A 55,416-nucleotide genomic window follows, 5' to 3' on the forward strand; every position below is an offset into this window, starting at 1 on the left:
TTGAACTCAAAGGAAATAGTCTTAGAAAAAAACTGTAATATTGTCATGTCTTATCTTTTGTAAACCAAAATAGCAAGAGGGGTCAACATCACTAGAATGGGGGGTCAGTATCTATAGAATATCCATTATTCTCTTTTTTCCAAAGTAATGCTTTGATCGTTGCCATTTGTTCTTTTTATAAAGATACAAAAATTGGTAAAACAATGTTAAAACAAATGGTGGTTTTATATGGCTTTTTATGGTATTATTTGATTTATGAAATTTTGTAAGTAATTGATAATAAGGTATTTTAGTATTTATAGATACAAATTAGAAAAGACTTAGGATCTAGTGCCGCAAGGTGTGAGAGTTCGAGTCTCTCCGCCTGTACTGAGTAAAAAGCTCTTCAGAAATGAGGAGCTTTTTTTGTGAGCGATAATTTTGTAAAAGGAGAGACGAGAAGCCTGTCCCGCTATGGGCGGGAAGTCTCGGAGTTTATCCTGAGCGCAGCCGAAGGGCCTGTACTGAGTAAAAAGCTCTTCAGAAATGAGGGGCTTTTTTTGTGGGCGATAATTTTGTAAAAGGAGAGACGAGAAGCCTGTCCCGCCATGGGCGGGAAGTCTCGGAGTTTATCCTGAGCATTTCGACGGATCAATCTTAAAAGTTGTGTGTACATTGGAATAAGTTAGATTAAATTATCTCAAAGTTCGTTTTCTGTTCATTTTTTTGCATGGCCCAAAAAACGCTAGGTTGATTTTAAACTTCTTATTAATTAACCATGTATATTAGACTGCAGCAATACAATTCTGTTTCTTATTTTTGTTGTTAACCTAACATGCCTTCTTATGAAAGTCCGTGAACGTTTTATTCTTATTTCAACTGTAGTTGTCATTGCCATTATCTGCATTTCTTTTTTCTGGCTTCCAATTTTATGGAGTTTCATATTGGTGGGGCCATTGCTTCTGATGGGTGTCTTTGATATCCTTCAAAAACGCCATACCATAAGGCGTAACTTTCCTTTGATCGGTCGGTTTCGGTATGTTTTGGAATCCATACGGCCAGAGATAATGCAATATTTTGTGGAGACGGATACTGAGGGACGGCCCTTGAACCGTATTTTAAGGTCGGTAATCTACCGAAGGGCGAAAGGGGAGACGGATACCGAACCTTTTGGTACGCAGATGGATCTATATCACTCAGGATATGAATGGATGGAACACTCCATGTATGCAAAGAATAATCCAAAGAATATAGGGGAGTTTCCCAGGTTACTAATAGGAGGTAAGGATTGTAAACAACCCTATTCTTCAAGCCTTTTGAATATTTCGGCAATGAGTTTCGGTTCTTTGAGCAACAATGCCATTATGGCCTTAAACAAGGGTGCTAAAATGGGGAATTTCGCCCATAATACGGGTGAGGGTGGTATCAGCGATCATCATCTGAAATATGGCGGAGACCTAATCTGGCAAATTGGTACAGGCTATTTCGGCTGTAGAAACGGTGATGGCACTTTTAATGAAAGAACGTTTCGTGAAAATGCTTTACGACCTTCGGTTAAAATGATTGAAATAAAACTGTCACAAGGGGCAAAGCCCGGTCACGGGGGAATTTTGCCAGCCATAAAGAATACGGAGGAAATAGCAAAGATCAGGCATATAAAACCAGGTATTGCAGTTCATTCCCCTCCATCGCATTCCGCTTTTGCAGACCCCATTCAATTCATGTATTTTATTAAAAAACTGCGCGACCTATCCGATGGAAAACCTATCGGGTTCAAATTGTGCATTGGTAGGAAACAGGAATTTATGGATTTCTGTGAGGCCATGATTTATACAGGCATAACTCCAGATTTTATTACCGTGGATGGTGGAGAAGGCGGCACTGGTGCCGCTCCGGTCGAATTTTCGAATACGATGGGCATGCCCTTGCGCGAAGGGTTGATTTTTGTGCACGATACCTTGGTAGGTTTCGGATTGAAAAATGATATAAAGGTAATCGTTGCAGGAAAGATCATAACCGGATTTCATATGGCAAGGGCGATGGCACTGGGAGCCGATGGTTGCAACAGTGCCCGTGCCATGATGTTGTCCATAGGGTGCATCCAAGCCCTGCAATGTAATATGAATACTTGCCCTACTGGGGTTGCCACACAGAATAGATCGCTTGTTAAAGGGTTGGTAGTAGACGACAAGGCGCCAAGGGCGAAAAATTACCACGAAGCGACTATCCATAGTTTTTTGGAATTGATTGCAGCAGCAGGCCTCGATGGCCCTCAAGATTTAAGACGCGAACATATAAGCAAGAGGGTGGGCATGTATATTGTAAAGACCTATGATGAAATTTATCCTTATATGAAGGAAGGTTGTCTATTGGATATTGCGGACATTCCCGAAACCTATAAAAGATATTTTCAGTTGACGAGGATAATGAAATAGTATCTGTTGTCAGTTCCCTAACGTAATACCAACAGCTCAAAAACTGATTAGCCGTTTAAAATTTCTAATTGTGTTATAGGTTATTGATATTATTATATAAATTATTCAGCCAATCTACGATTACCACTAAGGTAAATTATCGAGCAACTTTTAATCACATCCTAACGGATGTAACCTTGGAAATCTCCTGAAAATGGTCATGATTTCATGCCTTGTAGCCTGGTAGCTAACACTTTGGAGGAAATATTAAGATTATGCGGAATAAAAAATTTAACTTTCCATTTAAGATGACATGCAATTAGGATTTTTCGGAAGGCGCTAAGCTTGTGCAGGAAGTGATAAAATGCCTAGAGTTCTGCTAGAATATATTGAACTAATAAAATTCTATTTCCTTTTAAAAAATGAAAAAAATTTTTGAGCTTATCGGTCCTGGCTTTATTACGGCAGCCATGGTTTTGGGTCCTGGTAGTTTGGCTGTTGCATCTAGGATTGGGGCGAACTACGAATATCAACTCTTGTGGATAGTGCCGTTGTGCGTTTTGTTCATGGGTGCGTTTACAGTGGTTTCCACAAGAATAGGCATTACATCTGAGATTTCATTGCTCCAACAGATTCGCCTCAGATACAGTAGTTGGGTTGCAATTGTGGTTGGGGTCGGGCTCTTTTTAGTAGCAGCATCGTTCCAAGCTGGAAATTCCATAGGTGCGGGAATGGTCTTTAGTGAGACCTTGTCCATGTCACCAACCCCATGGATTATTGGAATATCGGCCATTGCCATTTTCTTGCTGTTTTTTAAGACCTTTTTTAGGATTCTTGAAAAAGTTATGATCGGTATGGTCATTTTAATGTTGGTATCCTTTGTACTTACCTTGATTATTTCTAATCCAGATCTTTCAAGATTGGGAAAACAATTTACTTTTGGAATTCCGACAGGTTCCGAAATGCTCGCTTTAGCGTTGGTGGCATCGAGTTTTTCTATTGCCGGTGCTTTTTACCAGGCCTATCTTGTGCAGGAAAAAGGATGGACAAAAGCCAAATCAAGATCTCACGAACGGGAAGGTATTACAGGGATTGTTATTTTGGGAGTAATTACCTCGACCGTACTCTTGGTCGGTGCATCAGTTTTATTTCCCAAGGGTATAGCGGTGAATAGCGCCACTGAAATGGGAATGGCATTGGAGCCGATTTTCGGATCTTATGCTTCTAATGCCTTTATGCTGGGGCTTTTTGCAGCCTCTTTTTCTTCCTTATTGGGTAATGCCACCTTGGGTGGGGTTTTGATATCAGATGCGTTGGGGTTTGGGATGAAACTCGCATCGATAAAAGTACGTGCTATGGTTATGTTGGTCATTGTAATCGGTGCTATGGTCGCGATAGTTTTCGGCAATTTGCCTATTGAACTGATTGTTTTGGCACAAGGCCTTACCGTAATAGTGTCACCCTTGATCGGGCTGCTGTTGCTTTTAATTGCCTTTGGAAAATCGGCAAAAAAGGAAATGGAATTGAGCAATGGGCTAAAGGTTTTGATGATCTTAGGTTGGTTGATCTTATTATTTTTGGCCTTAGCCAATGGGTATAACCTTTTTGTTAAATAGCATATGCAAACTGTAGAAGAACTTGAGCTTAAATTATCGAAACCTTCGGAAAGCTATTTGTTTTCCTAAACGAAATGATCGTGATGACAGTAGAATGGGTAAAATCCGGTGGAAAGGAAATCAGCAAACCCACCCATTTTCAAAAATGAAAGGGCGATTTCCAAATTTTATTGCTCTAAAATGAACTCATAAAAATGAAAGATTTAGAACCAAAATAAAAATAGCGATTATGAAAGAACTAAATAAAGCAGACAGAAGAACTTTCGTAAAGACCACGGCCAAGACGCTAGCAGCCGGTATGGTCTTTAGCCACTTACCGATATTTTCAAGTGCCAACGTACTGGGGCAGGAGATAATTAAATTGGGATTGGTAGGTTGCGGCGGTCGCGGAACCGGAGCTATTTTTCAAGCTTTGATGGCTTCAAAATCGGTGCAGCTAGTCGCTATGGGCGATGTTTTCAGGCATGAGCTCGATAATAGCCTTCAGCAGGTATCCGCCAAATTTTCCGATCAGGTAGCTGTACCGAAAGAACGACAATTTTTGGGGTTGGATGCTTTTGAGAAGGTTATTGCGGAGTGCGACGCGGTCATCTTGGCCACCCCTCCAGGATTTCGTCCCCAACATTTTCAACATGCTATAGACGCTGGAAAACATGTGTTTTTGGAAAAACCTTTGGCCGTAGATGGCCCGGGCTATCGTAAAGTAATCGAAACCGGAAAAAAGGCGGCCGAGAAAAAACTGAACGTTGTTGTAGGTCTGCAATTCCGGTACGAAATTGCCATGAATGAAATGGTAACGAAAATACATTCAGGGGAAATCGGTGAATTGCTTTCTGCCGATGTGTATTATAATGTGGGCAAAGCCACCGTACATCCACGAAAAGAAGGCCAGACAGAACTAGAATACCAAATTAGTAACTGGCATTATTTTAATTGGCTTTGGGGTGGACAGCTGGCAGGGCAGGCCATACACCAGATCGATGTCATCAACTGGATAAAACAAGGTTACCCCATAAAAGCAAGCGGAATGGGTGGTAGGGCAATGTTGGAAGGTCCAGATCATGGGGAAATATTTGATCATCATTATGTGGAGTTCGAGTATGCGGACGGCTCGAAATTGCACGTACAATGTCGCCAAATGGACAATTGCGCCAACCGAATGGGGTTCAACGTTCAAGGTACCAAAGCTAGAGCCGATGAGCGTTATCAGTTTCTCGACAATCAGGGCAATGCACTTTGGCGATACCGTGATAGGGACGACCCTTCATCTTCGCAGATTGAACAAGATGTGTTTATCGGCGCAATATTGGGATCCAAGCCCTATGTGAACAACGTTGAATTCGGGGCAGAAAGTAGTATGACCACGATTATGGGACGTATGGCGATCGAGTCCGGCCAGATTATTGAATTGGATAAGGCCAAGGCTTCCGATCTGAGTATTGTCCCAGATTCAATGTCATGGGAAATGAAAATGGGCAATGAGCCCTTGGAAGATGGTAATTACGCCATACCAAAGCCGGGCGTGAGGGTGCTGTAGAATCATAGGATTTGTTCACTGTAGTACTAAAGATAGCAATAATCCCTAATCAGCTATTAAACATCATATTGAAGCATCTAATTAAAAAGCGTCTGGGATATAGTATCATATGCGTTAATCCTAATGGTCGAATCATTAAAGCCATTACTTATATATTGGATTCATTTTTTTTGAAATGTAAGCGGAAAGCATTCCTTAAAATTAATCATCCGGCCATTGGGATACTTTTTGAACTTTTTTGTAGCCATCAGGCCTATCTAAATTATCATAAAGGTCTTGGGTCCACTCATATGTTTTGGGCTCATTGCCGATAACAACGATTTCATCGGGATAATGCAAACCTACCACTTGCGGCAGATCCGTCACCCTTAAACAATTAAGCATTTCTATGGCTTCTCCCTTCCCCGTTGGATCGCTGGGCACGTTCTGGGTGGCCGGGGGATCTTTAAGCAAAAGTGATTTTACATGACCATCAAACAAAGCGGCGTAAGCGGCAATTGCTGCCATTTCACCCTGTGCCAGAATGCTAATGTTGTGGGCATCCAAGCCAGGGATGCTTCGCAAGGCTTCCAAACAACGAAGCACGTCATAGACACGCATGGAGGCGATGGTTCTTCCGGTCCAAGCTGCTGCCCTCCGTATATGCCATTGCTGTGATGCGGACCAGCCAGTGTCGCCGATGCCCCGGGCCTCAAAATAGGCTACAGTCATTTGTTCGCCCAGACCTCCGGCCAATCCTGCCGATGCATAGCGTTCTTCATTGGGATTTTTCAATACGAGCACAAGGGGTTTGGCGGTATTTGTGGGTTGCCCTGTATGAAGGGAAACCTTCAAGCGCCATCCTTTCTCGGAAACAAAACTGTAATCCTTTCGTTCATCTCCTGACTTACTCGAAGACCTAAAATCTAATCGCATATCCAACGGTCGGGGTGCATCGGGAAATGCACCAAACGTTTTTTCTTTCAAAAAAGCCTTTACCTCGTTTCTATAGGAATCCAGTTGTTCTACCGTTTTAATTTCTGGCGCTGTGGCCAAGGCTACGAACGAATCCTGAATAGATTTCGTTCTATCGTCATTTGGTACACCATTTATATAGACTTTTAACTCTTGCTCTGACAGTTCCTTGGTGATGTCAATATTAGTAAGGGCTTCAGGTTTTACCTTCTTGCCTTTTAATTCTTTTATAAAGAATGATAAAATTTCTGGGCGGAGTTCTTCCTTCGATCCATAACTATGCCCTCCAGTAGCATCTTTCATAATTAAATTTTCTGGTTTTCCATAGAAGGAATAAATTGGTTTTATCTTGTGGTAAATCGAATGGACGGCCTCGATGGAATAGTATAGGTCACGATCTGGTTGTGCAATCATAAATGGCCTTGGCGCGATCAATGCTCCAATGTCGGAGAAGTCGATGCCATAGGTGTTGGTCGGCATCATACAGTCGCAATGGTCATCGATGGTTTTTTGAGCTATTTGGCCTTCCAGCGAACTTGCACCTGCCACGGCTGCAGCAGCTTTTATTCTCGGATCGGCAGCCGGCAGATACCAGCTTTGGGAGCCGCCTCCAGAAATGCCGGTTACGCCCAGATTATTTTGATCTACTTCTGGCATTGCGGACAATAGATCTAAACCCCGAATGCCGTTCCATACTTCCACCCCGGCAGGATTGTAGCCTCTACTGTACCAATGGAACCATCCGTTTGATTCCTGACCTAAATGTTCACCTTCTACTTCTCCTCTTTGAATGGTTTCGATAATCATGCACACAAAGCCGTTTTCGGCGAAATTCTTGGCATGTGCTTGATAGTTGTATTTTTGGGAATGGGCATGGCCACTAACATACAAAATGGCGGGCACCGGTTTTTTGATTCCATTGGGAATATAGAGGTTGGCGGGTACATATAGACCGGGTAAAGATTCGTAGTAAAGCTTTTCGATCCGGTATCCCTTTTTTTGAATGCTTCCTGTTTTGGTCACATTTAAGGGAGACCTTTTTCCGTGAAAGGGCTTTCCCTGTAGCCCCAACATCTCTAGAAATTGTTGGTGCTGTTCCTCACGAACAGCCTCCCAGTCCTCCAAATTTTTAATATCATTTAATGAGTTTCGGGTAATATCGCTGGCCACCTTGCACAGATATTGACGAATGTTATTTGGTTGGTCAAAGTCCGCCTCGACCATGTTTACAAAAGACTGAGGGAATGTTAACATTGACCAAAATGCTGAAAGGAGGATTAAGATATTTTGCTTTTTCATTGACTTGTGTTTTTACTATTTTATCTTAACGGGTTATTCGTGAAAGGTTTTTTCTTGTTTTGGGAGATAACAGCAGTAACATCTATAAAAAAATAAATCCTTGGAAAACTAAAGTTAATATCTTTTTTAAAACTACACTGAAAATCGTTTTTACAAATTATTGTATTTTTGGGCTAGTGCCGTACATAAGTAGAAACCACCAATCACTTCTTATTCAATGCCTAACAAAAAAAATCGCCGTATCGCCGCTATAATGTTTACGGACATAGTTGGTTATACCGCTTTAATGCAAAGGGATGAGAATGCCGCGGTGGTAATGCGGAAACGCCATCGACATGAGTTTGAATTAAATCATGAACATCATAATGGAGACATTCTTCAATATTACGGCGATGGCACACTGAGTGTTTTTGCAAGTGGTTTAGAGGCTGTGGAATGTGCCATAGACATTCAATTGGCATTGCAGATGGAAAACCCTGTACCACTGAGAATAGGGCTGCATTTAGGAGATATTGTTTTTGATGGAACGGAAGTTTATGGAGATGGGGTAAATTTAGCTTCACGAATCGAGAGCTTGGGAGTTGCAGGTTCAATACTCCTTTCCGGTAACCTGAACGATGAACTCAAAAATCATCCACATGTATTAACGGAGTCCCTTGGGAAGGTTGAATTAAAAAATATCTCAAAACCGGTTGAAGTCTTTGCAGTAATCAACCAAGGAATTAAAATTCCCGAAAGTTTCGAACTTAAGGCTATTCCCCAAAAGGATACAAAATCAATTGCTGTACTTCCATTTGTGAATATGAGCCCCAATCCGGATAACGAATATTTTAGTGACGGAATGACCGAGGAAATTATTAACGCCCTTGCAAAAATTAAGGGATTAAAAGTAACCTCGAGAACGTCTTCTTTTCACTTTAAAAATATTAACCTTCCTATTGTACAGATTGGCCAGGAACTTAATGTATCTACTATTTTGGAAGGGAGTGTGCGTTTATCCGGAAATAAAATGCGTATAACTGCTCAGCTGATCGATGTAAAGGACGATTTTCATTTTTGGTCCGAGACTTTTGATCGGTCCTTGGAAGACGTCTTTGCCGTCCAAGATGAAATCAGTGTTCTTATTGCCGAAAGGTTGCGGGAACATATAGGTCACTTTAATATTGAAGACCAATTGGTGCAAGATCTAGAAATACCGGTTGATGTATACCAACGCTATTTAAAGAGTAGATATCATATTCTAAAAATGGGGAAGTCAGATATTGAAAGAGGGATTTCTATTTTAGAAAAAATCCTTGAGAGTTGGCCCCATTTCGCATTGGCCCATTTAGGGATGCATTTGGGATATACCCTTTTAGGAACAATAGGGTTGGTCCCTTTAGAGGAAGCCTTTGCAAAAGGACAGCCCTTTTTGGATAAGGCCATGGAATTAAATGAAAACTTGCCCGAGTGTCAATTGCATTTGTCTTATGCATGCCTCATTCAAAAATGGGATCTCCCAGGAACCTATCGGCATTTAGGTAAAGTATATGAAGCGGGTCCCATCGTTGAGTATTATCCAAGCATGGCATCCACCTTGGTAGCCGAAGGTAGATTTGCCGCGTCACGAATATATATTGAAACAGCCCTACAGTTAGATCCATTTTCCTCAATAAATTATCATTTAAAGGGTTTTATTGATTACTGTGAGGAGAAATATGAATCTGCTATCGTCTCTTTCGAAAAGGCGGTAGTACTCAAACCTGATTTTAAAGTGTCAACCTTATATTGGGGACAGGCACTTTTGTTATTGGGAAAAGGCGAAGAGGGATTGGCGTTTTTTGAGAAATTACCACGGGATGAAACCGAAGATGTGATGAGGTTGGGAGGTACAACCATGGCTTATGCGGTTTTGGGAAAGAAAGAGCAAGTAGAAAATGGAATTGTTAAGTTGGAAGCTGCCTTGGAAACCGATCTAATGGGTAGGGCATTGAACTTACTGATTCTATGTAATGCCCTTTTGGGGAAGACCCAAGAAACCATTAAATTAATAGAACAAGGGGTTGCTCACAGATTACCAATGATGCTTTATTTATTTGTGGAGCCAATACTCAAGCCGATGTACGGTATGCGCAGTTTTCAGAAACTCAGGAGGGAGGTTTTGGGAGAGGATAGTCAATTCGAATCCTCTAAAAGAAAGTACCAAAAATCATTATTCAATAATGCGCTACTCAAGAAATATAAGCGTCAATTGGATCGGTTGATGTTGGAAGAACAGCCATACTTGGATTCTAACCTCACAATTCGGGCTTTGGCGGAAAGGATACAAATTCCTTCCAATCATTTATCCCAGCTTCTCAATGAGGGATATGGGAAGAACTTTTCCGACTTTGTTAATACCTATCGTTTGGAAACCTTTAAGGCTAAAGTCGCCGATCCCTCTCAAAAACACCTCACCATTCTAGCTTTGGCTTACGACAGTGGTTTTAACTCCAAGACCGTATTCAATACCTATTTTAAAAAGACAATGGCCATAACTCCAAGAGCATATTGGAAGAAAACGATTGCTAAATAAGTTCCGATTTCCAAACCCGAACGACCGGTATTGCCATTTCTAACATCTTTGTTGTAAATAAAATCATATTCGCTGAAAGAATATTTGGGTTTTATCACAGAAATATAACTAATGTAATTTCTTTTAAAAATGGCCATACGCTTTATCATTCAGATTTCAATTAAGATAGCAATTTTGATTACCATCTTAATAACAACCTAATCCCATGACGATTTAGAATTGCTCGAAAATTTTTCGAAAATACTATTTTTGGGGTCTCACCAAGATTAATATATATAATATAAAGTATAGATACAATCTCCAAGGCCGTATACCCTCATGAGGTAAAGGTTTGGGAGACCTCGATCAGAGCAACACACCACTTTTTAAGGGAGTAGATATAAAATTCTTTAAACCACTAATATTGAACAAGTATTTAAATGCCGTCCAATTAAGGTGTATTAGAAATAAGGTTGAGGAAATAATCGGTTTTATGGGAGTGGCAGGTCAACATCTGGAAATGCTATTTATACATCCTACATAACAAGGGAAGGGAATAGGTACAGGTTTAATAACTTATTCCATAAATGGATTTAATGTAAATAAGGTGAATGTAAATGAAGAGAACGATTAGGCTGTTCAATTTTATAAGCAGTGCGGTTTTATAACTGTTGGTCGTCTGGAACGGGATTCTTCAGGAAAACCCAACCGGATTTTGCACATGGAATTAAAAATTAAGGTCACTGCCATTAGCCTTTAAGTTAAACGGATTTCCAATACAGAACCGATAAAAAACTTCTGTGACTTTGTTCCGATTTTGAAATTAGAACGATTGACTTATTTGCACTGTATACATTTGTCTCAAAAAAAATATGAAAGCAATAATAATTACCAAGTATGGTGCTCCCAATGTTCTGAAAATTAAGGAAATAACAAAACCCCAACCTTGGGAAAATGAAATTTTAATAAAGGTAAAAACAGCAAGTGTAACCACCGCGGATACCATGATGCGAGAAGGAAGTCCGTGGTACGGTAGACTTTTTATGGGTCTAACTAAGCCTAAGTATCCTATAGCTGGGACCGGTTTCGCTGGGGTAATTGAATCTATTGGGGTCAATGTTCTAAACTTCCAAGTAGGGGATGAAGTTTTTGGGGAATCGATATTTGGACAGGGCAGTAATGCAGAATACTTATGTATGTCAGAGGATGGATTGGTAATCGCAAAACCTAAAATACTATCCTTCGAGGAGGCTGCCACCATCTGTGATGGGCCATTGACTTCCTGGAATTTTTTAAATGAGATGGGCAAAGTGAAAAGTGGTCAAAAAGTGCTCATAAATGGTGCCTCTGGAAGTTTGGGTACGGCTGCGGTACAGTTGGCAAAATATAATGGTGCGGAAGTGACTGGGGTTTGTAGTTCCTCCAATTTGGAGATGGTAAAATCTCTTGGGGCGGATTACGTTATAGACTATACAAAAATAAACTTTACAAAAACGGGGAATTGTTACGATATTGTATTTGATACGGTAGGCAAAAGTTCCTTTTCCGAATGCAAACAAATACTTGCCAAAAATGGAACATACATCTCACCAGTACTTGGTTTTCCATTGCTTTTTTATATGTTATGGACCTCTATATTTGGAAGTAAAAAGGCTAAGTTTTCTGCTACGGGCCTAATAGCTGTTCCCAAACTTCGGACAATGCTTTCTGCTCTGACCGGACTTCTGGAAGAGAATCAATTGAAAGTGGTCATTGATCAACGTTATTCCTTGGCTGAAGTTCCAGATGCACATAGGTATGTGGATACAGGCCGTAAAAAAGGCAATGTGGTTATAAACCTATAGCTAAAAGAATCTTCAATTTTTTTTTCCAGGGAACGCTTACCTCAAACCAATGAAGCAGTCTTATAAATTTCTACTTGTTTAATGGTTCTTAGGATGGTATTTCTAAAGCATTTTTAAAAAAAGTGAACTACAGAATTTATAGTGTTATGTAAGGTAATTCTACATTTTGTCTAAGGTTTGTTGGCGTTGAACGTTGATATTTTGAAACTCCAAGGATCTAAACTAACTTTAGTTTAAATATGGTGTCATTATTACAATGATCAATTGAAATGTAAACCTAGCAAAAACCCAATCAAGAATAGAAGCTTCTCCTTTGTTATGGTGATGACTATGGAAAACAATAAAAAATAAAGTAATGAAAAAGAAATTCAATTTTATTGACCTGGTATTGACATTTAGCGGTGCCTTTGCAGTTGTTGTATTGTTGTTGGTAGTTTCCAAGTTTGTATAGTATAGCTTGTTGCTAAATTGTTTAGGTCATAGGAAAGTTTCTTGAGGTTAACAGTCCATGGATACTATTTTTTACGTAAATATAGTGTGGTGTCCAAATGGACTAATTTATTGTTTAAATTAAAATCGGAATATGTCTAAAACATCCACCAGTTGGTTATTGGTATTAGTTATTGTCATAATGAGCTTTGGTATCGGCATTTACTTACAAGACTTAAAACATCAAGAAAGTACCAAGGCAGCATGGAAGGCAAATCGGTTTAACGTAGATAGGTTTAACAAGATAATGCGCTATGCTGGCGATATGAATTCTAATAATTGGGCCTCAATGCGCGATAGTATTGGAGGTCAATTGGATAGTTTAATGATATTGAGATTCAGAAAAGAAGTTGATAGTATTAAGAAGGTAAGAAAATAGAATTCTCGGTGTACATCAGTTCCAAGGCACTCTTCGTGTAAACATAGTTGTACTATCTAGGAAAGTAATATTGGTAAAAGCAACCCTAAGGAGTTGCTTTTTTTTGTGTTCTAGATTCCCATATTAACTGGAATTGAATAGGTCTTGAAAGATAGGGGGTCGCTTCCAATTAAAAGAAGCCAAATGCGGCTAAAATCAAACAGACAACCACAGCTAATAGTATGGCGACCAGTACCACGACCATAAGGCTAAGGAATCCATTGAGCACCCTGGTGCCAAAAGTAACATCTTCCATAATATTAAGATTTTAATACAATTTAATGAATTATCCTTAAATTATGACGTGTTTGGGAGTCAAATCCGTTAAATGACTTTGAATTAGTATACTATTCCGATGTACAGTAAAAATTTTCGATAAAATGCTGAGTATCAATCGATCTTCTTCTCTTATTTACTCAGTTTTTTACTGAGTTCTTCCAGCGTAATTCCCTTGGTTTCCGGCATCATAAAAATCACGAAGATCAATTGGAGCACCATCATAAAAGCAAAGAATCCAAAAACAGGTCCTGGGCCTACCCATGCAAAAAGAGCAGGGATAGAGGATGGTATAAGCCAGGCAAGCACCCAATGTACAGAACTTCCAAAGGCCTGACCGGAGCCTCTCAAATGATTCGGAAAAACTTCGGAAATGAAAACCCAAATTACAGCCCCTTGCCCTATGGCATGAGATGCAATAAATAAGAATAGAAAAATAGGGACTGCCATACCTTCCCAGTTTAAAATAAAAGCGGCGGCTACTAGTGATAATGATATTATATAACCAATAGAACCATAATACATTAATTGTTTTCTACCCAGCCTGTCAATCAAAAAGATACCCAAGAGTGTAAATATTAGGTTGGTTATGCCTATTCCTATGCTACTTAAGAGGGCGGTACTTTCACCTAATCCTGCAGCTTCAAATATTCTGGGAGCGTAATATAGAAATGCGTTGATTCCAGAGAATTGATTAAAAAAGGCGATAAGAAAAGCCAATGTCAATGGGAATCGATATTTCTTCATGAAAATATTTTCGGAGGCGGTAGCCACTTCTTCTCCATAGGCTATTTCAGCTTCCAATTCTTCCAAGGACAGATCTGGGTTTATGGAATACAGTATTTTTTTGGCCTCTTCGGTCCTGTTTTTTGTTAAAAGCCATCTTGGGCTTTTGGGGACGGTAAGCACAAATAAGGTATAAATGATAGCGGGGAAAGCTTCAACACCCACCATCCAGCGCCAATCATTTTCACCCACATTGCTGAGTGCATAATTGGACATGAAGGCCACTAGGATACCAAAAACAAGCATAAATTGGTATAGCCCAACCAATTTTCCTCGATTCTTAGCCGGAGCAATTTCGGAAATATAGGCCGGGGCTGCCACTGTTGAAGCCCCTACGCCCAAACCTCCAATAAACCTAAATATTCCGAAGGTAACGGGGTCATTGGCAAAAGCAGAACCTATGGCGGAGATGGAATAAAGGACACCTATCCAAATTAGGGTATTTTTTCGGCCAATTTTGTTAGTGGGTATTCCACCTAAAATCGCTCCTATGACGGTTCCAAATAAGGCCATGCCTATTACTATCGTTCCGTGAAAAGCTTCCGAGGAGTTCCATAATAGTTGTAATTTTTTTTCGGCACCGGAAATAACAACTGTATCGAAGCCAAATAAAAATCCGGCCAAGGCGGCAATAAGGGAAATACGAAGAATTTTGGGATTCATAATTTGGTTTGTTGATTTTTGTAAAGCTAACAAAAAAAGCAAACCAAATATATGGTCTATTTAAGATAGGGCAATTTTTGGGCTAAGGGAGTCCCTGGATTTGGACTTTTGACCATTTTTTGTTTTTGGAGCCTCTTTTTCAAGTCTTGGTTTCTTAATAACTTCTTTTTTTGGCGAAGGAGCCCCACTTTCAGCTGGCGTAGTGCCATGTTGCTCCCCAATAGCTTCCCTGCAAGAAAAACAGGAAAGCAAAAAATAGGTTACGGCAACCAAGGTTAAAATTCGGGAATATTGCATAGTCGTACATAGGTGTTCATAGTAATGTACGTATATAGGTCATGATTCGGACGCTTGCTCCCTTATTTTCAGATGCATAAGAGCTGTTTATATTCCCTGTTTCCATTAGATACTTGTTGTTTCTAAGTAGTTCATTGATGAGGGTACTGAATTCTATTTTGGATTTAACAACCAAAATTCCTCCTTTGGCCACCAAATCTTCGGCCTCCTTAAATCCCTTAAAGTTTGGTCCAATAATTACGGGAATGCCGTGCACTGCTGGTTCCAAAGTATTGTGTAATCCAGTGGCAAAACCACCCCCTACATAGGAAATGTCTGCATAGCTGTAAATTTTGGTCAATAGTCCAATAGTGTCTACAATAAGCACCTCAAAATCAGCCAAATTTTTATTTTCAATTTCAGAATATAGTACCGTTTTCTTATTTATGGAGGCTTTTAGTTTGTTGATATGTTCCAACTTTATGTTATGCGGGGCAAGGACAAATTTTAATGGTGATCCAACGGAATTTATAAATGGCACCATTATGGCCTCGTCCTCTGGCCAGGTGCTTCCGGCTACCAAAGTTGGAGTTTCATTTTTAAATTCTTCCATGAAATTCAAACTATTATCCCTTTGGAGAATCTCAATAACCCTATCAAATCTGGTATCCCCGCTGATATCTGTATTTTTTATGCCAATTCCACCCAATAAGGCAATGGATTTGGAATCCTGAACAAAAATATGGGTGAAATTGCCTAGGGCTTTCCGCATAAATCCCCCAAGGGTTTTGAAGTAGATCTGCTTCTCCTTGAAAAGAGCGGAGATGAGTATGGTGGGTATGTTACGTTGGCTTAAGGCCCTTAGATAATTTGGCCAAATTTCATACTTCACAAAAATCACTAGCTTAGGATTAACAAGGTCAAGGAATCTTTTGACATTTTTTGTGGTGTCCATGGGTAGGTAGGTCACCATATCGGCAGCAGTCGTATTTTTTTTAACCTCGTAGCCTGAGGGGGAGAAAAAAGTGACCAATATTTTATATGCGGGATAATCTTTTCTTAACTGTTCTATAATGGGAAGACCTTGTTCAAATTCGCCCAAAGAGGCTGTGTGTAGCCAAATGATTTGATCATTTTTTGTAATGTTTTGTTGTAAGTAAGGTAGCGTCTCTTTACGCCCCTTTACGAAAAGTTTAATTTTTGGATGGACCAGTGCGATCAATTCTAGGACCAAAGCGGATAATTGTACGGCAAAATTATATATGGCAAACACTGAATCTTCGTTTGTGGCTAAAATACGCTTCTTTAAATAAATTCCATTGGCTGCGAATCCTTATTTTTGTAATATTGTTTGCTCAAAACCATGTTTGGAATCTAAGTTTTATTCAATGAGGAAAATACAAATGGTTGACCTAAATGGTCAATATGAGGTTATAAAGGAAGAAGTAAATGCCTCCATCGCCAATGTTCTGGAAACAGCTACATTTATTAACGGACCTGAGGTGCACTCCTTTCAAAAAGAGTTGGAAGACTATTTGGGGGTAAAGCATGTGATCCCATGTGCAAATGGCACCGATGCTCTTCAAATAGCTATGATGGGACTTGGTTTAAAGCCAGGGGACGAGGTGATAACGGCCGATTTTACTTTTGCCGCAACGGTAGAGGTAATAGCACTCTTGCAGCTCACCCCAGTTTTGGTAGACGTGGAACTGGACAGTTTTAATATAGACCCGGTTGCCTTGGAAAAGGCCATTACTCCTAAAACCAAGGCCATTGTACCCGTGCACCTTTTTGGTCAATGTGCTAATATGGACGCTATTTTGGAAATTGCTGAAAAGCATAATCTATTTGTTATAGAAGATAATGCCCAGGCCATTGGGGCCGATTATACCTTCAATAATGGCAAAAAACAGAAGGCTGGGACCATGGGGCATGTTGCGGCAACCTCCTTTTTTCCATCCAAGAACTTGGGTTGTTATGGTGATGGGGGTGCAATTTTCACCAACGATGATGATTTGGCCCATACCCTAAGGGGTGTTGTAAACCATGGGATGTATGAGCGTTATCATCATGATGTTGTTGGAGTGAATTCTAGATTGGACTCTATTCAGGCAGCAGTTTTAAGGTCAAAGTTGTCACGATTGGATAGTTATAATGCCAGTAGGAGAGCTGCTGCAAAAAAATATTCCACTGCTTTTAAAGGAAACAAGAATATTGTTGTTCCACAAATGACAAATAATTGTAAGGAGATATGTGACACTTGCGATTGTCATGTGTTTCATCAATATACACTTAGAATTTTGAACGGACAACGTGATGCTCTAGTAAAACATTTGGGGGATAAGCAAATTCCATGCGGTGTCTACTATCCAATACCTTTGCATAGGCAAAAGGCTTATTTGGATGAGCGATATAAGGAGAAGGATTTTCCGATAACCAATCAATTGGTAAGTGAAGTTATTTCTTTGCCCATGCATACCGAGCTGGACGATGAACAAATCACTTTTATAACCGAGACCATTATTCGGTTTATAGAAAAATAATTGAAGATTACTTTGGACTGCCCGCTATGCGGATTAATATGAAAACCAAATTTATAATAAAAATCAATAGATGAAGATACTCGTAACGGGAGGCTTAGGGTTTATAGGTTCCCATACCACTGTAGAATTGCAGAATAATGGCCATGAAGTAATTATAATTGACGATCTGTCCAATTCAACGGAAAAGGTTTTGGAGGGTATTGTGGCTATAACGGGAAAGAGACCCATTTTCGAGAAATTAGATCTTAAGGAAAGGTCAAAGGTAGAGGACTTTTTTAACAGACATCAGGATATCGGAGGTGTTATTCATTTTGCAGCTTCCAAAGCTGTTGGTGAAAGTGTAGAGAAGCCATTGTTGTATTACGAAAACAATATTGGCACTTTGGTATACTTGCTCAAAGAACTTTCCCAAAAGAACAAGTCCAGCTTCATATTTAGTTCCTCCTGTACCGTTTACGGACAAGCGGATAAAATGCCAATTACCGAGAGTGCACCAGTAAAGGCAGCGGAATCACCTTATGGTAATACTAAGCAAATGGGGGAAGAAATAATACGTGATACCTGTAAAGTGACACCCGGTATAAACGCGATCGCACTTAGATACTTTAATCCAATGGGGGCGCATCCAAGTACCCAAATAGGGGAATTACCTATTGGTGTGCCACAGAATTTGGTGCCGTTTATTACCCAGACAGGAATTGGCCTCAGAGAGCAGCTTTCTGTTTTTGGGGGGGATTATCCTACCGATGATGGCACATGTGTTAGGGATTATATTCATGTAGTGGATCTTGCGAAGGCACACGTAGTGGCATTAGAAAGATTGTTGAATGGTAAGAACGGAGAGAATTATGAAGTTTTCAACGTAGGAACAGGTAAAGGAAGTACGGTTTTGGAGGTTATCAAAAGCTTTGAAAAGGTATCCGGAAAAAAGTTAAACTATAAAATTGTAGACAAAAGACCAGGAGATATCACCTCTGCCTATGCGGATACAACCAAGGCCAATAATGTATTGGGCTGGAAAGCAGAATCTACTCTTGATGAGGCTATGAAATCTGCCTGGCTTTGGGAACAAAAAGTCAGGAAGTAAATTTCAGGACTCTGTTTCACATCCCAGCAGCACTCAAGTCAACTAATAATGGGGGTCTATAGGTGCTTCCAATCAATTTAAAGCTTAGCCATAATGGAACCGGATGTTTCTTCGATATGTACGCAATCCACAAGAAGATTTTGTATCCTTCTAGAAATAGGAAAATGAAATACTTATTTGGATTAATAACACTGTTGCTAGTACTGAGCTGTAATAATAAAAGTGATGAGGATGCTTTGGATTGTTTAAATGTAGCCTGTACAGAAGAATATAGGACTATTACAATTAGCGTCAAAGACAAGGAAGGTAAGCCTGTAGTTTTGGATGAAATTAAAGTAGTGATTCTGCCAAATGGAGAGGATATTACGCCGGATATTACAAGTAGTGAGTATGAATGGATGGGTGAAAATGGTGTCTACCCTTTGTTTAGTGATAAGTATGTCATGAAATATAGGAATAAGAAGGTTGATCTAAATTTGAAGGGATATGTTGATGGTGACGTGGTGGTAGATTCAGATTATACCGTGGGTGCAGATTGCTGTCATATTTTGCTTATTGAAGGGGAAACGGACTTGGTGCTCAATAATCTTTGATTCATTTTAGTCATATAATAAATTGGCTGGGCAGATGTTTGTAAAACGATGAGGTATCGTTTTTTCTTGGTCCGTTTATTGAGTTTTTAAAAATGTTTAGGATTAAGATTGGGGAATTTAGAAAAAAGATGGTTTTATTGCATTTCTGAAAAACCATTTAAAACATAATTTCGTAAATAGCATATGGTTGTAAATTTCCCCAATATTTCGTCACTTCTAGAGCATGCAGAGAATAAGAGTCTCTATGAAAATCTAGTTTTGCAATTGCAAAAGGATTTCGTTCTAGCCAATGTGTTTATAGACTTACCTACCCAGATAGTACCGGAGGATTTGAAAACTCTGGTGCACGAGAAGGTGTATTATTTGATCATGGAAAAATTTACGGACTATTTAAACTTGCTTTACATTATTGATGTGCCCGAGAAAGTGGTCAAAGCCATTGAGGCTACAGATGTGGTTGAAATTTCAGACCAAGTGACCTTCGAGATACTAAAACGGGAATGGCAAAAAGTATGGTTTAGAAATGAGTATAGTTCCTAGCCTAAAAATATACCCGTACAAAAGGCATTAATGCATTGTAATAAATGCTTTTTTGAGGATCATGCAATACATCGTATCGTATGCCTATGGTCACATTTCTATTGCCATAGCCAATTCCAAGAAACAAGGCTGGTGACCAGTAATCTTCTTTTGGATTACCGCCGTCCAGTTCAAGTTCACGATTAACCCTTAGCTGTTCCAATTCCGCCGAAAGTTGCAAAGCAGGAATTGGATTGAATAATGATATTACACTTCCACCGTAGGCCAGGAGTTTTGCATTTTGAAATTTGGCATAGTTAAAATTGAGTCCTGCGCCCAAACCCAATTGTTCGGTGGCCTGATAAATGGCACTTGGAGAGATTGATAAATTGAAGGAATTTTTGCCAAATCCGAGGCCTAAATTGCCTCCAAAATGTACCTCATTCCAAAAATTAGAATTCCGTGGAGTCAGTTGAGAATAGCCCACGCAGCTAAACGCCGTGAAAAAAACACATAAAATCAACCTTTTTTTTAAGGAATAACGATTTATCATAATTATTGTAATATTTTTCCATTATTCAGGGCTTAGATAAGCTTAGATATGCTAAATGTTGTATTTTTGAATAAATTTTGTTCAAAAGACAGAGAGACATTTTCATGGATAAATATTCCTTTTTAAATGCTGCGCATACTTCTTATTTCGCAGAATTATACGATAAGTACTTAACAAATCCAGACAGTGTAGAGCCAAGTTGGAGGGCCTTTTTTCAAGGATTCGATTTTGGCGTGGAAAATTCCATGGAAGCTTTGGCCGATGATTTGCAAATGGCACCATTGTCCGTTGCTGGGGGTCATGAAGTAGATGTTCCACAGAAACTACAGAAGGAGTTTCAGGTAGTCCGACTTATAGATGGGTATAGAACAAGAGGGCATTTGTTCACTAAAACAAACCCTGTAAGAGAAAGAAGACAATATTTTCCGACACTAGACATTGAGAATTTTGGATTAACACCAAGTGACCTAGATACCACTTTTACCGCAGGGGAAATTTTAGGTATAGGTCCCAGCACCTTGCGCGAAATTATAGAGCATCTTACGAGCATCTATTGTGATGCAATAGGTGTAGAGTATATGTATATTAGAAACCCGGAACGGGTAGAATGGATTCAAAATTGGTTGAATATCAATGATAATCATCCAAAATACGATACGGATAGAAAAAAACATATTCTAAAGAAATTAAATGAAGCGGTTTCCTTTGAAGGGTTTTTGCATACCAAATATGTAGGGCAAAAGAGGTTTTCATTGGAAGGTAATGAGTCGTTGATTCCTGCTTTGGATGCCGTAGTGGAAAAGGCGGCCGAAATGGGGGTCGAACAATTTGTTATGGGAATGGCCCATAGAGGCCGTTTAAATGTTTTGACCAATATTTTTGGAAAGAAGGCGAAAGATATCTTTAGCGAGTTCGATGGGAAAGATTATGAGCAGGAAATCTTTGATGGGGATGTAAAATATCATTTGGGATGGACTTCAGAGCGGAAAGCGAATAATGGGAAGAAGATTATTATGAACATTGCGCCAAACCCTTCCCATTTGGAAACTGTTGGTGCTGTTGTTGAAGGTATTGCCAGGGCAAAGCAAGATGCCCGTTACAGTGACGACTATTCCAAAGTGTTACCAATTATAGTGCATGGAGACGCTGCAATTGCAGGTCAAGGATTGGTTTATGAATTGGTGCAAATGGCGAATTTGGAAGGCTATAAAACCAATGGTACCATTCATATTGTAGTAAATAATCAAATTGGGTTTACGACCAATTATTTGGATGCACGTAGTTCTACCTATTGTACGGATGTGGCCAAAGTGACCCTGAGTCCAGTACTCCATGTCAATGCGGACGATCCAGAGGCAGTAGTTCATGCCTCCTTATTTGCTTTGGAATTTCGCATGCGTTTCCAAAGAGACGTTTTCTTAGATCTATTGGGGTACAGGAAATACGGACATAATGAAGGTGACGAACCCCGTTTTACCCAGCCTAAATTGTATAAAGCAATTGCCAAGCATAAAAATGCCAGAGATATTTATGCTGAAGCACTTTTGGCCGAAGGAGTAATTGACGGCAACTTTGTGAGGGAGTTGGAGGAGCAATATAAAGCTTCTTTGGAGGAGGAATTGGAAGATTCCAGGAAAGAGGATAAGACCGTAATAACCCCATTTATGGCGGATGAATGGAGTGGGTATACCCATGTTCGCGAATGGGAAATGATGGATGCGGTAGATACAACATATGACAAAAAGAAACTTACGGCAATAGCAAAAGTGCTTACGGAATTGCCTAAGAATAAAAAGTTCTTGCGTAAAGTTGAGAAATTGGTCAATGACCGTAAGTCCATGTTTTTTAAAAATGACACTTTGGATTGGGCCATGGGGGAACTTTTGGCCTATGGTACTCTTTTGGAAGAAGGTTATGGCGTGCGAATGTCTGGTCAGGATGTAGAAAGAGGTACTTTTTCTCATCGTCATGCGGTTATGAAAGTTGAAGAAAGTGAGGAGGAAGTAATGCTTTTGAACCATATATCTGAAAAACAGGGAACTTTCCAAATATATAATTCCCTTTTGTCGGAATATGGAGTGGTTGGTTTTGATTATGGTTATGCCATGGCCAGCCCCAATACGCTTACCATCTGGGAAGCCCAATTTGGGGATTTTAGCAATGGCGCCCAAATTATGATCGATCAGTACATTTCGGCAGCAGAGGATAAATGGAAATTGCAGAATGGACTGGTTATGTTATTGCCACATGGGTACGAAGGCCAGGGGGCGGAACATTCCTCGGCCCGTATGGAGCGGTATTTGCAATTGTGCGCTAGGGATAATATGTTTATTGCCGATGTGTCCACACCAGCAAATATGTTCCATTTGTTAAGGAGGCAAATGAAAGTGAACTATAGGAAGCCACTAATTGTATTTACGCCCAAAAGTTTGTTGAGGCATCCCAGAGCTGTATCAACAGTAGAGGAATTTGCGAATGGTGGATTCCAGGAGGTAATAGACGACGCTACTGCTGAGGTGTCCAAAATAAAGAGTTTGGTATTCTGTACCGGTAAATTCTACTATGACCTTTTGGTGTTTAAGGAAGAAAATAAAAGAGAAGATGTTGCCTTGGTTAGGGTAGAGCAATTGTTTCCGGTGCCAGTAAAACAAATGAAAGCGATTATGGAGAAGTATAAGAATGCCGAAGATAAGGTTTGGGCCCAGGAAGAACCGAGGAATATGGGTGCATGGGGTCATTTAATAATGCATTTTAGTGAGGCGCATAAATTAAGGGTGGCCTCAAGAAGATTTTACGCTTCCCCGGCGGCTGGTAGTGCTGTGCGTTCCAAACGAAGGCATCAACAGGTAATTGATTATGTTTTTGATATAGAAAAGAACAACATGGGTTTGAATCCCGGTGTCTCAAATATCAAACCATAAAACATCCCAATGGTTAGAATGGAGCTAATCTGTTTTAAATGAGTTATGGGGTATTTTATGAAATACAAATTATAATAAGAGTTCAGTCAAAACACAAATTAAAATTATAAAACATGATTTTAGAAATGAAAGTCCCTTCTCCAGGGGAATCCATTACGGAAGTAGAGATAGCGGAATGGTTGGTAAGTGATGGCGATTATGTTGAAAAAGATCAGGCTATAGCAGAAGTGGATTCCGATAAGGCTACTTTAGAATTGCCAGCAGAGGAGAGTGGAATAATTACTTTAAAAGCAGAGGTAGGAGATGCCGTTGCTGTAGGCTCTGTAGTATGTTTAATAGATACTAGTGCTTCCAAACCGGAAGGGGCTGCCAAAAGTGAGGAAAAACCAGCGGAGAAAAAACCTGAAGTAAAAGAGGTGGCTGAAAAGAAAACTGAGGCAAAACCTGAAAAAACTTCCTATGCCTCCGGGTCGGCTTCCCCAGCAGCTAAGAAAATCTTAGCTGAAAAAGAGTTGGATGCCGGTTCTATTAAAGGTACTGGTAAGGATGGAAGGATCACCAAGGAAGATGCTGTAAAAGCGGTTCCATCAATGGGTACACCTACAGGTGGGTCTAGAGGTGAAAGTCGCTCCAAGTTGTCCATGTTGCGTCGTAAGGTGGCAGAGCGGTTGGTGTCGGCCAAGAATGAGACGGCCATGCTGACCACCTTTAATGAAGTGGATATGTCGGCTATTTTTAAATTGAGAAATCAGTATAAAGAAGATTTTAAGGAAAAGCATAATGTTGGTTTAGGCTTTATGTCCTTTTTCACCAAAGCGGTAATAAGAGCATTGCAAATGTACCCTTCCGTTAACTCCATGATAGATGGTAAGGAAATGATTTCCTTTGATTTCTGTGATATCAGTATAGCGGTTTCAGGACCAAAGGGGCTTATGGTGCCAGTGATACGCAACGCAGAAAATTTAACCTTTAGGGGTGTGGAATCCGAGGTGAAAAGGTTGGCCATTAGAGCTCGTGAGGGTGAAATTACCGTAGATGAGATGACTGGTGGTACTTTTACGATTACCAATGGCGGGGTTTTTGGTTCCATGTTATCCACTCCAATAATCAATCCACCACAAAGTGCAATTTTAGGAATGCACAATATAGTGGAAAGACCCATTGCACGTGATGGGGCCATTGCAATTGCACCAATTATGTATGTTGCCCTGTCCTATGACCACCGTATTATAGATGGTAAGGAGTCTGTAGGGTTTCTAGTGGCGGTAAAAGAGGCATTGGAGAATCCGGAAGAGTTGTTGTTGGACAATAACGTAAAAAAAGCGTTAGAGCTTTAATATAGTACTCAAGGGGCATGGCCCCTCATGTAATAATGTAATAGAATTGGAATTGACCTGCCAGGTTTTTAAAACTTGGCAGGTCTTATTTTTTTACGCACGTTGATTGTTATTATTGTTTTAGGTATAGGCGGTTTTTTTTGTAATCAATAATTGCCTTACCTTTTTTTAGGATATCAGCACCTATAATGCCGTCCACTGGCATAGCTTTATGCGATGTTAAAGCTTCATTTACATGTACGAGGTCGAACAGGACAATTTTATGTTTTTTCTTGGACCAACTGCCCATTTCTATTCTGTTTTTAGTCGATAGTTTTGTAAACATTTCTGTAGCACCAGCACCTGCGGCCTTTATTTTGGAGTCTTTGGAATTTAATTTAAAGAAATCTATTTTGTCCAAACCAATACATGTGTTTGATGCTCCTGTGTCTAAAATAAACCTGCCTTTCACACCATTGATAGTGGCAGCAACTTCAAAATGATTTGTTGCCGTTAAGACCAAGGGAATAGTGACATATTTTTTTTTATGTAGAAAAACTTTAAGACTGGGCATATTTATTTTTTTGTCAAAGATAATCCTATTTTTGTTCTATGATATTAACAGATACGCATACCCATTTATATAGTGAGGCTTTTGATGATGATCGCAATTTGGTTATAGAGAGGGCTATGGATTTGGGGGTAAAGCGCTTTTTTATTCCAGCAATCGATTCATCCTATACCACAGCCATGTTGGATTTGGAAAAATCCTATCCAGATAATATATTTCTGATGACAGGATTGCATCCAACCCATGTAAAGGAGAATTATTTGGATGAACTGGACCATGTAGAAGAGATGTTGGCCTCAAGGAAGTTTTATGCAGTGGGGGAAATTGGTATTGACCTATACTGGGATAAAACGTTTCTTAAGGAACAGCAGATAGCCTTTAAGCAGCAAATACAATGGGCAAAGAAATATGCTTATCCCATTGTAATCCATTGCAGGGATGGTTTCGATGAAATATTCCATATTTTGGAGGAAGAAAAAGGTGGGGAGCTGTTCGGTATTTTTCATTGTTTTACAGGTACTTTTGAGCAGGCACTTAAGGCTATTTCGTATAACATGAAATTGGGTATTGGGGGAGTGGCAACCTTTAAGAACGGTAAAATAGATACCTTTTTAAAGGAAATAGATCTGAATCATGTGGTTTTGGAAACCGATTCTCCTTATTTGGCACCTGTTCCTTATCGAGGTAAGCGCAACGAGAGTGCTTATTTGGTTAATGTCCTTGAAAAGTTGTCGCTCATTTATGGGGTGGACAAGGAAGAAATAGCGGCGATTACTACTGCCAATTCCCAGGAAATATTTGGGGTCTAGAAAGTAGTTGAGCGCAGTGTTTGGTATACTTGATTCCATAATAACATATTTTCCTATTCTGCATTCTAATAAAAATTAAAATTGAAAAACAGCACCTCCACAGTTAAGAATACCAAAATTCTCCTCATTTATACAGGAGGGACCATAGGTATGGTCAAGGATTATGAGTCTGGGGCCCTAAAGGCTTTTAATTTTAAGAAATTGATTAAAAATATCCCTGAGCTAAATCAGTTGGATTGTGATATAGATAACATTTCTTTTGATGTGCCAATAGATTCATCCGATATGAATATTGGCCATTGGGTCAACATCGCTACTATTATCAAGGATAATTATGATGTTTATGACGGTTTTGTTGTGCTTCATGGCAGTGACACCATGAGTTATACTTCCTCTGCTTTGAGCTATATGTTGGAGAATTTACAGAAACCGGTGATATTTACGGGTTCCCAGTTGCCTATCGGTGACCTAAGAACGGACGCCAAGGAAAATCTAATTACCTCAATTCAGATTGCAGCATTGAGGGAGGATAACAGGCCGGTAATTCAAGAAGTTGGTCTGTATTTTGAATATAAATTATATAGGGCAAATAGGACCACAAAGATAAATGCGGAACATTTTGAAGCTTTTGCATCATTAAATTACCCGCCTTTGATCGAATCCGGGGTACATTTAAAAGTAAATAAGGAGTATTTAATTAGGCCCAACCCATCCAAAAAGTTAAAAGTCCATTTAAAAATGGATCAAAATGTGGTAATTTTAAAATTATTTCCCGGTTTTAATCAATCTGTGTTGCACAATGTCTTAAATTCCCCTAACTTAAAGGCAGTGGTTTTGGAAACTTATGGCTCAGGAAATGCTCCAACTAACGATTGGTTTGCATTGGAATTGAAAAAAGCCATGGATAGAGGAATTTTTATTATAAATGTAACACAGTGTTCAGGAGGGAGTGTTCTTATAGGGCATTATGAAACCAGTAAGCACCTTCAGAAATTACAAGTTATTAATGGTAAGGATATTACGACGGAAGCTGCTATAGCCAAGTTAATGTATTTGCTTGGTAATAATGTTTCACCTAAGTTGTTCAAAACCATATATGAAACATCTCTCAGGGGTGAAATGCAATAAAAATAACGGTCTAAATTTCTTTAACTAATATTTTTTTTGTTATTTGGCTGCCCGATAAGAAGAACTAGAGAGGTGGCCGAGTGGTCGAAGGCGCACGCCTGGAAAGTGTGTATACCCCACAAGGGTATCGAGGGTTCGAATCCCTTCCTCTCTGCTGTTAAGTTTTAATTTTTATATTGCGATTTTTTTTTATCTTTAACCCTATTAACTAACTAAATTTAAGTTTGAAAGAAATGAAAAGACTATTCTCTATCCTAGCAACAGCTGGGTTATTTGTGGCAGGTACAAATACAGTAAGTGCAAAAGTTGTTGCAGCAGCAGCTATTTTGCAAGATGCGGCTCCAGCAGCGGAAAAAGGATTTACTCAAGTGCTTAAGGAGCAATTTATACAGGGTGGTGCCGGATTTATGGGTATCGTTCTTTTATGTTTAATTCTTGGTTTGGCAGTAGCGATCGAAAGGATTATTTTCTTAAATCTTGCGACTACCAACACAACAAAACTAAAGCAACAAGTAGAAGATGCTTTGGCTTCTGGTGGTATTGAAGCTGCAAAGGAAGTTTGTAGAAATACAAAAGGTCCAGTTGCTTCTATCTACTATCAAGGATTGGAAAGAGCTGGAGACAGTATCGAATCTGCTGAAAAAGCGGTTGTAGCTTACGGAGGTGTGCAAATGGGTCAATTGGAGAAAAACGTTTCTTGGTTGTCCTTGTTTATTGCAGTAGCTCCGATGCTTGGGTTCATGGGTACGGTAATCGGTATGATTCAGGCCTTCCAGAAAATCGCAGCAGTAGGTAACTTAAGTGCTTCACTTATTGCAGGTGATATTCAGGTGGCGTTATTAACAACGGTATTTGGTCTTATTACAGCGATTATCCTTCAGATTTTCTACAATTATATCATTGCAAAGATCGACAGTATTGTAAATGATATGGAAGATTCATCAATCGCTTTGATTGATATGTTGGCAGATCACAAAAAATAAGTCGCACACTAAATACTTAAAGTATCATGCATAAAATAGTTAAAATAATATTAGTTGTACTCGGAGTGATCGGGGCCATACTTTGGTTCCAGCTTCCAGGTAGAGACGTTCCGGCAACGGAAGCCATAAATAATGGGTCTATGAACTTTATGTTCATTATCACCTATTTATTGTTGGGCATTGCGATAGTGGCCTCGGTTCTTTTTGGATTAATGAATTTACTTACGTCCAAGGGAGCCCTAAAGAAAACCTTGTTTGGGATAGGTGGTCTTTTAGTAGTCGTTGTTATTGCTTATGCACTGGCTAATGGAACAGACGTGAATTTGGATGAAATGGCCAGAAAAGGGGTTCCAACCACTGAAAGTACAGTTAAAACCATAGGAATGGGATTAAATGTATTCTTCATCCTTACAATAATAGCAGTAGGTGCTATGTTGTGGTCTGGAGTTAAGAAAATGATTAGTAAATAATAAAATATAATATTATGCCAAAAAGAGGAGCACCACCAGAGGTAAATGCAGGTTCTATGGCAGACATAGCGTTCTTATTACTTATCTTTTTCTTAGTGACTACCACTATTGAGACAGATGCAGGTTTAGATCGTATGTTGCCACCAATAGAGCCGCCAGAAAACGATGTAATCATTAAGCAAAAGAATATTTTTCAGGTCAACATAAACCGTGACGGACAATTATTGGCTGATGATGAGTTAACAAATATTAAGGATTTAAGGGCCAAGGCCATAGCTTTTTTGGATAATGGTGGTGCGCCTTCGGGAGCTGCAGATTATTGTAGCTATTGTAAAGGGACCAGGGATTTATCCTCTTCCGATAGCCCTTCCAAGGCTATCATATCACTAAAGAACGATAGGGAGACCAAATACGGGACCTATATCACGGTTCAGAATGAATTGGTTGGAGCCTATAATGATCTTAGGGACAGAGAGGCACAACGTTTGTTCAAAAAGAACTTTACGGATATGGAAGCTGAATATCTTAACCCTGAAACTCCGGACAACGTTCGTGACGAATTGAAGGAAAAGGTAAAGAAAATCCAGGATTTGTTTCCTCAGAAGCTTTCAGAGGCTGAAACATCGTCAAACTAAATTCAGAAGTTAAAAACTAGATACTATGTCAAAATTTAATAAGAAAAAGGATGCGGCTTTACCTGCGGTGAATACTGCATCATTGCCAGATATCGTTTTTATGCTTTTGTTCTTCTTTATGACGGTTACGGTAATGAAAGATAGTACTCTTAAGGTTGAAAACGTACTTCCAAATGCTACAGAAATTAAAAAACTGGAGAAAAAGGATAGGGTAATTTATATTTATGTTGGGAAACCGACCCGTGAATATGAAAAGACTTATGGTACCGAATCTAAAATTCAATTGAACGATAAATTTGCTGCCGCATCTGATGTAGGAGATTATATTTTGATGGAAAGGGCCAAAAAGCCACAAGAATTACAAAATGTATTGACAACCGCACTTAAGGTGGACAAGGATGCCAATATGGGTATTATTTCAGATATTAAACAAGAACTTAGAAAGGTAAATGCCTTGAAAGTAAATTATACCACCTATGACGGTGATGCCTTCAGGAATTTACAATAGTTAGTAAAAGGATAAGAGAATCGGAACGCTTCAAATGCTTATATTTGAAGCGTTTTTTTATGTTTAATTAATTACCTTTAGAGGGTTATGAGAAGCACCTTCATATTAGCAATTGTTATGTTTTCTGCTGCCTTTGCTACCGGGCAAGTTTTGGATACCGATCAAAAAGAGGATAGAAAGTACCTTGAAGATCAGTTTTATATGGGGCTTACCTATAATTTTACCACAAAGCTTCCTAGTGGCGTTTCCCAGAGAAATTTATCATACGGATTACAAGCTGGTTTTATTAAGGATATTCCGCTTAGTTATGATAGGACTTTTGGTCTGGGAATAGGCTTTGGGTATGCTATGAATTCCTACTATACCAATCTATTGGCCTCGCAACAGGGTACCCAATTAGAGTACTCTGTACTGGATGGTGATGCTGATTTTAAAAGAAACAAAATAGCCACCCATGTCTTAGAGTTTCCTTTTCAGTTTAGGTGGCGAAATTCGACTCCTAAGGAATACAAATTTTGGCGGGTATATACCGGTATTAAGGCCGGCTATGTTTTTGATGGTAGGTCCAAGTTTGTTTCCAGTACGGATAGAATTGTCTTTGTTAACAAGGATATTAGGGATTTTCAATACGGCCTAACCTTAAATGTGGGATACAATACCTTTAATATCCATATTTACTACGCAATAAGTCCGTTGTTCAAGGATGGTGTTATGGAGGAATCTGGGGAGAATATAGAGCTTAAGCCTTTAAACGTAGGACTTATATTCTATATTTTATAGCCAAAATTTGATTGTAAATAGTTGAGTGAGCAGGCCAATTGCAAAACCAATTATGACTTCCGATTTAGTGTGGGCTTTTAAGTAAAGTCTGGAGGTGGCAACTAGGCCACAAAGCAGAGTTACTATGCTAATGGCAATAGTGACGTTAATCTCAAAATGAATACTAAGGTTTATCAGGAACATCAATAGGCTACCCATGCCCAATAGGTGCATACTACATTTGAAGTTTAGGAAAAGCAGAACAAGGGCGCTAAATAAGCCTGCTATAAGGCCTAAAAAATAGTAATGTAGCTCTATGGTAAAGTTGTTGGGTATAACTTTGAACAAGACCATTAAAAGTAGTCCAAGGCTAATATAAAGTTGATACTTCCTTTCTTTGAGATCTGGCATAAATACTGAGCTTATAACACCGACGTTCCGAAGGATTAAATAACAGATGATAGGAATTATTATAGTCAATATAAAAATGGGCAATATATTGCCACTCTGTACTTCCAATGGACTGTATTTGGGAGTAATCAAAAAGTAGGCTATGGTGCCTGCAAAGGGTATAAAAAGCGGGTGTAGTAGGTAAGATATAATCTTTAGGAATAGTCGCATTAAATCTGTTTTCTCAACCTCGCTACAGGGATATCCAATTGTTCCCTGTATTTGGCAACGGTTCGCCTGGCAATAGGGTATCCTTTTTCTTTGAGTATAGCGGCCAATTTATCATCCGTAAGTGGCTTTTTCTTAATTTCCTCTCCAATAACGGTTTCCAATATTTTCTTTATTTCTTTAGTGGATACATCCTCTCCTTGATCATTCTTCATGGATTCTGAAAAATAATCCTTTATCAGCCTTGTGCCATAAGGAGTATCTACATATTTGCTATTGGCTACCCTGGAAACCGTCGAAACATCCATGCCGATACCGTCAGCTATATCCTTGAGGATCATGGGTCGCAGTTTGCGTTCATCGCCCGTAAGGAAATATTCTTTTTGATATTCCATGATTTCGTTCATGGTAATGTAAAGTGTTTGCTGGCGTTGTCTAATGGCATCTATAAACCATTTGGCAGAATCCAGCTTCTGTTTAATGAACATTACCGTGTCCTTCTGGGATTTAGATTTTTCCTTGGAATCTTTGTACCCTTGTAGCATATTGTTGTACTCTCTGGAAACATGAAGTTCTGGGGCATTTCTTCCGTTAAGGGTAATCTCCAATTCCCCCTCAACGATACGAATGGTGAAATCCGGGACCACATGTTCCACAATTCTGTTATTTCCGGAATATGAGCCACCTGGCTTAGGGTTTAAGCGCTCAATTTCAGTAATGGCACCTTTCAGCTGTTCCTCTGAAATATTGTGTTTCTGAATAAGTTTTTGATAGTGTTTCTTTGTGAACTGTTCAAAAGATTTCTCCAATAAAACAATAGCTAACTCAATACTTGGAGTAACCTCTTTTCTTTTCAATTGAATAAGAAGACATTCTTCCAAAGTTCTTGCGGCAACACCAGCCGGGTCAAGGTCTTGAACTAAACGCAATACCTTTTCAATGGTCTTTTCTTCTGTATATATATTTTGTGTAAAGGCCAAATCGTCCATGATGTCGGTAAGCGGTCTTCTAATATAACCGCTCTCATCCACACTGCCCACCAAGAACTCGGCAATAGACCATTCTTCATCCGTTAAATAAACAGTATTTAACTGGTTAATTAGATATTGATTAAAAGAAATTCCAGCAGCGTATGGAACACTTTTTTCCTCATCATCGGCACTGTAATTATTGGCTTGGGTACGGTAATCCGGAACCTCGTCATCGCTTAAGTAATCGTCAATATTTATATCTTCGGCATTTATGCTTTCGCTATCGGTTTCATTGTCGTATAAATCATCAAATTCATCCTGTTCGGCTTCACCTTCTTCCTTTCCAGTTTCCAAAGCAGGATTTTCTTCCAGTTCTTGTTTTAGTCTTTGTTCAAATGCTTGCGTAGGCAATTGAATCAACTTCATCAACTGTATCTGTTGTGGAGATAATTTCTGCGATAACTTAAACTGTAAGTGTTGTTTCAGCATAAAAAATTGATAATCTTTCCTATAAAGTTAAAGAATTATGTTTAGAACTCGGCATTTTGTGGGGTTCTTGGAAATGGGATTACATCCCTTATGTTGCCCATTCCGGTTGCAAATAATACGAGCCTTTCAAAACCAAGTCCAAAACCGCTATGCACGGCAGATCCAAATTTCCTAAGGTCTAAATACCACCAAAGTTCCTTTTCATCAATTCCTAGGGCCTTAATCTTCTCCAGCAAGATATCCAAACGTTCTTCTCGTTGAGATCCACCTACTATTTCTCCAATCCCTGGGAATAATATATCCATTGCCCTAACGGTCTTGCCATCCTCGTTTAAACGCATATAAAACGCCTTTATTTTAGCGGGATAATCAAATAGTATCACGGGACATTTAAAATGTTTCTCGACCAGGAAGCGCTCGTGCTCGCTTTGGAGGTCAGCTCCCCATTCATCGATAATATATTTAAATTGCTTCTTTTTGTTGGGCTTGCAGTTTCTTAAAATATCTATGGCTTCGGTATAGGTTACCCGCTTAAACGTATTGTCCGAAACAAACTTTAGTTTTTCGATCAATGGCATCTCACTGCGCTCGGCTTGTGGTTTGCTTTTTTCTTCGTCCAATAATCGCTGTTCCAAGAATTGTAGATCCTCCAAACAGTTTTCTAGCACATATTTAATAACCTCTTTAATAAAGTCTTCTGCCAAATCCATGTTGGCGTCCAGGTCATTAAAGGCTACTTCGGGTTCAATCATCCAAAATTCAGCCAAATGTCTGGACGTGTTAGAGTTTTCGGCCCTGAAGGTAGGTCCAAAAGTGTAAACCTTTCCCAATCCCATGGCATATGTTTCTGCTTCTAATTGTCCAGAAACCGTTAAATTGGTTTCTTTGCCAAAAAAATCTTCCTTATAGTCTATTTCCCCTTTTTCCGTTAGGGGTGGTTTTTTACTATCCAAAGTGGATACTCTGAACATTTCTCCAGCTCCTTCAGCATCCGAACCAGTTATTATTGGTGTATGCACATGAAAAAATCCATTCTTTTGGAAATACTGATGTACCCCAAAAGAAAGTGCCGAGCGTACCCTCATAATGGCGGCAAAGGTATTGGTTCGTACCCGTAAATGTGCCTTTTCCCTCAAAAACTCCAAGGAGTGTTTTTTAGGTTGAATAGGGTAGGCCTCTGGATCGGCTCCACCGTGAACCCTTATTTCCTTAACCTGTATTTCCAAGGATTGTCCCTTGCCCTGACTTTCTACCAAAGTGCCACTTATTCCAAGTGCCGCTCCCGTATTTATTTGCTTAAGTAAACTTTCATCAAATTCCTCAAAATTTACTACGCATTGTATGTTGTTTATGGTTGACCCGTCGTTCAAAGCAATAAATCTATTGCTTCTGTATGTTTTTACCCAACCATTAACAATAACTTCTTGGTGTAAATGATCGGAAGATAATAGCTCTTTTATGCTAATTGTATTCATTTGAATTCCTTCTAAATTAAGTGGCAAAGATAGCCTTTTTGCAAAAATAAAAATTGAGTATATACCTGTACCTGCCAGGGGGAAAATATTTTAATAATTAGGTTATTCTTCCTTATCAGAGATATTTAATTCGTCTTTGGGGAGAATGTCTATTTGCGGTTCTTTTAACACTTGTTTGTTTGCAATGCTTCTTTCAAGGGAAAGCAGTAATGACGGCAAAAGAATAAGGTTGGCCAGCATGGCGAACAATAAGGTTGCAGAAACCAAGGCGCCTAAGGCTACAGTTCCTCCAAAACTTGAAATTACAAAGACCGAAAAACCAAAGAAAAGGACAATGGAGGTGTAAAACATACTTACTCCGGTTTCCCTCAAGGCGGCATAGACCGATTTTTTTATTCTCCAATGGTTTGCGATGAGTTCCTGTCTATATTTCGCCAGAAAGTGTATGGTGTCGTCCACTGAAATTCCAAAGGCAATACTAAATACCAAAATAGTGGAAGGCTTTATGGGGACGCCTACAAATCCCATGACACCTGCCGTTATCACTAAAGGCAATAAGTTTGGGATCAAGGATATGACAATCATCCTAAAAGACCTAAATAAATAAGCCATAAAGAGCGCAATAAGTCCAATTGCCAAGGCAAGTGACATTATCAGGTTTTTCACCAAATATTTGGTCCCTTTTAAAAATAGGAGGGCACTACCTGTCATGGTTACCTTGTACCTGTCCGATGGAAATATCTTATCAATATTTTCTTTTAATTTCGCTTCGATTGCTTCCATGCGAGATGTTTTTACATCCTTCATGTAGGTGGTTATCCGGGCTACTTGTCCAGTGCTATCCACAAAACTTTTGAGAAGATTGCCGTTATCGGCCGATTTTCTGGCCACATCCATGATAAAAGTGTTCTCTTGGGCGGTGGGGAGTTGGTAATATTTAGGGATACCACTGTAAAATGCCTGTTTGGAATACTTGACCAGGTCTACAACGGAAACCGGTCTGGAAAGTTCAGGAATCTCATGAATTACTGTTCCTAATTCATCCATTTTCCTTAGGGTGGAAGGTTTTAAGACCCCTTTGGGTCTTTTCGTGTCCACTACAATCTCCACAGGCATTATTCCGTCGAACTCCTGTTCAAAAAAGCGTATGTCCTGAAAAAACTCTGCCTTTTTTGGCATATCCTCTATGGGGCTTCCTGAAATATCTATTTGATATATACCTATTATACTGGCGACCAAAAGCACTATGGATACAATATATACCGTAATCCTTCTATCCCTTACGATGCTTTCCATCCAACTTACAAAAGTTTCTATCCACTTGGTGTTTAAGTGTTTCAAATGCTTGTGTTTTGGAAGGGGCATGAAGCTATAGATAATTGGAATTATCAAAAGAGATAGCACAAAAATTCCAATAATATTGATTGAGGCAACAATCCCGAACTCTTTAAGTAATTTACTGTCGGTTATTATAAATGTGGCAAAACCTGATGCGGTAGTTACATTAGTCATCAAGGTAGCATTGCCAATTTTCGAGATTACACGCTGTAAGGATAATGCCTGGTTACCGTGTTTTTTTACTTCTTGTTGGTATTTGTTTATAAGGAAGATGCAGTTAGGTATGCCAATAACAATTATTAATGGTGGAATAAGGGCAGTAAGAACCGTAATTTCATACTGCAGTAGTCCCAAAATCCCAAAAGCCCACATAACTCCTATAATCACAACAAACATGGAAATAATGGTTGCCCTAAAGCTTCTAAAAAAGAAAAAGAAAATCAATGAAGTAACCCCAAGCGCAGCAAGAATAAATTTCCCGATCTCATCGATAATGTTCTGGGAATTCATGGTTCTTATATAGGGCATTCCTGAAATATGGACATCAAGATCAGTTTCTTTTTCAAAATTCTTGACCAAGGTGGATAGGTCTTCCAATATAAAGTCTTTCCGTACCGAAGTATTTACGATGTCCTTGTCCAAATAAATTACACTGCGTATAGTACGAGTTTTTTTATTGTAGATAAGATTGTCGTAAAAGGGGAGTTCATTAAAAAGGTGATTGGTTAAACTGTCTACCTCCTTTTTGGTTTTTGGTGCTTGCTTTAAAAAAGGCTGCATAACAAATTCTTGCTTTACAGTATCCTTTATAAGCTCTTGTAGATTATCCGTAGACAATACGAAATCTACTTCAGGGAAAGCTCCCAATTGTTTGCTTAGCTTGTTCCAGCGATTAAATTTTTCAGGTGTAAACAGTGAGCTGTCCTTGACTGCCAGTACGACAACATTTCCTTCCTCTCCAAATTGTTTTAAAAAGGATAGGTATTCCAGATTTACCGGATGGTGATCCGGCAAGAGGTTGGCCTGTGAATTTGAAAACCTCATTTTGTCCCATTGCAGGGACATAAAAATGGTCATGATGGCCAGTAAGACTAGAATTAGAATTCTATTTCTAAGTATTATCCTTGCTATTTTTGCCCAAAACCCTCGCGTTATCTTTGCAACCATCTAGTGAAACGTCTTATTTTATAATGCCATTTTGGGCATGCAATCCGTTATGTACAATTAGCTGTCCCAATTGTACAGCCGCTTGTTGAATCCTAAAATTATTCGAGCGCAAAGGTAGAGAATGATTGTTATTGTTCCTAGAAAGCTTGAATTAAATACTGGGTTCAAGGGATCGATTTATTCGGCCTGCGATAGTCGCCGTGAAAATGATATTTTTCAAATTGAAAATATACATAGAAATTAAAAGAGCGACCAATTGGTCGCTCTTTTAAAATTGTTAGTGATAAGGTTTAAACCTTCATGATTTCTGCCTCTTTGGTCTCAAGGAAGGCATCGATCTTTCTTATATATTTGTCTGTAAGTGTTTGCACATCGCCTTCTGCATTCTTCTGTAAATCTTCTGATACGTCTAGGTTTCTAATCTCTTTGTTGGCTTCTTGCCTTGCGTTACGGACACCAATTTTGGCATCTTCGGCTTCCGCTTTGGCTTGTTTTACCAAATCTCTCCTGCGTTCTTCCGTTAGTGGAGGCACGTTGATAATTACAAAATCGCCATTGTTCATAGGGTTAAATCCAAGATTGGCGTTCATTATAGCTTTTTCAATTTCATGTAACATGTTTTTTTCCCAAGGTTGAACGGACAAAGTTCGAGCATCGGGAGTATTTACATTGGCAACTTGGGATAAAGGGGTGGGGGAACCGTAATATTCCACCATTACACTGGATAACATTACTGGACTTGCTTTTCCCGCCCTAATTTTTATGAACATTTTTTCCAAGTGGGCTATAGCGCTATCCATTCCTTCCTTGGTGGTGTCCAGTATAAATATAATATCTTCGTTCATTTGCTATTTTTTTTAAATTGATTTAACACAAATAGTGCCAAAACTATAGATTTACGACCGTTCCTATGTTTTCTCCAGAAACCAATTTCATAAGGTTCCCTTTTTTGTTCATATCAAAAACTACAATTGGCAATTCGTTCTCTTGACTTAACGTAAAGGCGGTAGTATCCATAACTTTAAGCCCTTTTGTTAAAACATCTTTAAAGGAAATGGTATCGAACTTTGTGGCTGTTTTGTCTTTTTCAGGATCCGAGGTATAAATTCCGTCTACCCTAGTACCTTTTAAAATTACATCGGCCTCAATTTCTATGGCCCTTAGAACTGCTGCTGAATCTGTTGTAAAATAGGGATTGCCAGTACCACCACCGAAAATTACTACTCTGCCTTTTTCCAAATGTCGCATAGCGCGTCTTCTTATGAAAGGTTCTGCTACCTCATTTATTTTTATAGCAGATTGCAATCTAGTTTGTACACCCTTTAATTCCAAAGCACTTTGAAGTGCCAATCCATTTATAACTGTGGCCAACATACCCATGTGGTCTGCCTGTACTCTGTCCATTCCATTGCTGGCTCCCGCCAATCCTCTAAAAATATTTCCACCACCAATAACAATAGCTACTTCTATGCCCTTGGCTACCACCTCTTTAATCTCCTCGGCGTATTCAGATAGACGTTGACCGTCTATACCATACTGCTTTGTTCCCATTAAGGCTTCTCCACTGAGTTTTAAAAGTATTCTTTTGTAATGCATCTTGATGTTGATTAATTTGAAGCAAAAATAATCAAAAATATTTATGAAGCATCTTGAGGTGATGGATTCATGTATCCTTAATTATTTCATAATGGATATGGGAAGGTAGAATTATTTTTATAATCTTGCGTGGAATACTAGAGTTCGACCCATTAATATGGGTAAAGAGCTATGGGTTGCCATGTAAGGGGTCTTTAAGGCTTTTGGCTTTTTAAGGAATAACAATAGGTAAAATCAATTGAAAATGTCAAATAGATTAAGGTTATTTAAAAATTTATGGTTTTTTGGGATAGCAATGTTGATGCTACAAGGATGTGGTACTTCCAAGTCATTGGTGGCTGCGAATAAGGCGGGTATTGTTGCTAAAATTGATTTGGTCAAGGTGGTGGATGATCAGGTTTTTGTGGAGGTAGATCCTGGCGCTTTTACATCTGAGAACATATCTTTTTATATTCCTAAAACAGTTCCAGGGACATATAGCGCGGATAATTATGGTAAATATGTAGGTCAGTTCAAGGCACTTGATTACAAGGGGGGAGAATTGCCCTTTGAGAAAATAGATGAGAATACTTGGAAAATTAGTAATGCCAGGCAATTGGACAAGGTTGCTTATTGGGTAAATGATACCTATGATACCGAGAGAGAAGTGGAGGATAAGGTATTTTCTCCTGCAGGGACCAATATTCTGGAAGGAAAGAATTTTATGTTGAACCTTCATGGATTCGTGGGTTATTTTGAAGGTTTGCAGGAATTGCCATATGCTTTGGAAATTACAGCTCCAAAGGGTATGGAACCAGCTACCTCCTTGACCAAGGGGATTCAAAATGTGAAAACACCTGATACGGATGTTTTTGTTGCAAAGAGGTACTTTGAGTTGATAGACAACCCTATCATGTACTCCAAGCCCAGTATGGAGACCTTTCAGGTAAATGATATTTCGGTTACTTTGAGTGTGTATTCTCCAAATGGACATTATACGGCGGCAGGTTTAAAAGGTAGTATGGAAAAAATGATGCGGGCCCAAAAGACATTTTTGGGTGATATCAACAGTACTAAAAATTACACTATCATCCTTTATCTTTCGGATATGGAGGGCAAGGATGCTACTGGATTTGGAGCTTTGGAGCACCATTCTTCCACGGTGTTGATTATGCCAGAACAAATACCCAAAGAACGGTTAGAGGAATCAATGATCGACATAGTCTCCCACGAATTTTTTCATATCGTTACACCCTTGACCATTCATTCCAAGGAAATCCAATATTTCGACTTCAACGACCCCAAAATGTCCATGCATCTGTGGATGTATGAGGGGACTACTGAATATTTTGCCAATCTGTTTCAAATTCAACAGGGGTTGATTTCGGAGGAGGAGTTTTATAAGCGACTTATGGATAAGGAGGGGAATGCTAATTCCTATGATGATAAGATGTCGTTTACCGTCATGAGCAAAAATATTTTGGAAGAGCCCTATAAGGGTAATTATGCCAATGTATATGAGAAAGGGGCCTTGATAAATATGGCCTTGGATATTAAGCTTAGGGAATTAAGTGGAGGTGAAAAAGGAGTTTTGTGGTTAATGAAGGAGCTTTCAAAAAAATATGGGGAATCTACTCCTTTTGAAGATGACAACTTGATCAATGAAATTGAAGCTATGACGTATCCGGAAATAAGAGATTTCTTTGAGGTTCATGTCATTGGTGAAACCCCCATAAATTATGATGATTATTGGCGAAAAGTAGGACTTGGAAAAGAATCTCAAGAGCAATCCACTGGCTATTTTTTAGATGGGGACATACCGTTTATAGATATTGATCCTGCTAATGAGAATGAAGTGTTTATTCGTAAGGGAATTACTCTAAATTCTTTTTTTAATGGCATTGGAGCCAAAGGTGGAGATATTATTAAAAGTATAGATGGAACCCCCATAACCTTAGAAATAATGAGGGGGATTATAGGTATGAGCTTTGGTTGGGCACCGGACAGGGAAATAACCATGGTGGTGAAACGAGGGGATGAAGATCTTAGTTTGACAGGTAGAGTAGGGGTGCCAACATTAAAGGCCATAAAACTTGTACCCATGGATGGGGCATCTGGGCAACAGATCAAGCTACGGGAAGCTTGGTTGAAAGGATAAAGGCTTCTTGAAAGGATTGTTTTAGTTGGAAATCATCGAATCTTTTAAGAAGAAGCAATTTGATTTAAAGAATGTTAGTGGCGGCTATTTTATTTTAAGTGCCAACTTATGGTTACAAAAAACGCCTTTACATTGTAAAGGCGTTTTTAATATGCTAATGCTTTTAGTGTTATCCTAAAGCGACCCTCTTAAATCCGGTTACTTCCAATTTGGAGTCAACAGATTTTACGTATTGGGCTACACTTTGTTTGCTGTCCTTGATAAAATCTTGGTTAACCAAAGTATTGTCTTTAAAGAAACGATTTAATTTTCCTTTAGCGATGTTGTCTAACATAGCTTCTGGTTTTCCTTCTTGACGCAATTGATCTTTGGCAATTTCGATTTCTTTATCGATGATTGACTGGTCAACACCTGCTTCGTTCAAGGCTACTGGGTTCATTGCAGCAGCTTGCATGGCAACATCCTTTGCAGCAACATCTGCACCATCAACAGCGGCAGAAAGTCCTACCAATGTGGCTATTTTGTTTCCTGCGTGTATATATGAACCAACAAATGGAGCAGAAAGTCTGCTAAATCCACCTATTTCAATTTTTTCACCTATTACACCTGTTTGTTCTGTAAGTTTATCTTGTACAGACATTCCTTTGTAATCGGCAGACAAGAAAGATTCCTTAGTGTCAAAATTTAAGGCAAGGTCAGCCAATTCGTTGGCCAAAGAAACAAAAGTATCGTTCTTTGCAACAAAATCGGTTTCACAGTTTAGAGAAATAATAACACCAGAAGTATTGTCTGCATTTACCTTAGCGATTGCAGCCCCTTCAGAAGAATCCCTATCGGCTCTCTTGGCAGCAACTTTTTGTCCCTTTTTACGTAGGATTTCAATTGCTTTTTCAAAATCCCCTTCAGCTTCAACCAGTGCGTTTTTGCAATCCATCATGCCTGCACCAGTTGTTTGTCTTAATTTGTTTACCTCTGCGGCGGTAATTTTAGCCATTTTATTTTGTTTTAATTATCACCTGGATTAGGACGCTTATGTAGTCCTAATCCAGGTGAATGTTAAATTTATTTACTGTTTTGTTAGAATTAGAAGAGGACTATTCTACGCCTCCTTTAACGCTATCTTGCCATTCTTGCAATTCATCCCATTTGCCATCGGCAGCCATTTGGGCTTGCTTTGGCCATGATGCAGGGTTTTTAGCGGCATATCTTGGTCCCGATTCAGTAAGAATGTCTTTAAGGTCATCCTCTGATTTGTCGGCTAGATCAGCAAAAGTGTGAATGCCTGCTTCTTGAAAAATTTCAGCAATTTTTGGACCAATACCTTCTACTTTGGTAAGGTCATCTACCGCTGTGGCTTTTTTAGGAGCTTTTTCTACTGGAGCTTCTTTTGCCTCAGTTGCTGCTTTTTCTACTGGAGCGGCTTTTTCTGCTGGAACTTCTTTTTCCTCAGTTGCTACTTTTTCTTCAGAAGTTGCTTTTGCTTTTTTCTCTTTAGGCTTGGCTTCATCTCCACCTTCCTTATCGCTTTGCTTTTCAGACTTACGTTCTGTTAATCCCTCGGCTATAGCAGCAGTTACAGATGCCATAATGACCTCAATAGATTTGGAAGCATCATCATTGGATGGTACTATATAATCGATTGGACGTGGGTCAGAATTTGTATCTACCATAGCAAAAATTGGAATGTTCAATTTTTGTGCTTCTTTTACTGCAATATGCTCGCGCATGGTATCCACAATGAACAAAGCAGCTGGTAGACGTGTCATTTCAGAAATAGAACCTAAGTTCTTTTCCAACTTCGCACGCAAACGATCAACTTGTAAACGCTCTTTCTTGGAAAGTGTGTTAAAAGTCCCGTCTTTCTTCATTCTATCAATAGAAGCCATTTTTTTAACGGCTTTACGAATAGTAACGAAATTGGTCAACATACCACCTGGCCATCTTTCTGTGATGTAGGGCATATTAACATTACCTGCTTTTTCAGCAACAATATCCTTTGCTTGTTTTTTGGTAGCTACGAAAAGTATTTTTCTACCGGAGGCTGCAATTTTCTTAAGGGCCTCATTGGTCTCCTCTAATTTTGCAACTGTTTTGTAAAGATTGATAACGTGAATCCCGTTACGCTCCATGTAGATGTAAGGAGCCATGTTTGGATTCCATTTTCTGGTAAGGTGACCAAAATGTACACCTGCCTCTAAAAGGTCTTTTACTTCAACTTTGTTTGCCATTTTTACTTTTTAGTTTACGTTCCTTTGAATTAGCAATACTAAAGTGGTACCCTTTGGGAGCCTTTAATATTTAGATGCTAAACTAATTTATCCAAAATATAAGTTCATTGGATTTTCTTTAGAGGAAAACCAATGGTTTATATTCAGGATTATTACTTACCCTATGACAAGGGTTTTCAATGAACAATTAAAAATTATACCGAAACTTGCAAAATATTCCAGATGATAATCAAGAACACTGCTGAATATCAGTATTTGTTTTGTTAATGCAGTATTAACGTTTGGAGAACTGGAATTTCTTACGGGCTTTCTTTTGACCGAATTTCTTACGTTCAACCATTCTTGGATCTCTAGTTAAAAGACCTTCTGGCTTAAGAACCAATCTGTGCTCGGCATCCATTTCACATAATGCTCTGGATAAAGCCAAACGAACAGCCTCCGCTTGTCCTGTAATACCGCCACCATATACATTAACTTTAACATCAAAGTTTTCTTCGTTGTTAGTTAAGGCAAATGGCTGATTTACTTTGTACTGTAATGTTGCCGTAGGAAAATAGTTGCTTAAGTCTCTATTGTTAATAGTAATGTTACCTTTTCCTTCAGTAACATAAACTCGGGCAACTGCAGTTTTTCTTCTACCAATTTTATGAATCATTTCCATTACTTAAAATCGTTTAAGTTAATTGCTGTTGGTTTTTGTGCTTCTTGATTGTGGGTTGTACCAGCATATACCTTAAGATTACGGAAAAGCTCTGCACCCAATTTATTCTTGGGCAACATACCTTTTATCGATTTCTCTACTATACGCGCTGGATCTTTAGCCAACATTTCATTAGCCGTTGTAAACCTCTGGCCTCCTGGATAACCGGTATGGCGAACGTAGGTTTTTGAATCCCACTTCTTTCCGGTCAGGTTGATTTTTTCTGCATTGATAATGACAACATTATCCCCACAATCAACATGTGGTGTAAAATTAGGCTTGCGCTTCCCTCTAAGTAACAACGCTACTTTAGAAGCAAGACGGCCCAATGTTTCTCCTTCAGCATCAACTAGTAACCATTGTTTGTCAACGGTCGCCTTATTGGCCGAAATCGTCTTGTAGCTTAATGTATCCACACTAATATATTTATTGATTAAACACTTCAATCCCGTTTAACGGGCTGCAAATGTACAATTATTAAGTTGAATTCCAAATGGTTGTTTCTTATTATTTATAGTTTTTTCCAATAATGTGCTATCGAGGTGAATTTTGCAAACACTTTTAATCCAAATAAATACTTTTTACTTGCTAGGAGGCTTCTGGTTTGCTTCAAATCTGAATAGGGCCATTTGTCATATTAATAATTCTAAATACTGCAAAGGTAGTTGGGTTACTTTCTTGATTTACGAGGGATAGGGCTGAATTTTTGTTTTATTTTTTAGGTGGTCCAAGAGGATATAAAGAGATTGGTGTAATTGTGTTGTTGGGATACTAATTTGTCTTATAATACGTTAGCTTTTTAAACGAAATAAATTTTAAAATGATGAAATTTAAATTTTTACTACTTTTTCTTGTTAGCGGTCTTTTCTTTTCATGTTCTTCGGATAGTAATAATGATAGTTCCAAAGATGATAAAATCGTGGGGGTCTGGCAGGCATATGAGTTAAAAGTTAATAATGATACAGCCAGTGATGATGAAAAAAGCGCCAGGGATTTATTGAAATTTCTAACATTGAAAGACTGTTATGTCCTAAATTTCAATTTTCAAGAAGATTTTACTGTCATTATTGAAAATTCTGTTCAGTATCTTGAAATCGGTTTAAATTCCGAGGGGAATGGATTTGATATTCCTTGTCCAACAGAAAAGGATACCGAAACTACAATGTATGTTTATGAGAATGGTAAATTAACCTATACCGATGAAAATCAACAAATTATTGTGGTAGATGTCACTATAGATGGTGATGTTATGACTGTTAATGCGACTGATTTGGATATTCCAAATTTAAATGCGGGCGGACAACTTATTTTTAAAAGAAAATAGGATTCGGAAAAATATATTATAATGAAAAGCGGAATGCTCATAGATTAAGCCTAGATTATGCCGCTTTTTCTTTTAAATTGATTTTGGCTTAATGTGCTTCCAGCCAATTATTCCCTACACCCAATTCTACATCCAAGGGCACCGATAATTTGTAGGCATTTTCCATCTCGGATTTGATCATGGTCTTTAATTCCTCCAATTCAGGTTTAAATACATCAAAAACCAATTCATCATGGACTTGAAGGAGCATTTTGCTTTTGTAATTTCCTGCTTCTAGCTTATTGTGAATATTGATCATCGCAAGTTTTATGATATCAGCAGCACTTCCCTGTATCGGAGCGTTTACGGCATTGCGTTCTGCAGCTCCCCGAACAATGGCATTGCTGCCGTTAATATCTTTAAGGTACCTTCTCCTGCCCAATACTGTCTGGACGTATCCGTTCTCCCTAGCGAAATCTATTTGTTCACTGATATAGTTGCGCAACTTGGGATAGGTCTTATAATAGGTTTCTATAAGTTCTTTGGATTCGGCTCGTGATAGGTCCGTTTGGTTGCTCAATCCGAATGCAGATACACCATATATAATTCCGAAATTTACCGTCTTGGCATTGCTACGTTGTTCCCTTGTAACCTCTTCTAAGGGGATGTTAAATACTTTGGACGCTGTAGAAGCGTGAATGTCTTCTCCGTTTTTGAACGCTTCTATCATGGTTGTCTCCTCACTTAAGGCAGCGATAATACGTAGTTCTATCTGCGAATAATCCGCCGCCAATAAGGTGTAATTTTGGTCTCTTGGAATAAATGCCTTTCGTACCTGTCTGCCCCGTTCTGTGCGTATGGGAATGTTTTGAAGGTTAGGGTTGTTGCTGCTTAATCTGCCCGTAGCTGCTACTGTTTGCATATAATCTGTATGTACCCTGCCAGTGCTTTCTTCTATTTGTTCGGGTAGTGCGTCTACATAGGTGCTCTTTAGTTTGCTAAGACCACGGAAGTCCAATACGCTCCGGATAATTTCATGGTCCTTTGACAAATAGGACAATACATCTTCCGCTGTAGAATATTGACCCGTTTTGGTCTTTTTGGGTTTGTCCACCAGCTTTAATTTGTCGAAAAGTATTTCACCCAATTGTTTTGGTGAAGCAATATTGAATTCTTGCCCTGCTTCCTTGTAAATCTTTGATTCCAAGTTTTTAATGTCGTTGTCCAAATCCTTGGCGAGCGAATTCAAAAATGCCTTATCCAAATTGATGCCTTCCTGTTCCATGTCCGCCAAGACATGTAAAAGGGGAATCTCTATATCATTAAATAATTCTTCGGTGTTTGCCTCTTTCAATTCAGGTCTAAAGTGCTGGGCCAATTGAAAAGTGATATCTGCATCCTCTACAGCATATTCGGTTTGTTTGTCCAAGGGAACATCCCTCATGGATAATTGATTTTTTCCTTTTTTTCCGATTAGTTCGGTTATGGAAATAGGCGTATAATTTAAATAAGTTTCCGCCAACACATCCATATTGTGACGCATATCTGGGTTTATGAGGTAATGGGCCAGCATGGTATCAAAACATTTGCCTTTTACGGATACATTGTATTTGTGCAATACCTTGATATCATATTTTAAATTTTGCCCAATTTTTTCAATACTTTCAGCTTCAAAAAAAGGTCGCAGTTGTTCAATTAACTGTTGAGCATCCGATCTGTCTTCGGGAAAGGGAACATAGAATCCTTTGCCGGCTTCCCAGCTAAAGGCAATACCTACCAGCTCTGCTGTAAGCGGATTTAACCCTGTAGTTTCTGTATCGAAACAAACGGAGGATTGCTTTGTTAAATTTTGGATAAAAAGTTTCATAGCCATGCCCGTAAGAACGCTTTGATATACGTGCGAAACTTCAGTAATATTCTTTCTGCTGGATACTTCCTTAATTGTACCCCCAGTTACTTGTCCGTCACCACCAAATAAGGAAAATTGACCACCACCTGCCTCGGCAGGTTTCTTTATTGAAGCTGGGCTACTCTCCTGTTTTCCGTTATTTGTACTGCCCTCATCAGATGCCTCGGAAAAGAGCTTTAGGAATTGGTCCTTAAGTCTTCGGAATTCCAATTCCTCGAATATCTCCTGAACTTTATCACCATCGGGCATGGTGAGTTCATAATCCTTGGCATTAAAGGTTACATCGCAATCTATAAATATAGTAGCGAGTTTTTTGGATAGGATTCCAAGTTCGGCATTTTCTTGGACCTTCTCCTTCATTTTGCCTTTCAGCTTATCTGTATTGGCAAGTAAATTTTCCATGGAACCGAATTCCTCAATAAATTTTTTAGCGGTTTTATCACCAACGCCTGGTAACCCAGGGATGTTGTCACTGGCATCGCCCATCATTCCCAAATAATCTATAACCTGTTCGGGACGTTCAACGCCAAATCGTTTTTGGACTTCGGGGATACCCCATATTTCTATGCCGTTTCCTAATCTGGCCGGCCTATACATAAAGATGTTTTCGGAGACCAACTGTCCAAAATCTTTATCAGGTGTAACCATGAATACCTTATAGTCTTCCTTTTCAGCCTGCTTGGCCAAGGTGCCAATAATATCGTCAGCTTCCATTCCTTGTAATTCCACGACAGGAATATGCATGGCCTTTAATATGTTTTGTATGTAGGGTACCGCAATTTTTATGGCGTCTGGAGTGGCATCCCTATTGGCTTTGTATTCGGCAAACATTTCTGTACGGTCGGCACTGCCCCCCTTGTCGAAACAAACGGCCAAATGGTCTGGTTTTTCCCTTCTTATAACGTCCAATAAAGAATTCATAAATCCCATTATGGCAGAAGTGTCCATTCCCTTGGAGTTTATTCTTGGATTTTTGATAAGTGCGTAGTAACCACGAAAAATGAGCGCGTATGCATCAAGTAAGAAAAGTCTTTTTTGTTCTGCCATTATTTTTGATTCTTATTAAGATATGGGTTCTGTGAAATTGATATTTAGGATTTCAAAAAAGTCTCCGTTGTATTGTTGCTTTGCCCAGCCTCCGAATAACTACTGTAGCTAAACCCTGGATGTATGCAGTAGCCACCCGTTTCTCCATTTTTATTTATGGCTATAAACCCAATTTGAAAATCTCTCCTGTCTTTGTTCTTTTCCATAATCCTTCTTACTCCTTCCTCACAAGCTTCTTGTGGCGATTTCCCTTGACGCATTAGTTCTACGATCAAGAAACTGCCAACTGTTCGTACTACCTCTTCCCCAACACCTGTTGCTGTTGCCCCGCCAACGGTATTGTCTACAAATAGTCCGGCACCTATTATTGGGGAATCGCCAACGCGTCCTGCCATTTTGTAACCCATTCCACTTGTGGTACAAGCTCCTGAGATATCTCCATTTTTATCAATGGCCAGCATGCCGATAGTGTCGTGGTTTTCTATATTGATAATGGTTTCGTATTTAGATTTCTTTTTCCATTCCAACCAATCTTTTTTAGCTTTTTCAGTCAGTAGGTTGGTTTTTGGGAACCCTTTTTCATAAGCAAATTGTTCCGCTCCTTTTCCCGCCAACATCACATGAGGGGTGTCCTCCATTACTTTTCTCGCAACAGAAATAGGATGAGCTATATTTTCCATGCATAGTACAGCTCCACAGTTACCGTCTTTATCCATAATACAGGCGTCCAAGGTGACATGGCCATCCCTGTCCGGTCTGCCTCCGTTCCCAACGGTCTCATTGCTAAGGTCTGCTTCCTCTATCATTACACCTTGTTCCACGGCATCCAAGGAAGACCCTCCTTTTTCTAATACTTCCCAAGCCTTTGCTGTGGCATTCTTAAAATTCCAAGTGCAAATTACTATAGGCTTTACGCCTACAGGGGTATTTGCAGCTATGGGTAGTTCCTTTTTTGTTTCTTGACAGGATGCAAAAAGGGGCGCTGATATTATTCCGGCAGTACTCAGCGTGGAATTTTTAAGGAAATTTCTTCTTTTCATAAGATTGTGTTACTTAATTTTAAGGTCCTAAATATAAGAAATATGATTGTAGAAATATGCGCCAATTCTTTAGAATCTGCGGTAAATGCCCAAAAAGCTGGTGCTGACCGAATTGAGTTATGTGCCGAACTGGGGGTAGGGGGGGTAACCCCTTCTTTTGGGATGTTGAAATTGATAAGGGAACATATTTCTGTTCCTATAAATGTTTTGATCCGGCCTAGAAGTGGCGACTTTACCTACTCCGATCTAGAATTTGAGGTAATGAAAAGAGATATTGTATTGTGCCAAGAACTGGGTTTTAATGGTATTGTTTCAGGTGTATTGCATAAGGACTTTACTTTGGATGTTGAAAGAACAAACCAATTGATCAAATTATCTAAGCATATGCAATTTACTTTCCATAGAGCTTTTGATTGGGTAAAGGATCCTATTTTAACATTGAAGCAATTGGAGGAATTGGAAGTGGATACCATATTGAGCTCTGGACAAAAGGATTCTTCTGTTGCTGGGATCGACTTGTTATCCGAGTTGTTAAAAAAGGCTAAGGAAATTGTTATTATGCCAGGAGGTGGTATACGGGATGCGAATGTGTTGGAATTTAAGAAGAAAGGCTTTGGGGCGGTTCATTTGTCCGGAATAGAATTTCATAAGACGCTAGATCATACACCAGTAGTTCCAATGAGCACGCCTAGTTTTCTTAGGGATGATGAAATTGGAATTAGCAATCTGGAAAACATTAAGGAAGTTGTGCGGCTAGTTAAACAAAAGTAAAAAACAGCCAAATGGTTTTGAAACCAATATCTTTACTAAAAAAATAAGGAATGCTACGTTGGATTGTTTTTATTGTCATCTACATTATACTTGGAATTTATTCCTTGCAAGCGTTAAAGGCTGTAACGCGTTATCCTTGGGTCTATTTTGTCTATATGGCACTATCACTCTTTGTTTTGGGCAATTTCATTTATCAATTTACCATGGGTGATGCCCCGGGTAGGGTCCTGAGCGTTCCAAAAAGTTATGCTTTTGGGCTGTTGCTTGCTATGCTCACTTTTATGTTGATAACCATAGTTTTTTTATTCTCCGAGGATATTTTTAGAGCTGTTACCGCTAGCTATCACAAAATATTTGGAGGGACAAAGGAGTTTAGTCTTCCTCAGCGGAGGCGCTTTTTAAGTACGTTGGCCATGGGTATTGCCGCCTTGCCGTTCTCTGCCTTGTTGTACGGCATGGTGAAAGGGAAGTATAATTTTAAGGTGCTTAAATATAATTTGGAATTTGATGATTTGCCCAGTAGCTTCGACGGATATCAAATTACCCAAATATCGGATGTGCACAGCGGAAGTTTTGATAATAGGGAGAAGATAGAATACGCTATTGACCTAATTAATAGGCAAAAAAGTGATTTATTGCTATTTACTGGGGATATGGTGAATAATATGGCAGAGGAAATGCTTCCATGGAAAGGCCTATTTTCAACATTAAACGCCAAGGATGGTAAGTTTTCTGTTTTAGGGAATCATGATTATGGGGATTATGTGGAATGGGAAACCGAGGAAGCCAAGAGTAAAAATTTGACCGACCTTAAAAATTTGCAAAAGGAAATGGGTTTTGATCTATTGCTCAATGACAGTAGGTATTTGCAAAAAGGGGAGGATAAAATTGCTTTGATCGGAGTTGAAAATTGGGGTCGGGGAGGATTTAAGAAGGCAGGAGACCTAAAGAAGGCAGCATCCAAAATTAATAAGGATGATTTTAAGATTCTAATGAGCCATGACCCTTCACATTGGGAGGATCAGGTCTTAAAGGATGATTATCATTATCACCTTACTTTAAGCGGGCATACACATGGTATGCAATTTGGAATAGAAATTCCTGGTTGGATCAAATGGAGTCCTGCAAAATGGAGATATAAATATTGGGCAGGGGTCTATGAAGAATTGGGTCAAACGATCAATGTAAACCGAGGATTTGGCTTTTTAGGGTATCCTGGAAGAGTGGGTATATGGCCAGAAATTACAGTAATAACCCTAAAAAAGAAGTCTTTAACGTGATTTTTACAGCTAGCTTCCCGAAAAAATGATAGCACTGGTTGTGTTTTAACATTTTTTCTTATTTTTGATTTATAACCCAACGTATAGTATATGTCTAAATTTGGTGAATTAATTGATATAAGTGTTCCTGTGCTATTGGATTTTTACGCAGAGTGGAACGAACAGTCAACAGCCATGCATCCTGTACTTCGGGATGTAGCCGCCGCTTTGGGCGATAAGGGTAAAGTTATTAAGATCGATGTGGATAAGAATAAAGAGCTTTCCCAGGCCTTAAGAGTGAAAGGTTTGCCCACCTTGATGATATACAAGAAAGGTGAGATGGTTTGGAGGCAGAGCGGGGAACAGGATGCAAATACTCTTATAGGTATCCTTAATGAGTATCTATAGTTAATTTAAAACGTATAAAAAAACCGAGACATATGTCTCGGTTTTTTTTATATTCTTTATTCGGGAATTGCAATGCTGTCCAATTCTTCTTCTGGTATGACGTCCATAATAGTGGAGTCCATTATATCTGGATCCGATGTCGGAGCCTGTATATTCTCCATGGGGTCGTTACGGTAAAATCGTTCGAACTTCGCAATATATTCATTAAAAATAAGAGTCTCCTTTTCGGCATTCTCCTTATCCTGATTGGTAATCAGAATATCTATATTTCTACTGTATGCCTCCAAATCCGGAATAATTTCGTCAAGGAAGAGACGTTGTTCCTCAAAAGGTAAATTGGCGAAGTAATCCAATCGCTCCTGATAAATAATTTTAAGTTTTTGAAATAGACTTCTGGCTTTATCGGTTTCCCCTACTTTATAATAGCCATCTACAAAGGGCTCTACAAAAGCGTAATAACCAAAATATTCAACAGGCATATTCTCCATTGCAATATTGATAACATCCTTTGCCTTTTCTATCTTGTTATCGTTGATCAATGTTTCGGTAAGTCGGGCTAAATTACCTCTATATGAGAGTCCTTGTGTACGGGTTTGGACGTCGTGATAAATATTCGCGCTTCCGGCATTGCCCCAATCCCATTTTTTTACGATGTCGTACATAAGGTCGGCATCTACCCTTCCCATTTCGTAAGAACTTCTATTTGTTGTTTTAATAGGGACCAGTTTGTAAACTAGGCCATCCAATTGAAGGTAATCCTTCATCCAAATATACTCTGCCGGGTCAAAACTTCCTCCAGAGAAATATATGGGGCGCTTCCAATCATTGTTGGCGATAATATCCAACATGAGGATGCGGTTTTTGGGTAGCGCGCTTTTTGGAAGGTCTATATCTATGTAGTCTACAATCAGGGCCGAGTCTTTTGCCTTCACCAATCCACTCTCTAAGACATTTTTCTTATTTACAGGTACCCTAATTTTATTGGTAGGATAAAAAACCACATCCAAATTGCTTTCGGAGTACTGACTTAAATCTGCACCCTTCTTTTGAAGAATACTTCTAAATTTTGTTTGGTCTTTATCACTTCCGACCCAGTTCATAAAGTCCTTAATGTCCCATCTACTTTCAGTAAGTTCGTTGAAGTATATCGCATCCCTTGAGCCCCAACGGTACACCTCATGTGTAAGTTGTGAAGGTATAGCGTCGCTTTCATATGCCTTCTTCTTCATTTGGTCTATGTACCAATCAGTTGCAAAAAGGCTAGTATTTACTACACGTACATCTGTCCTGAATCCTTCAATTTCTTGAGCGTACCACAGTGGGAAAGTATCGTTATCCCCTATGGTGAACAAAATGGCACCGGCATCTTCCTTAGTGGATTGCAAGTACGCCTTTGCGGTGGACTTTGCTGTAAATCGATCTGATCGGTCATGGTCGTCCCAGTTTTGGAATGCCATAACCCCAGGTACGGCCAAAAGACATAAGATAGTCAAGCCCGGAGCCAAAATCTTGGGACTTAACAATTTTTGGAATTCATCAAAAAGCCCATATACACCAAGTCCTATCCATATGCCGAAAACATAAAAGGAACCAACAAGGGAATAGTCCCGCTCCCTAGGTTGAAAAATGGCAGGATTGGTATAAAACTGAATTGCAATACCTGTGAACATAAAGAACACAAACAATGCCCAGAATTGCTTGGGATTCTTGCTTACTTGGAAGATAAGACCAATAATGCCCAGTAGCAGTGGCAAGAAGAAATAGGTATTTCTTCCTTTATTGTTCTTAATATCGCTTGGGAGGTTTTCCTGACTTCCTAGTCGGGCATTATCAATAAAGTTTATGCCACTTAGCCAATTCCCGTGATTGTCATATCTGCCTTGGATGTCATCTTGCTTGCCAACATAGTTCCACATAAAATAACGCCAGTACATGTAGCCAAATTGGAACTCGAACATGTATTTGATATTCTGCATAACGGTTGGAGGCTCAACTTGGATGTATTCGCCAAACTCCCTTAGAAATTTCATATATTGGGAAGTGTCTATTTCTCCCTTGGCATAACCGTCTTTAAATTGGTTTACGGCATCCCTTAATTCATTGTTTCCAAGATAATCCGATTTGATCTTAAAAGTCAGCGGATCAAAATACTTCATGTAATTCTCTGCATTTTGTTCGCTCCACATACGCGGAAGAAGACCAACGTGCAGAGGATTTGGCCCTTGTAGGGCATCTTTGTAATTATTGACTATAATGTATTTACCGGCCTTTAGGTCTTTTTCGTATTTGGGTTTCTCATCTTTTTCATCCCCGGCAGGGGCAAAAGTGTCCGAATAGTATGCACCATAAACTGGACTATCTACTCCAGGGTATTGTTCCCTATTGTAATAGGCCAATAAAGACCGGGCATCCGAAGGGTCATTTTCATTGATAACCACGTCTGCATTTGCTCTAATGGGCAACATTAGCCAAGAAGAAAACCCTAAAAATAAAAACATTAGGCAAAGCACAATGGTATTGGCTATAGTATAGTTGTTATTACGTGTATATCTTAATCCCCAGTAGAAGACTGCAATAAAAATGAGGCCCATTATTATGGTGCCGGAGTTAAATGGTAGGCCAATAGTGTTGATAAAAAATACCTCGCTCCAACCAAAAACATTCAATACATAGGTCAGGGAAAACTTATAGACCAACATCAATATGGCCACTACGATAATATTTGCCAAAAGGAAATTTTTTATTGTAGTGGTTTTGTAGGTTTTAAAATAGTATAATAGACCAATGGTAGGAATGGCTAGGAAGCCCATAAATTGAATTCCAAATGTAAGCCCTACCACATAGGCGATGAGTATAATCCATTTATTGCCTCTAGGATTCTCCAAATCGTCCACCCATTTTAATCCAAGCCATAGTAATAATGACATGATTAAACTGGCCATGGCGTAGACCTCTGTTTCTGTGGCGTTGAACCAAAAACTATCGGTAAAGGTAAAGGCTAGGGATCCCACTAATCCACTGCCTAGAATTGCCAAAGCTTTACTATTGGTGATGATTTCTTCCTTGGGAATAAGTTTTCTAGTTAGGTTGGTAATGGTCCAAAACATGAAAAGTATGGTGAAGGCGCTGGAAACCCCGGAAACGAGGTTCACCATCTTGGCAACCTGTGAGGGTTCTAAGGCAAACATCGCCATAAATGCCCCGATCATCTGTAGTAAAGGTGCTCCTGGAGGGTGTCCAACCTGTAATTTAGCTGCAGTTGAAATATATTCACCGGCATCCCAGAAACTACTAGTGGGTTCAACGGTTATGCTGTAAGTTATAAGGGCTATAAAAAAAACAAACCATCCCGTGATGGTGTCCCATTTCTTGAAATTTTTTGAAAACATGCGGTTTGTCGTTTATCCGAAGGGCGAATTTACTAATTTAATAATATAAAGGGATATATATTTCATAAACCTTTAACATGTTTTATAGGGCAAAGAATCCATTATTGACAGTCTATGGGCAATGTTCCTGATGAGACCAGCTTTGAATAGGAGTTCTAATAGTTTAGCTAAAACCCCTGAATTATAAGGGTTCGAAAGAATATGTTTTTATTTTTTTTGGAATATGCTCAAAAATATTTGTGCATATAAAACTTTGTTCTAAATTTGCACGCTCAAACGAGGTAGTGGCCTATGGTGTAATTGGTAACACAGCTGGTTTTGGTCCAGTCGTTCTAGGTTCGAGTCCTAGTAGGCCAACGTTGCAATCCCCTGATTCTATTGGTTTCAGGGGATTTTTATTTTTCAGGTACAACATAGGTACAACAAATTGGGTTTTTCAATCACTAAAAGATTATTCATTTGAATCTATTTTATTCTTTATTAAATATTCAGCACTGAAAATAAGAAATCAAGAACAATTTCTAGATATTTGGATATTTATGCAAATAGTTGAGTTAATCTAATTAGGAAGAATTCTGTATTTCTAACACCTCTAAATTGTGCTCTGAATGTATTTATTTTATCGTTGAACGATTCTGCGGAAGTATTGGTGCTTCTATTTATAAAATAGTTTAGGATCTACCTATAATTGAGGGAAATGGTATTGGTAATCGTATTGAATGCCCTAAATCCCGTATTTTCCACATCTTTGTACCAATGGGCCAGTTTTGTGTACGCTACCTGTATGGTTGTTAGTCAAGCAGTAATTCCTTAATTCATTCAAATCAAGAACAAAGTCATTTATAGTTAAACCTTGTGAGGTCAAACTAATTTTTGTTTTTAGGTATGACTTATACCAGTCTTTCCATGTTTCGTGCATGTTTTCCGGGTCGTCGATTAACTTTAGGAATTTCCCCCAATCTTTTTTCGGATCAAGACCAATTGTTGTGTTTATGCAAAGATTGTAGTTAGTCTATAAAGGAAGAATTCTACATTTTTCACACCCCTGAACTGTGCCCTAAAAGCTTTTATTTTTGCATTGAACGATTCTGC

Annotated in this window: 44 protein-coding genes and 2 tRNA genes; 26 read left to right on the forward strand and 20 right to left on the reverse strand. The window is 39.0% G+C overall.

From position 1 onward, the window contains the following. The first annotated feature begins 824 nt into the window (after positions 1-824). The 3 genes from CWD90_RS20350 (at position 825) to CWD90_RS20360 (ending at position 5,546) form a co-directional block, all read left to right on the forward strand. Positions 825-2,414 carry an FMN-binding glutamate synthase family protein gene (locus CWD90_RS20350; protein ID WP_103477901.1) on the forward strand — a complete coding sequence of 530 codons (1,590 nt, stop codon included), beginning with the start codon at positions 825-827 and terminating at the stop codon, positions 2,412-2,414. Between the two features lie 401 nt (positions 2,415-2,815). Then, a complete protein-coding gene (locus CWD90_RS20355; RefSeq protein WP_192878051.1) occupies positions 2,816-4,009 on the forward strand; it encodes an Nramp family divalent metal transporter in 1,194 nt (397 codons plus the stop codon). 229 nt (positions 4,010-4,238) lie between these two features. Continuing rightward, positions 4,239-5,546: a Gfo/Idh/MocA family protein gene (locus tag CWD90_RS20360; protein ID WP_103477902.1), complete on the forward strand. Its 1,308-nt coding sequence runs from the start codon at positions 4,239-4,241 to the stop codon at positions 5,544-5,546. Between the two features lie 201 nt (positions 5,547-5,747). Here CWD90_RS20360 and CWD90_RS20365 read toward each other — a convergent pair whose 3' ends face one another. Next, positions 5,748-7,799: an alpha/beta hydrolase family protein gene (locus CWD90_RS20365; RefSeq protein ID WP_157941285.1), complete on the reverse strand. Its 2,052-nt coding sequence runs from the start codon at positions 7,797-7,799 to the stop codon at positions 5,748-5,750. Between the two features lie 217 nt (positions 7,800-8,016). On the opposite strand from CWD90_RS20365, the gene CWD90_RS20370 reads away from it, so the two are divergent. The 3 genes from CWD90_RS20370 to CWD90_RS20385 all read left to right on the forward strand — a co-directional run bounded on the left by CWD90_RS20370 (position 8,017) and on the right by CWD90_RS20385 (position 13,044). After that, complete coding sequence (locus tag CWD90_RS20370) at positions 8,017-10,353, forward strand: helix-turn-helix domain-containing protein (protein WP_103477904.1); 2,337 nt, start codon at positions 8,017-8,019, stop codon at positions 10,351-10,353. Between the two features lie 851 nt (positions 10,354-11,204). Next, the gene (locus CWD90_RS20380; protein ID WP_103477905.1) at positions 11,205-12,176 is read left to right on the forward strand and encodes an NAD(P)-dependent alcohol dehydrogenase; all 972 of its coding nucleotides are present in this window, start codon (positions 11,205-11,207) and stop codon (positions 12,174-12,176) included. A 583-nt stretch (positions 12,177-12,759) separates the two neighbouring features. After that, positions 12,760-13,044, forward strand: coding sequence for a hypothetical protein (locus tag CWD90_RS20385; protein ID WP_239986577.1), 285 nt, complete (start codon positions 12,760-12,762; stop codon positions 13,042-13,044). A 447-nt stretch (positions 13,045-13,491) separates the two neighbouring features. Here CWD90_RS20385 and CWD90_RS20390 read toward each other — a convergent pair whose 3' ends face one another. The 3 genes from CWD90_RS20390 to CWD90_RS20400 are packed head-to-tail and all read right to left on the reverse strand — an operon-like array spanning position 13,492 to position 16,357. Next, positions 13,492-14,808, reverse strand: coding sequence for a sugar porter family MFS transporter (locus tag CWD90_RS20390; RefSeq protein WP_103477906.1), 1,317 nt, complete (start codon positions 14,806-14,808; stop codon positions 13,492-13,494). Between the two features lie 60 nt (positions 14,809-14,868). Then, complete coding sequence (locus tag CWD90_RS20395) at positions 14,869-15,105, reverse strand: hypothetical protein (protein ID WP_103477907.1); 237 nt, start codon at positions 15,103-15,105, stop codon at positions 14,869-14,871. 16 nt (positions 15,106-15,121) lie between these two features. Next, complete coding sequence (locus CWD90_RS20400) at positions 15,122-16,357, reverse strand: 3-deoxy-D-manno-octulosonic acid transferase (protein ID WP_103477908.1); 1,236 nt, start codon at positions 16,355-16,357, stop codon at positions 15,122-15,124. 115 nt (positions 16,358-16,472) lie between these two features. Here CWD90_RS20400 and CWD90_RS20405 point away from each other — a divergent pair, with 115 nt between their 5' ends. From CWD90_RS20405 to CWD90_RS20420, 4 genes are all read left to right on the forward strand, one after another. Beyond that, a complete protein-coding gene (locus tag CWD90_RS20405; protein WP_103477909.1) occupies positions 16,473-17,627 on the forward strand; it encodes a DegT/DnrJ/EryC1/StrS family aminotransferase in 1,155 nt (384 codons plus the stop codon). 70 nt (positions 17,628-17,697) lie between these two features. After that, positions 17,698-18,714, forward strand: coding sequence for a UDP-glucose 4-epimerase GalE (galE, locus tag CWD90_RS20410; protein ID WP_103477910.1), 1,017 nt, complete (start codon positions 17,698-17,700; stop codon positions 18,712-18,714). Positions 18,715-18,878: 164 nt separating this feature from the next. After that, the gene (locus CWD90_RS20415; RefSeq protein WP_103477911.1) at positions 18,879-19,307 is read left to right on the forward strand and encodes a hypothetical protein; all 429 of its coding nucleotides are present in this window, start codon (positions 18,879-18,881) and stop codon (positions 19,305-19,307) included. A 183-nt stretch (positions 19,308-19,490) separates the two neighbouring features. Continuing rightward, the gene (locus tag CWD90_RS20420; protein ID WP_103477912.1) at positions 19,491-19,847 is read left to right on the forward strand and encodes a hypothetical protein; all 357 of its coding nucleotides are present in this window, start codon (positions 19,491-19,493) and stop codon (positions 19,845-19,847) included. 1 nt (position 19,848) lies between these two features. Here the strand turns inward: CWD90_RS20420 and CWD90_RS20425 are convergent, their stop codons facing one another. Next, positions 19,849-20,379: an alpha-ketoglutarate decarboxylase gene (locus CWD90_RS20425; protein WP_103477913.1), complete on the reverse strand. Its 531-nt coding sequence runs from the start codon at positions 20,377-20,379 to the stop codon at positions 19,849-19,851. Between the two features lie 104 nt (positions 20,380-20,483). Between CWD90_RS20425 and CWD90_RS20430 the strand changes: the two genes are divergently transcribed. Together CWD90_RS20430 and odhB are read left to right on the forward strand one after the other, a co-directional pair. Beyond that, positions 20,484-23,300 carry a 2-oxoglutarate dehydrogenase E1 component gene (locus CWD90_RS20430; protein WP_103477914.1) on the forward strand — a complete coding sequence of 939 codons (2,817 nt, stop codon included), beginning with the start codon at positions 20,484-20,486 and terminating at the stop codon, positions 23,298-23,300. Between the two features lie 113 nt (positions 23,301-23,413). Beyond that, a complete protein-coding gene (gene odhB / locus CWD90_RS20435) occupies positions 23,414-24,637 on the forward strand; it encodes a 2-oxoglutarate dehydrogenase complex dihydrolipoyllysine-residue succinyltransferase (protein WP_103477915.1) in 1,224 nt (407 codons plus the stop codon). Between the two features lie 112 nt (positions 24,638-24,749). On the opposite strand, the gene CWD90_RS20440 is transcribed toward odhB, so the two are convergent. Further along, entirely contained in the window at positions 24,750-25,190 is a 441-nt protein-coding gene (locus CWD90_RS20440; RefSeq protein ID WP_103477916.1) for a retropepsin-like aspartic protease family protein, read from the reverse strand. A 38-nt stretch (positions 25,191-25,228) separates the two neighbouring features. On the opposite strand from CWD90_RS20440, the gene CWD90_RS20445 reads away from it, so the two are divergent. The 8 genes from CWD90_RS20445 to CWD90_RS20480 all read left to right on the forward strand — a co-directional run bounded on the left by CWD90_RS20445 (position 25,229) and on the right by CWD90_RS20480 (position 30,500). Then, on the forward strand, positions 25,229-25,996 hold the full coding sequence (locus tag CWD90_RS20445) for a TatD family hydrolase (RefSeq protein ID WP_103477917.1): 768 nt from the start codon (positions 25,229-25,231) through the stop codon (positions 25,994-25,996). A gap of 81 nt (positions 25,997-26,077) precedes the next feature. Continuing rightward, positions 26,078-27,124 (forward strand): asparaginase, encoded by a 1,047-nt coding sequence (locus CWD90_RS20450; RefSeq protein WP_262494965.1) that lies wholly within the window; start codon positions 26,078-26,080, stop codon positions 27,122-27,124. 66 nt (positions 27,125-27,190) lie between these two features. Beyond that, positions 27,191-27,278 (forward strand) — tRNA-Ser (locus CWD90_RS20455). Positions 27,279-27,357: 79 nt separating this feature from the next. Beyond that, complete coding sequence (locus tag CWD90_RS20460) at positions 27,358-28,107, forward strand: MotA/TolQ/ExbB proton channel family protein (protein WP_103477918.1); 750 nt, start codon at positions 27,358-27,360, stop codon at positions 28,105-28,107. 26 nt (positions 28,108-28,133) lie between these two features. Continuing rightward, positions 28,134-28,577 carry a hypothetical protein gene (locus tag CWD90_RS20465; protein WP_103477919.1) on the forward strand — a complete coding sequence of 148 codons (444 nt, stop codon included), beginning with the start codon at positions 28,134-28,136 and terminating at the stop codon, positions 28,575-28,577. 14 nt (positions 28,578-28,591) lie between these two features. After that, on the forward strand, positions 28,592-29,212 hold the full coding sequence (locus CWD90_RS20470; protein WP_103477920.1) for an ExbD/TolR family protein: 621 nt from the start codon (positions 28,592-28,594) through the stop codon (positions 29,210-29,212). Between the two features lie 25 nt (positions 29,213-29,237). Further along, entirely contained in the window at positions 29,238-29,720 is a 483-nt protein-coding gene (locus CWD90_RS20475; RefSeq protein WP_103477921.1) for an ExbD/TolR family protein, read from the forward strand. 87 nt (positions 29,721-29,807) lie between these two features. Next, a complete protein-coding gene (locus CWD90_RS20480; protein WP_103477922.1) occupies positions 29,808-30,500 on the forward strand; it encodes a porin family protein in 693 nt (230 codons plus the stop codon). Here the strand turns inward: CWD90_RS20480 and CWD90_RS20485 are convergent. From CWD90_RS20485 to pyrH, 6 genes are all read right to left on the reverse strand, one after another. Beyond that, positions 30,495-31,100, reverse strand: a complete 606-nt coding sequence (locus CWD90_RS20485) for a hypothetical protein (protein ID WP_103477923.1) — start codon at positions 31,098-31,100, stop codon at positions 30,495-30,497. The genes CWD90_RS20480 and CWD90_RS20485 overlap by 6 nt on opposite strands. Continuing rightward, on the reverse strand, positions 31,100-32,557 hold the full coding sequence (rpoN, locus tag CWD90_RS20490) for an RNA polymerase factor sigma-54 (protein ID WP_103477924.1): 1,458 nt from the start codon (positions 32,555-32,557) through the stop codon (positions 31,100-31,102). The genes CWD90_RS20485 and rpoN overlap by 1 nt, the downstream gene beginning before the upstream one ends. 41 nt (positions 32,558-32,598) lie before the next feature. Further along, the gene (asnS, locus tag CWD90_RS20495; RefSeq protein WP_103477925.1) at positions 32,599-34,032 is read right to left on the reverse strand and encodes an asparagine--tRNA ligase; all 1,434 of its coding nucleotides are present in this window, start codon (positions 34,030-34,032) and stop codon (positions 32,599-32,601) included. Positions 34,033-34,134: 102 nt separating this feature from the next. Continuing rightward, positions 34,135-36,537, reverse strand: coding sequence for an efflux RND transporter permease subunit (locus CWD90_RS20500; RefSeq protein WP_103477926.1), 2,403 nt, complete (start codon positions 36,535-36,537; stop codon positions 34,135-34,137). Positions 36,538-36,827: 290 nt separating this feature from the next. Next, the gene (gene frr / locus CWD90_RS20505; RefSeq protein WP_103477927.1) at positions 36,828-37,382 is read right to left on the reverse strand and encodes a ribosome recycling factor; all 555 of its coding nucleotides are present in this window, start codon (positions 37,380-37,382) and stop codon (positions 36,828-36,830) included. 43 nt (positions 37,383-37,425) lie between these two features. After that, the gene (gene pyrH / locus CWD90_RS20510) at positions 37,426-38,133 is read right to left on the reverse strand and encodes a UMP kinase (protein WP_103477928.1); all 708 of its coding nucleotides are present in this window, start codon (positions 38,131-38,133) and stop codon (positions 37,426-37,428) included. Between the two features lie 244 nt (positions 38,134-38,377). Here pyrH and CWD90_RS20515 point away from each other — a divergent pair, with 244 nt between their 5' ends. After that, on the forward strand, positions 38,378-40,270 hold the full coding sequence (locus CWD90_RS20515; RefSeq protein WP_103477929.1) for a M61 family metallopeptidase: 1,893 nt from the start codon (positions 38,378-38,380) through the stop codon (positions 40,268-40,270). 169 nt (positions 40,271-40,439) lie between these two features. Here CWD90_RS20515 and tsf read toward each other — a convergent pair whose 3' ends face one another. The 4 genes from tsf to rplM form a co-directional block, all read right to left on the reverse strand. Beyond that, entirely contained in the window at positions 40,440-41,264 is an 825-nt protein-coding gene (gene tsf, locus CWD90_RS20520; RefSeq protein ID WP_103477930.1) for a translation elongation factor Ts, read from the reverse strand. Positions 41,265-41,364: 100 nt separating this feature from the next. Continuing rightward, on the reverse strand, positions 41,365-42,498 hold the full coding sequence (gene rpsB / locus CWD90_RS20525; RefSeq protein WP_103477931.1) for a 30S ribosomal protein S2: 1,134 nt from the start codon (positions 42,496-42,498) through the stop codon (positions 41,365-41,367). Positions 42,499-42,772: 274 nt separating this feature from the next. Continuing rightward, positions 42,773-43,159 carry a 30S ribosomal protein S9 gene (gene rpsI, locus CWD90_RS20530; protein ID WP_103477932.1) on the reverse strand — a complete coding sequence of 129 codons (387 nt, stop codon included), beginning with the start codon at positions 43,157-43,159 and terminating at the stop codon, positions 42,773-42,775. Continuing rightward, positions 43,159-43,614: a 50S ribosomal protein L13 gene (gene rplM / locus CWD90_RS20535; RefSeq protein WP_103477943.1), complete on the reverse strand. Its 456-nt coding sequence runs from the start codon at positions 43,612-43,614 to the stop codon at positions 43,159-43,161. Before rplM ends, rpsI begins: the two co-directional genes overlap by 1 nt. Before the next feature lie 404 nt (positions 43,615-44,018). Between rplM and CWD90_RS20540 the strand changes: the two genes are divergently transcribed. Beyond that, a complete protein-coding gene (locus CWD90_RS20540; protein ID WP_157941286.1) occupies positions 44,019-44,522 on the forward strand; it encodes a hypothetical protein in 504 nt (167 codons plus the stop codon). Between the two features lie 88 nt (positions 44,523-44,610). Here CWD90_RS20540 and polA read toward each other — a convergent pair whose 3' ends face one another. Together polA and CWD90_RS20550 are read right to left on the reverse strand one after the other, a co-directional pair. Further along, positions 44,611-47,457 carry a DNA polymerase I gene (gene polA, locus CWD90_RS20545; protein ID WP_103477934.1) on the reverse strand — a complete coding sequence of 949 codons (2,847 nt, stop codon included), beginning with the start codon at positions 47,455-47,457 and terminating at the stop codon, positions 44,611-44,613. 44 nt (positions 47,458-47,501) lie between these two features. After that, positions 47,502-48,497, reverse strand: coding sequence for an isoaspartyl peptidase/L-asparaginase family protein (locus CWD90_RS20550; RefSeq protein WP_103477935.1), 996 nt, complete (start codon positions 48,495-48,497; stop codon positions 47,502-47,504). 42 nt (positions 48,498-48,539) lie between these two features. Here CWD90_RS20550 and CWD90_RS20555 point away from each other — a divergent pair, with 42 nt between their 5' ends. From CWD90_RS20555 to CWD90_RS20565, 3 genes are all read left to right on the forward strand, one after another. Then, the gene (locus CWD90_RS20555) at positions 48,540-49,268 is read left to right on the forward strand and encodes a copper homeostasis protein CutC (protein ID WP_103477936.1); all 729 of its coding nucleotides are present in this window, start codon (positions 48,540-48,542) and stop codon (positions 49,266-49,268) included. 50 nt (positions 49,269-49,318) lie between these two features. Beyond that, positions 49,319-50,548 (forward strand): metallophosphoesterase, encoded by a 1,230-nt coding sequence (locus CWD90_RS20560; RefSeq protein ID WP_103477937.1) that lies wholly within the window; start codon positions 49,319-49,321, stop codon positions 50,546-50,548. 90 nt (positions 50,549-50,638) lie between these two features. Continuing rightward, positions 50,639-50,935 (forward strand): thioredoxin family protein, encoded by a 297-nt coding sequence (locus tag CWD90_RS20565; protein ID WP_103477938.1) that lies wholly within the window; start codon positions 50,639-50,641, stop codon positions 50,933-50,935. Between the two features lie 56 nt (positions 50,936-50,991). On the opposite strand, the gene CWD90_RS20570 is transcribed toward CWD90_RS20565, so the two are convergent. Continuing rightward, on the reverse strand, positions 50,992-54,324 hold the full coding sequence (locus tag CWD90_RS20570; RefSeq protein ID WP_103477939.1) for a DUF2723 domain-containing protein: 3,333 nt from the start codon (positions 54,322-54,324) through the stop codon (positions 50,992-50,994). A gap of 285 nt (positions 54,325-54,609) precedes the next feature. Here CWD90_RS20570 and CWD90_RS20575 point away from each other — a divergent pair. Further along, positions 54,610-54,681: transfer RNA gene (locus CWD90_RS20575), tRNA-Gln, on the forward strand. Between the two features lie 180 nt (positions 54,682-54,861). On the opposite strand, the gene CWD90_RS23660 is transcribed toward CWD90_RS20575, so the two are convergent. Continuing rightward, positions 54,862-55,002 (reverse strand): transposase, encoded by a 141-nt coding sequence (locus CWD90_RS23660; protein WP_317045740.1) that lies wholly within the window; start codon positions 55,000-55,002, stop codon positions 54,862-54,864. Positions 55,003-55,416: the final 414 nt, after the last annotated feature.

Origin of the sequence: Arenibacter catalasegens (assembly GCF_002909235.1) — a bacterium.
Classification (GTDB): domain Bacteria; phylum Bacteroidota; class Bacteroidia; order Flavobacteriales; family Flavobacteriaceae; genus Arenibacter; species Arenibacter catalasegens.

Bases quoted from the DNA above. Each gene is read 5' to 3' on its own strand.
- galE (WP_103477910.1), top strand. From the start codon at position 17,698: ATGAAGATACTCGTAACGGGAGGCTTAGGGTTTATAGGTTCCCATACC.
- CWD90_RS20515 (WP_103477929.1), top strand. From the start codon at position 38,378: ATGTCAAATAGATTAAGGTTATTTAAAAATTTATGGTTTTTTGGGATA.
- CWD90_RS20460 (WP_103477918.1), top strand. From the start codon at position 27,358: ATGAAAAGACTATTCTCTATCCTAGCAACAGCTGGGTTATTTGTGGCA.
- rpsB (WP_103477931.1), bottom strand. From the start codon at position 42,498: ATGGCAAACAAAGTTGAAGTAAAAGACCTTTTAGAGGCAGGTGTACAT.
- CWD90_RS20425 (WP_103477913.1), bottom strand. From the start codon at position 20,379: ATGATAAATCGTTATTCCTTAAAAAAAAGGTTGATTTTATGTGTTTTT.
- CWD90_RS20465 (WP_103477919.1), top strand. From the start codon at position 28,134: ATGCATAAAATAGTTAAAATAATATTAGTTGTACTCGGAGTGATCGGG.
- CWD90_RS20570 (WP_103477939.1), bottom strand. From the start codon at position 54,324: ATGTTTTCAAAAAATTTCAAGAAATGGGACACCATCACGGGATGGTTT.
- CWD90_RS20550 (WP_103477935.1), bottom strand. From the start codon at position 48,497: ATGAAAAGAAGAAATTTCCTTAAAAATTCCACGCTGAGTACTGCCGGA.
- rpsI (WP_103477932.1), bottom strand. From the start codon at position 43,159: ATGGAAATGATTCATAAAATTGGTAGAAGAAAAACTGCAGTTGCCCGA.
- CWD90_RS20500 (WP_103477926.1), bottom strand. From the start codon at position 36,537: ATGGTTGCAAAGATAACGCGAGGGTTTTGGGCAAAAATAGCAAGGATA.
- CWD90_RS20405 (WP_103477909.1), top strand. From the start codon at position 16,473: ATGAGGAAAATACAAATGGTTGACCTAAATGGTCAATATGAGGTTATA.
- CWD90_RS20565 (WP_103477938.1), top strand. From the start codon at position 50,639: ATGTCTAAATTTGGTGAATTAATTGATATAAGTGTTCCTGTGCTATTG.
- CWD90_RS20470 (WP_103477920.1), top strand. From the start codon at position 28,592: ATGCCAAAAAGAGGAGCACCACCAGAGGTAAATGCAGGTTCTATGGCA.
- CWD90_RS20395 (WP_103477907.1), bottom strand. From the start codon at position 15,105: ATGCAATATTCCCGAATTTTAACCTTGGTTGCCGTAACCTATTTTTTG.
- CWD90_RS20385 (WP_239986577.1), top strand. From the start codon at position 12,760: ATGTCTAAAACATCCACCAGTTGGTTATTGGTATTAGTTATTGTCATA.
- CWD90_RS20355 (WP_192878051.1), top strand. From the start codon at position 2,816: ATGAAAAAAATTTTTGAGCTTATCGGTCCTGGCTTTATTACGGCAGCC.
- CWD90_RS20485 (WP_103477923.1), bottom strand. From the start codon at position 31,100: ATGCGACTATTCCTAAAGATTATATCTTACCTACTACACCCGCTTTTT.
- pyrH (WP_103477928.1), bottom strand. From the start codon at position 38,133: ATGCATTACAAAAGAATACTTTTAAAACTCAGTGGAGAAGCCTTAATG.
- CWD90_RS20420 (WP_103477912.1), top strand. From the start codon at position 19,491: ATGGTTGTAAATTTCCCCAATATTTCGTCACTTCTAGAGCATGCAGAG.
- CWD90_RS20540 (WP_157941286.1), top strand. From the start codon at position 44,019: ATGATGAAATTTAAATTTTTACTACTTTTTCTTGTTAGCGGTCTTTTC.
- CWD90_RS20370 (WP_103477904.1), top strand. From the start codon at position 8,017: ATGCCTAACAAAAAAAATCGCCGTATCGCCGCTATAATGTTTACGGAC.
- CWD90_RS20390 (WP_103477906.1), bottom strand. From the start codon at position 14,808: ATGAATCCCAAAATTCTTCGTATTTCCCTTATTGCCGCCTTGGCCGGA.
- rpoN (WP_103477924.1), bottom strand. From the start codon at position 32,557: ATGCTGAAACAACACTTACAGTTTAAGTTATCGCAGAAATTATCTCCA.
- CWD90_RS20555 (WP_103477936.1), top strand. From the start codon at position 48,540: ATGATTGTAGAAATATGCGCCAATTCTTTAGAATCTGCGGTAAATGCC.
- CWD90_RS20380 (WP_103477905.1), top strand. From the start codon at position 11,205: ATGAAAGCAATAATAATTACCAAGTATGGTGCTCCCAATGTTCTGAAA.
- CWD90_RS20475 (WP_103477921.1), top strand. From the start codon at position 29,238: ATGTCAAAATTTAATAAGAAAAAGGATGCGGCTTTACCTGCGGTGAAT.
- polA (WP_103477934.1), bottom strand. From the start codon at position 47,457: ATGGCAGAACAAAAAAGACTTTTCTTACTTGATGCATACGCGCTCATT.
- CWD90_RS20415 (WP_103477911.1), top strand. From the start codon at position 18,879: ATGAAATACTTATTTGGATTAATAACACTGTTGCTAGTACTGAGCTGT.
- CWD90_RS20350 (WP_103477901.1), top strand. From the start codon at position 825: ATGAAAGTCCGTGAACGTTTTATTCTTATTTCAACTGTAGTTGTCATT.
- frr (WP_103477927.1), bottom strand. From the start codon at position 37,382: ATGAACGAAGATATTATATTTATACTGGACACCACCAAGGAAGGAATG.
- tsf (WP_103477930.1), bottom strand. From the start codon at position 41,264: ATGGCTAAAATTACCGCCGCAGAGGTAAACAAATTAAGACAAACAACT.
- CWD90_RS20430 (WP_103477914.1), top strand. From the start codon at position 20,484: ATGGATAAATATTCCTTTTTAAATGCTGCGCATACTTCTTATTTCGCA.
- CWD90_RS20445 (WP_103477917.1), top strand. From the start codon at position 25,229: ATGATATTAACAGATACGCATACCCATTTATATAGTGAGGCTTTTGAT.
- CWD90_RS20365 (WP_157941285.1), bottom strand. From the start codon at position 7,799: ATGAAAAAGCAAAATATCTTAATCCTCCTTTCAGCATTTTGGTCAATG.
- odhB (WP_103477915.1), top strand. From the start codon at position 23,414: ATGATTTTAGAAATGAAAGTCCCTTCTCCAGGGGAATCCATTACGGAA.
- CWD90_RS20560 (WP_103477937.1), top strand. From the start codon at position 49,319: ATGCTACGTTGGATTGTTTTTATTGTCATCTACATTATACTTGGAATT.
- CWD90_RS20480 (WP_103477922.1), top strand. From the start codon at position 29,808: ATGAGAAGCACCTTCATATTAGCAATTGTTATGTTTTCTGCTGCCTTT.
- CWD90_RS20440 (WP_103477916.1), bottom strand. From the start codon at position 25,190: ATGCCCAGTCTTAAAGTTTTTCTACATAAAAAAAAATATGTCACTATT.
- asnS (WP_103477925.1), bottom strand. From the start codon at position 34,032: ATGAATACAATTAGCATAAAAGAGCTATTATCTTCCGATCATTTACAC.
- CWD90_RS20360 (WP_103477902.1), top strand. From the start codon at position 4,239: ATGAAAGAACTAAATAAAGCAGACAGAAGAACTTTCGTAAAGACCACG.